Origin of the sequence: Kitasatospora sp. NPDC056731 (assembly GCF_040687675.1) — a bacterium.
Lineage (GTDB): Bacteria > Actinomycetota > Actinomycetes > Streptomycetales > Streptomycetaceae > Kitasatospora.
The window spans coordinates 1-57,671 of sequence record NZ_JBFBNR010000044.1 but is presented as its reverse complement, the minus strand read 5'-3'; the positions used below and the strand labels follow the sequence as shown (position 1 = coordinate 57,671).

Sequence of the window (57,671 nt, the reverse complement as noted above, 5' to 3'; positions counted from 1 at the left end):
GCGGGGGCCGAGCCGGGCCGGGGCCAGCCGTGTGCGGCTCACCGCTGCCCACCCCGATCGGCCGGGGCGGCGCCGGTGCGCAGATCCGCCACGACGCGGCCGTCACGGATGCGGACCTGGCGTGGCAGGCTGTCGGCGATCTCGCCGTCGTGGGTGATCACCGCGATGGTGGCGCCCTGGGCGTTGAGGTCGTACAGCAGCTCCATCACCGCTTCGCTCGACGCGGAGTCCAGTGCGCCGGTCGGCTCGTCGGCCAGCAGCAGGTCCGGTTCGCCGACCACCGCCCGGGCGATGGCCACCCGCTGGCGCTGGCCGCCGGACAGCTCGTGCGGACGGTGGTGCATGCGGTCCGCGAGCCCGACCCGCTCCAGGGCCAGGGCCGCGCGCCTGCGGCGCTGGGCGCGCGGCAGGCCCGAGTAGAGCAGGCCCTCGGCGACGTTGTCGCGGGCGCTGACCCCGGCCACCAGGTGGAAGGACTGGAAGACGAAGCCGATGTGCCGGGCGCGCAGGGCGGAGAGCCGGCGGTCGGAGAGGGCGGCGACGTCGTGGCCCGCCAGGGTGACGGATCCGGCGCTGGGCCGGTCCAGGGTGCCGACGATGTGCAGCAGGGTGGACTTGCCCGACCCCGAGGGGCCGACGATGGCGAGCAGTTCGCCGCGTCCGATGCGCAGGTCCACCCCGTGCAGCGCCGTGACCCCGCCCGGGTACTCCTTGGTGACCTGGTTCAACTCGACCACGGTGCTCATGACTTGGGCACCCCGACCTTCATTCCCTCGGTCAGGTCGGTCCCGCTGACCTCGACCCGGCCCTGTCCGAACATGCCGAGCTCGACCGGGACTTCGCGCACCTTCCCGTTCTCCACGACCTGGATGCCGAAGCCTCCGCCGGACAGCGCGAGCAGTGCGTTGACCGGTACGGTCAGCACGTCCTTGTGGACCTCGCCTTCGAGCTCGACGGTGACGGGCGCCTGGTCGAAGCCCTCCGCCTGCCCCGGGTCGTCGAAGACCACCCGGGCGGTGATCTTGGCGGGCTTGTCCTGGGAGCCCTGCTCCTTGCCGTCCTCACCGATGGTGCGGTCCACGGAGGCGACCTTGCCCTTGGCCTTGCCGCCGCCGGGCAGGCCGACCTCGACCCGGGTGCCGGGTTTGGCGAGGTCGGCCCGGGAGACCTCGATCTTGATCTGCACCTGCCGTTCGGAGCCGGTGGCGGTGAGGACCGGCTTGCCGGGAGCGGCCTGGTCGCCGACGGCCGCGTCGTTCTTCTTGATCCGCACCGCAGCGGGCGAGAAGGCGATCTGCTCGGGGCCGATCTCGCCGCTCTGGGCCAGGCCGTGGGCCTTCTGCCAGCGCTTGACCGCATCCACCGTACCGGCGGTGAACTTCTCGTCCGCGGCCAGCCCCTTACCGTAGCCCAGGTCGCGGAGGTTCTCCTTCAGCTGTCTGACGTCCGGCCCCTCGTCGCCGGCCTTCAGCGTCCGGTACATCGGGCGCTCGCCGTACATGAGCCGGACCTTCCGGCCGTCGACCTCGTAGAGGACCCCGTCGCGTTTCACCACCGCGCCGGCCTCCGGGAGCCAGGTGAGGGTGCCCGGCACACCGGCGTTGATCCGGCGCTCCTCGGCGTAGCCGAGGACCCCGTCCACCCGGGTCCGGCTGCTCAGGTCCTGTCGTTCCACCGAGCCCGTGCTCGGCGGCAGCCCGTCCGTGCGTGCCACGCCGGCGTTGCCACTGCCTCCAGCCTGCGAGAGGGCCGTGACCCCGCCCGCGAGCGTGACCGAGGTGGCCAGCACGGCGATCAGGTACGTTCGGCGGCTGCGCCCGCGCTCACTGCGCATTCTGACCACTGCACGCCTTGTTCGCCTGGTCGAACCTGTCCTTCTCGGCGCCCTCCGGGACCTTCATCGCCGATCCCGACATCGCCGAGTCGCCGTCGAACTTCGGGTCCGGCATGTCCACACCGTTACCGCGCATGCACCGGGCGAAGTCGAGGGCCCTGTCCTTGTCGGCCTGGGACATCTTCGCGCCACCCGAGCCACCGGCTCCCCCGCAGGCCTTGAGGGCTTCCGCCATCTTGTCCTGGCCGCCCTCCAGGACCATGGCCCGCGGGTCCTGGCCCGGCTCGGGCTCCTTCACCTGGGCGCCGTGTTCGCGCAGGCACTTACGGTGCTCGTAGGCCTGGTCCGCCGCCGCGCCCTTGCCCGACGAGTCCGAGCCGCCGCCCCCGCCGGAGCCCGTGCCGCCTCCGCCGCAGGCCGTGGCGAACAGCGCGAGCCCTGCCACCAGCGCGGCCGCCGCGCCGTACCTGTGGTTCCGCATGTGGTTCCGCATGGAATTCCTCCGTGTCCGATGACGAGTGGCCGATGACGAGCGGCCGACCGCTCCGGCCGCTCCGACCACGCAGAGGCTGGCACGCACCCGCATTTCGCCGCTGTCAGCCGAGACCTTTACGGCGACGAAAGGTGGGTTTCAGGTACACCTGGTGTCATGCGTGTACTGATCGTGGAGGACGAGGAATTCCTGGCGGACATGATCGCCGAGGGATTGCGGCGCGACGCCCTGGCCGTCGACGTCGTGTACAACGGCGCCGACGCGCTGGAGCGACTGAGGCTCACCGACTACGCCGTGCTCGTGCTCGACCGCGACCTGCCCGGGGCGCACGGCGACGAGGTGTGCCGGAGCGTCGTCGAGCAGCGGCTGCTCACCCGGGTGCTGATGCTCACCGCCTCCGGTACCGTCCGCGACCGCGTCGACGGCCTGGACCTGGGCGCGGACGACTACCTCACCAAGCCGTTCGCCTACGAGGAACTGCTGGCCCGGGTACTGGCGCTCGGCCGCCGCACCCACCCCGCCCTTCCGCCGGTCATCGAACGTGCGGGCATCACCCTCGACACCGCCCGCCGCCAGGCCTTCCGGGAGGGCCGCTACCTCGCCCTGTCCCGCAAGGAGTTCGGCGTACTGGAGGTGCTGATGCAGGCCGAGGGCGCCGTGGTCTGCGGTGATGACCTGATCGAGCAGGTGTGGGAGCAGAACATGGGATACCGCACCAACGCGGTTCGGGTCGTCCTCAGCAAACTCCGCGCCAAGCTCGGCGAGCCCTCGGTCATCGACACCGTGCCCGGCCACGGCTACCGCATCGGCGTCCCGGCGTGAGGTGCTTCGCCCCGGCCGGCCTGCACCGCCCTCCGCTGCCCGGCAGAGCACGCCCGCGGCTGCCGGGCGGGGAACGGGGCCGGCTGACCATGCTCTACGGCGGGCTGCTCGTCCTCGCCGGGGCCATGCTCATCTTCCTGGTCAACTTCCTGGTCCGGGAAAGTCTGTACACCTCGATCAGCACGGCCGTCGCCGTCGAACCGCGACTGGCCACCCTGGCGACCCCGGGCCCCGACGCGGCGAAGACCCTCACGGTGGGAACCGCCGCACCCGCAAACGCTCCACCCGGAACCGCCCCCGCCGACGCCGGACAGTCCCACTTCCAGGCCGTCAAGGTCGTCACCCAGGCCGCCGAGCAGGCAGCCCAGAACCAGCTGCTGACCGTCTCCCTGATCGCTCTGGCCGCCTTCGCCGTCATCTCGGTGGCGCTGGCCTGGTGGATGTCGGGGCGGGTGCTGCGCCCGGTGGCGGTGATCACCAACACGGCGCGGCGGCTCTCGGGCAAGAACCTGCACGAGCGGATCGCCCTCGACGCACCCCCGGGCGAGCTCAAACAGCTCGCCGACACCTTCGACGCCATGCTCGACCGCATGGAACAACTGGTGGGTGCGCAGCAGCGGTTCGCAGCCAACGCCGCGCACGAACTGCGGACTCCGCTCGCGGTGCAGCGGGCCGCGGCCGAAATCGGGCTGGCCACCGAGGATCCGGCCGCCGTCGCCCGGGTCCGCCGCAAACTGATCGAGGTCTCCGAGAGCAGCGAACGGCTCATCGAGGGCCTGCTGTTGCTGTCCGTCTCCGACCAGAGGCTGGACCGCCGCGAACCGGTCGCACTGGACCAGCTGGCCCGCGCGGTGGCCGCCGAGTGCGCCGCCTCGCAGGAAGACCGGGAGAACCGCGTCACCGTCTCGACCGACACGGCCCCCGTGTCCGTCGAGGGTGATCCGGTGCTGCTGGCACACCTGGTGCGCAACCTGGTCGGCAACGCCCTGCGCTACAACCACGACGGCGGCCGGGTCGAGGTCGGCGTGCACGACGGTGTCCTGGAGGTTGCCAACACCGGCCCCCAGGTGCCGCCGGAGACGGTCCCCTATCTCTTCGAGCCCTTCCGCCGCCTCCGGGAGCGCCGGCACAGCCCGGGTGAGGGCGCGGGCCTGGGCCTGTCCATCGTCGCCTCCATCGCGCGCGCCCACCACGCCGTCGTCACCGCCGTCCCCGCCGGCACGGGCGGACTGCGGGTCCGGGTCGAGTTCCCCACGGCCTGACCCGGCCGTCCGGGGGCCGGGCGCGAGGCCGCCCCGTGCAGTGCCTTCCGTTCGGCGGAGTCGGCCACCGCGACGGGAACCACCGTCCGCCACACGGTTTCCGGGCCGGTGAACTGCGTATGAGCGTTCTGCAACAACCTCGCCGATCCCTGCTCCACGGCCCCTGCGCAGATCGGAGGGCCCGATACTGGTGGATATGTCACGGGTACTGCTGATCGAGGACGACGCGTCGGTGCGCGAGGCGCTGGCCCTGGGCCTGCGCCGCCAGGGCCACGAGATACGGATGGCCGCCACCGGCGAGGACGGCCTGGAACAGGCGTTCCGGGAGCCTCCGGAGATCGTGGTGCTGGATCTGATGCTGCCCGGGATCGACGGCTTCGAGGTGTGCCGGCGGCTGCGCGCACACGGGAGCGTCCCGGTGATCATGCTGACCGCGCGAGGGGACGACATCGACACCGTCCTCGGCCTGGAGTACGGGGCCGACGACTACGTGGTCAAGCCCGCGCAGTCCAGGGTTCTCGACGCCCGGATCAAGGCCGTCCTGCGCCGCACCACCACCGCGCCCCCCGCGCCCGGGGCGGCCGAGCCGGTACGGGAGGTGCACGGCGACCTGGTGCTGGACCGGGCCGCACTGACCGTCGCCAAACGCGGCACCCCGCTGCCCCTGGCACCCGGCGAGCTGCGCCTGCTGCTGGAGCTGTCCGCCGCGCCGGGCCGGGTCTTCAGCCGGGAGCAGCTGCTGGACTCCGTCTGGGGCCTGAGCCGCCAGGAGGACATCCGCCTGGTCGACGCCGGGGTGAACCGGCTGCGCGCAAAGCTGGAGGACAACCCGTCCGCACCCCGCTACCTCCAGACCGTACGCGGTTTCGGCTACCGCTTCGGACCGCTGTGACCACCCCGCCACGCGCACCGAAGCACCCCTCGGCCGAAGCCCGCACGGGCGATGCCGCGAACGGCACCGCCCATGCCGACGACCGGCCGGACCGCGCCGACGCCTCCCGCTTCCTCCGGTGGCGGCGGGCCGTCCTGGGGCTGCGTCCGCGGATGCTCGCCGCGTTCGTCGCCACCGCCGCCGTCAGCGCCCTGGCCACCTCCGCGCTCACCTACCAGGCCGCCACCGGCTCCACCCTCGACCTGACCCAGGACACCGCCCTGGACGAGCTGCGCCGCCGCGTCGACGTCCTGGCCCCTTCCCTGCCCTTCCCCCCGACCCAGGCCGAACTCGATCGCCTGTCCCTCCGGCTCTCGGGCACCGGCGGCTTCCGCGACTGGCACGTCCTGGCCCGCTACGGCGCCGCCCACTCCGCGTGGACCGCCGCCGTCACCGTCCCGGCCGCCCTCCAGGACACCGTCGGCTCGGGCCACGGCGCCTTCCAGCGGTTCACCGCCGACGGGCACTCCTGGCTCGCGGTCGGCGTCCCCGTCACCCGCACCACCGCCGGCCCCGCCGGCCCCGCCTCAGGAGTCGGCGACCTGTCCGGGCTGACCGTCTACGCCCTCCTGCCCCTGGACCGCGAACAGGCGGCCACCAGCGCGCTGCTGGCCGCCGCCACCGGCGCCGGCGCGTTCGCCGCCGTGCTGGCCGCCGGCCTCGCCCTGCTCGCCACCCGCCAGGTCCTGCGCCCCGTCCGCGCCCTGGGCGACGCCGCCCAGGCCCTCGCCCAGGGACGGCTCGACACCCGCCTCGCCGTCTCCGGCCACGACGAACTCGCCCAGCTGTCCAAGACGTTCAACCACACCGCCCGCACCCTCCAGGGCACCATCGAGGAACTGCGGGCGGTCGAGAGCCAGGGCCGGCGGTTCGCCGCCGACGTCTCCCACGAGCTGCGCACCCCGCTGGCCGCCATGGTCGCCGTCACCGACATCCTCGACGAGGACGCCGAGCACCTGCCCGCCGACACCGCGACCGCCCTGCGCATGATCAGCAACGAGACCGGGCGCCTCACCCGCCTGGTCAACGACCTCATCGAGATCTCCCGCATGGACGCCGGCGCCGCCCCGCTGCGCACCGAGGACGTGGACGCCGCGGAAGCCGTACGCGCCACCCTCGACCTGCGTGGCTGGAGCGACCGGGTCGAGCTGGACCTGCCCGCCGCCCTGCCCGTCCGCCTGGACGCGCGCCGCTTCGACGTCATCGTCGCCAACCTGGCCGGCAACGCCCTGCGCCACGGCCGCCCGCCCGTACGCCTCACCCTCACCACCCGTGGCCCGGGGCCCGGATCCGACCTGGTGCTGACCGTCACCGACCGGGGCCCGGGCATCCCGCCCGCCGAACTCCCCCACCTGTTCGACCGCTTCTACAAGGCGGACCGGGCCCGCACCCGCTCCGAGGGCAGCGGGCTCGGCCTGGCCATCGCCCAGGAGAACGCCCGCCTGCACGGCGGCTTCATCGAGGCCGCCAACGCCCCCGGCAGCGGCGCGGTGTTCACCCTCGTCCTGCCCCGCGGACCCCTGACGAAGGACGCCCCATGACCATCCGCCTCCGCGCGATCGCCGCAGCGGCGCTGCTCCTCACGGCCTGCGGCTGCGCGATCCCCGACACGGCGGGCGCGGTGAAGTCGGGCAAGCCCGCCACCGGGATCGAGTCCGGCACCCGGCTGTACTTCCTCAGCCCCCAGGGAATCCGCCTGACGATCAGGCCGGGCACCGAACGCGAAGGCCTCCAGCAGACCCTGGACACCCTCATGGCAGGCCCCACCCGGACGGAGCAGCACACCGGTCTCGGCACCGCCCTGCCCGCCTCCGGCAAGGTCACCGCCGCCACCGAGGACGGCACCGTCACCCTGCGCCTGTCCTGGCCGACCTCCGCGCTGAGCCCCTACGCCATCCAGCAGCTGGTCTGCACCGCCGAGGACGCCCCCGCGACCACCGCGACCGCCCCCCGGATCGCCATGGTCAGCAGCGACGCCCCCGGACCGGTCTTCGTGCAGTGCGACCTCCACCACACCGGCTGAGTCCGACGGAACCCGAGCCGGGCTCGGCGAGCCGGATCACCGGCACCGGATGCCTGCCCGCCCGCCCGCCACGGTCCGGGACAGATCCCGAAGCCCGGCCCGAACACCCGCGGGCACAACGCGGATCCGGCCACCGCGCATCAGGGAAGGGACAGTTGGGTGACGTCCACGACGACACCCGACACCGTCGGCGCGATCAGCGGCAGCACCAGCCACAGTGCGGCGAGCGCGGCCAGCGTGCCCACGGCCGCCAGGACCCCGGGGCGGCCGTGGGCCCAGCGGGCCCGGTAGCGGACAGGGTCCTCCAGCAGCGCCTTCGAGCAGGCCGCGACCGCCACCGCCAGCCCGCCCAGCCACAGGGTCCGAACCCAGCCGTCCAGGCGGGGACCAGCGTGGTCCAGCAGCAGGATCAGCGGCCAGTGCCACAGGTACAGGCCGTACGAGAGCCCGCCCAGTACCGTCAGCGGGCGCCAACTCAGCACCCTGCCCAGCGGGGACGCCGGGGCGTGCGCGAGCAGGGCGATCAGCGCGGCCGCCGCCGCCGAGTGCAGCAGCAACCCGCCGCGGAACAGGACGATCTGCCCCGTCCCCGAGGCCAGCGCCCACCCGGCGGCCAGCAGGCCTGCCGGGATCAGCGCCAGCCGGCCCGCGGCGGGCCCCGGCAACCGCGCCACCCGCAACCGCACCGCCGGAGTCGCCGCGAGCGCGCCGAGCAGCAGGGCGAACACGCGGGTGTCGGTGCCCTCGTAGACACGGGTGGTGTCCATCGGGTCGACGAGCAGCGCCATCAGCGCCGCGGACACCAGCGCACCGACCAGCGCCACGCCGGCCACCACGCCGGCACCCGCGCCGGCACCCGCGGTCCGGCGCAGCCGCAGCAGAAGCAGCACCAGCGGTGGCCACAGCAGGTAGAACTGCTCCTCCACCGCGATGCTCCACAGGTGGGTGAACACCCGGGTCGGGTTCGCCTGGAAGTAACCGACCTGCGCGTCGACGAAATGCCAGTTCGCGAGGTTGGCCACCACCCAGGGCGCGTCCTGGTGCGCGAAGCGGGCCATGGCCGCCGTGCCCAGCACGGAGGCCAGCACCATCGCCGAGCCCAGAGCCAGGGCGAGGGCGGGCATCAGCCGCCTGGCCCGGCGGCCCCAGAAGGCCACCAGGTCGATCCGGCCGCCGTTCTCCCCGGCCTCCCGCAGCAACAGCCCCGTGATGAGGAAGCCGGAGAGCACGAAGAACAGGTCGACCCCCAGGAACCCGCCGGGGAAGTCCCCGAGGTGGAACAGGAGGACCCCGAGGACGGCCAGCCCGCGCAGGCCGTCCAGGGCCGGGACATGGGAGCGGCGGGAGCCGGAGCGCGCGGCAGGCCCCGGGCCCGGCCGGCGGCGGGACGCGCGCGCGTTCCACCGCCGGGCCGCCGGCGAGGCGGTCTTCATCTCGGACACCATCTCTGACACCGGCTCAGGCGCAGTTCAGCTGGGCGAACACATCCGACCTGGTCCAGTCGCCGTTGGCCCAGCTCTTGGGATCGGCGGGCGAGAACCCGGCCAGCTTGCCCACCTCGGTGGTGAACCACTGCGCGAACTTCGCCGTGCCCTGCTGGCAGGAGTGCGTCCTGTCGTTCGAACGCTGCGCCTGCGGGGCCTTGAAGTCGGTGCCCCACAGGGCGGAGGCGTCGAGGAAGAAGGCATCGCCGGGGTGCGCGGCGACGGCCGCCTTCGCCGCCCCCGGAGCGGACTCGATGTCGGCCTTGTGCGGGGCGTAGAAGTCATCGCCCGTGTCGAACGGCGGAGTGGTGACGATCACCAGACGGGCACCCGCGGCCTTGACCGTGCCGATCAGCTTCTCGTACGCCTGCTGCTGCGCCTGCGGGCCACCCCAGTCATAGGTGGTGATCTGGTAGGCCACCAGCTCGGGGCGAACCGACGCGAGCCGGGAGGCGACGTCGCCGCTGGACATCGCCACCGGCCCGACCGCTGCGCCGCCGCCGTCGGCGGCGATGGAGGTGAACTCGATACCCGTGGACTTGAGCGCGGCGGCCAACGGCCGGGCCTGCCCGACGGCGATGGAGTCACCCATCCACAGGATCCTTGAGGGCTTCTTCAACCCTTCCGCGCCGGCCTTCGCCGGCCCCGGGCCGCCCCCGTCCTCGGCCGGGGAACTTCCGCAGGAGGTCAGGGCGAGGACGGCGGCGAGGGCGATGGAGCAGAGGGCGGCACCCCGGCGCAGGCCCCGGCCGACGGAGGCGGTGTCGTGGCGGTCATGGGACGTTCGGCGTTCGTAGGTCATTTCGTAGGTCATGGGGAAGACGCTAGGAGGCCGTTTTTCGCGCCGTTTGACCGTTGTGTCACCGTGGTTCGACGACCTCATGAGCAACACGTAACCGACGTCCCCGAGCTCACAGCCTCACCCTGCTGGAGTTCGGAATCACCCACCCCGAGGTGCGTGTGCCGTCACTCCTGATCGGGGCGGCGAGGCCGGTGCCGGTCGGGAGCGGTGGCTTCCCGGCCGGCACCGGCCTCGTGGGGGGCCAGGAGATCTACCAGCGGCGGCGCGACGGCACCGGGTTGAGCTTGGCGGCGAGTGTCGAGAGGAAGGTCGGGAGCTTGTCGACCATGGCCTTGGGGACCGGGGTGGTCTGGACGCCGCCCCGCCGTACGTCCTCGACGAGGAGCGTGTAGGTGCCGTTCTCCTCGACGAGTTCGGCGGCGTAGAGCAGGGTTTGGGTTGAGGTTTCCATCGGGGTCCTAGGCTTGGGTGTCGTTGAGCCAGGCGGTCCACGCCGCGGTGGCCCGCTGCTCGTCGACGTCCTCGGCGAACAGGTGGTGGCCCAGCCAGATCGGCACGTTCCAGGTGCTTCCGTTGAAGAACCGGTAGAGCGCGTCCGGGCCGCGCAGGCCGACGAAGTCGGTGCTGAGCCAGTCCACGACCACCTCCTCCGAGCCACCGTCCGTACCGGGGACGTGGAGCCGCAGGCGGTCGCCGACGGCCGCGTCGTCGGAAAGGCCCAGGCGTCGGCGCAGGGCGGCGAAGTCGGCCGGGTCGGCGGTGGGTTCGGGGCGCTGAGCCCTGACGTAGACGGCGGGGCGGCCGGCGAAGTGGCGCAGGTACTCGGCGAGGCCGTGCTGGTAGAAGTCGACGTGCTTCTCGGCCACGTCCGACTTGGCGTCCCACCTCCAGGCCTCGTCGACGATGCCCGTGTGCACCCAGTGGATCCCCATCCGCAGGTGGCTCGATCCGCCGTCGGCGGGCTCGATGCGGTAGCTGAGCGTGTTGGAGAAGCCGCCGTCCTGGGTCGCCCGGACGGCGAAGTGCCGCGGCGGCTCCCAGGCCACGACGGTGGAGTCGCCCCGGGTGGCCTTTCCGCCGACGCGCGGCTCGACCTCCATCGGGTACAGCCAGCCCAGGTTGCCGGCGCCGGTGGCGACCGCGGCCCAGACCTGCTCGGGTGTGGCGGGCAGGTCCTGTTCCCGGCGGACCTCGAACTCTCGGGCCATGGTCGGTGCTCCTTCGTCCTCGTTCATGGGTCAGTAGGTGAGCGGGAGGGCGCTCAGGCGCCGTTGCAGCGGGTTGGGCCGCCAATCGAGCACGGCCCCGTCGGCCAGCCGCAGTTCGGGCAGCCGTCGGACCAGCGTGCCGACGGCCACCTCCGCCTGGAGCCTGGCCAGCGGGCCGCCGAGGCAGAAGTGCGGGCCGTGGCCGAAGCTCAGGTGCCGGTTGCCGGGGCGGGTCAGGTCGAGCCGGTCGGGGTCCTCGAAGCGCTCGGGATCGCGGTTGGTCGCGCCGAGGAACAGGTACACCAGCTCGCCCTCGCGCAGTAGTCGCCCGCCGATCTCCAGGTCCTGCGCGACGACCCGGACGATCGCCTGGGTCACCGTGTCGTAGCGGGCCAGTTCCTCGACGGCGCCGCGGACCAGCCCCGGATCCGCGCGCAGCCGGGCCAGCTGGTCGGGGTGGCGCAGCAGGGCGAGCATGCCGTTGCCGACCAGGTGGGTGGTGGTCTCGCCACCGGCGGTGATCAGGACGAAACAGGTGGACAGCAGTTCGGAGTCGGTGAGCCGGTCGTCCTGCGTCTGGGTGACGACCAGGGCGCTGATCAGGTCGTCACCGGGCTCGGACCGGCGCCGGCGGACGAGCCGGGCGAGGTACTCCTCGTACTGCCCGATCGCCTCCTCGGACTTGTCGATGTCCTCGCCCAGCCGGCCGAAGCGGCGGAACCAGGTCTCGACCTGCGGACGGTCCTCGGGCGGGATGCCGAAGAGCTCGCAGACCACGGACATCGGGAACGGGGAGGCGACCGCCTCGATCAGGTCCATGGTGGGCCCGGCCGCGACCGCCTCGTCGATGAGCCGGTCGACGATCCGCTGGACGCCGTCGCGCAGGGCTTCGACGCGCCGGGCGGTGAACGCCCGGTTGGCCAGCCTGCGCAGCCGGGCGTGGTCCGGCGGGTCGGTGTTGGTCATCACCCGGCCGAGCCGGTCGGAGAGCCGGCTCAGGGCCTTCAGGTCGCCGCCCAGGCCGCCGAGGGCCCGGGTCATCCGGTCCCGGTCGCTGGACAGCCGCAGGTCGCTCAGGGCGGCGTCGACGTCGGCGTACCGGGTGAGGTACCAGATGCCCTGGGCGCTGCGGTGCACGGGGCTCTCGCGCCGCATGCGGGCGTAGAACGGGTACGGGTCCTGCCGGGCCTCGGGGGTGAGCAGGTCGGCGGCGAGGTCGCGGGGCGGGGCGAGACCTGCCGTGGGGCGGGCCTCGTCCGTGGTGTCGGTCAGGTTCACTGCGGGCCGCGCTACCGCTGGGCTTCCATGGCGTCGGCGAGGCTCGTGGGCCGCATGTCGGTCCAGGACTTCTCGACGTACTCCAGGCAGGCGGCGTTGGTGTCGGGGCCGTGGACGACGGTCCAGCCCTCGGGGACGTCGGCGAACTGCGGCCACAGCGAGTGCTGGTTCTCGTCGTTGACGAGCACGAGGAAGGTGGCGTCCTGGTCGTCGAACGGGTTGGTCATGGGTCAGTCCTCCTGGTGGGAAAGGGTGGTGGTGCCGTCGGCGCCATCGGTGGCCTCGGCACCATCGGTGTCACTGGTAGCCTCGGTGATCCTGGCGGCCAGGATCGGCCCGATCTGGGCGAGCGAGCCGACTTGGGTCATCCGGTCGTGCCGGGTGGTGATCTCGTGCGATTCGATCCGGCCGGTGACGTAGGGGCGCCAGGTCTCGGGCCCGGCGTTGTCCTCGGCCCGGTCGATCGTGGAGTTGAAGAGCAGCAGGTCTCCGTCGAAGCCGCCGGGGACGAAGTCGACCGCCAGCTTCGCGTTGTTGATCATGATTTCGACGATCACCTCGACCTGCCGCTCGTTCAGGCCGGCCAGCGCACTGCCCCGCCGGTTCAGCACCTCGGCGACCTCGGCGTAGGTGATCTCCCGCTCGCCCAGTTCGTCCGGGTCGACGTCGAGCACACCGACGAGCACGTCCCGCACTGTGGGCACCGGAGCCACCTCGAACCGCACCTCCTTCACCGGGTAGGCGTCGAGGATCGCCAACAGTGCGGTCCGCTCGCCGCGCGACTGCAGCTCGCAGGCCAGCGCGTGGGCGATCAGCCCGCCGGCGGACCAGCCGAGCAGCAGGTACGGGCCCTCCGGCTGGATCTTCTGGATCTGGTCGGCGTAGTCGGCCGCCATCTCCTCGTAGGACGTCGGCAGGGCTTCGGGCCGGCCGAGACCGCGCGCCTGGATGGCGTAGACCGGGTGCTGCGGGCCGAGGTGGTTCAGCAGTCCGCTGTACGACCAGCTGATGCCGCCGCCGGGGTGGATGCAGAACAGCGGTGTCCCGGTCCCGGTCGAACGCAGCGGCAGCACCACGTCCAACGCGTCGTCGGGATCGTCCATGAGCAGACGCTCGGTGAGACCGGCCACGGTCGGCGCCTCGAACAGCATGCGCAGGCCCAACTCCAGACCGAGGGTCTCGCGGACCCGCGAGGCCAGGCGGGCGGCCAGCAGCGAGTGCCCGCCCAGATCGAAGAAGTTGTCGTCGATGCCGACCCGCTCCCGGCCGAGGACCTCGGCGAACAGCCCGCACAACAACTGCTCCTGCGGCGTCCGGGGGCCGCGCCCGACGTCCGAGGCCCCGTACTCGGGGGCCGGCAGCGCGGCCCGGTCGAGCTTGCCGTTAGCGGTCAGCGGCAGCGCGTCCACGGTGACGAACGCCGCCGGCACCATGTAGTCCGGCAGTTCGCGGCGCAGCCGGCCGGACAGCTCCCCAGCCTCGGGCGCGCCCTCGGGGGCGGGCACCAGGTAGGCGACCAGCCGCTTGTCGCCCGGCCGGTCCTCCCGGGCGACCACCGCCGCCTGGGCGATGCCCGGGCAGCCCGCCAGGACCGCCTCGATCTCTCCGGGCTCGATCCGCAGGCCGCGCAGCTTGACCTGGTGGTCGGCGCGTCCGGCGAAGTCCAGCGTGCCGTCGGTCCGCCACGACGCGAGGTCGCCGGTGCGGTACATCCGGCTCCCGTCCGGCCCGTACGGGTCGGCGGTGAAGCGCTCCGCCGTCAGGCCGGTCCGCCCGAGGTAGCCGCGGGCCACGCCCGTCCCCGCGAGGTACAGCTCGCCGACCATGCCAGTCGGCACCGGGCGCAGCCTGTCGTCGAGCACGTAGGCGCGCATGTTCGCCATCGGCCGGCCGATCGGCACGGTCGCGGCGTTTTCGGGAAGGACGCCCACCGGGTGGCAGGTGGCCAGGGTGGTGGCCTCGGTGGGCCCGTAGCCGTTGACCACCTCGATGCCGGGGCAGGCCGCCAGGACCCTGGCGACGGCGGCCGGGGAGACCACGTCGCCGCCGGTCCACACTTCGCGCACCCCGGCGAGCAGGCCCGGGCGCTCCTCGGCGACCAGGCGGAACAGTCCGGCCGTGAGCCACAGTCCGGTCACCCCGTACGAGGTGATCGTGTGTTGCAACAGGTCGAGGTCGAGCTGCTCCGGCGGCGCGACCACGACCCGGCCGCCGTTGAGCAGCGGCACCCACAGCTCGTAGGTGGAGAGGTCGAAGGCCGTCGGGGAGTGCATCAGCACCCGCTCGTGTCCGCCGCCGCGGAACTCGGGCGTCAGCGCGTGACCCACCACGTCATGGTGGGTGACGGCCACGCCCTTCGGCCGGCCGGTCGAGCCGGAGGTGTACATGATGTACGCCAACTGCCCTGATTCACACCGGACTTCGATGCCGGAGGGATCGGCGGCCTCGGACTGCACCAGCGCGGTGATCACCTCCTGGGTGAGCACCAGGGCCGCCCCGCTCTCCCGCAGGATCAGGTCGATCCGGGAGGAGGGGAAGCGCGAGTCCAGCGGCACGTAGGCGCCACCGGCCTTGATGATCGCCAGGATCGCCACGACCAGCTCCGCCGAGCGGTCCAGCATGACCGCGACCGGCGTCTCCGGCCGAACGCCCTGGCGGATCAACGCCCGCGCCAAGCGGTTGGTCCGCAGGTCGAGCTCTGCGTAGGTCAGCTCGGTGCCACCGGCCACGACCGCGACCGCCTCCGGGGTGGCCCGCACCTGGCGGGCGAACAACTCCGGCACCGCGGCCCCGGGCAGCTCGGCCGCGGCACCGTTGGACCCGTCGAGCAGTCGGCGGCGTTCCTCGACGGGCATGATGTCGATCCGGCTGATCGGCCGGTCGGGGTCGGCGACCGCCGCGCGCAGCAGACGGGCCAAGCGCTCGAACAGCAGCTCCACGGTGGGCGCGTCGAACAGGTCGGTGGCGTACTCCACCGCACCGACCAGGCCGCCGGGGCCACCGTCCGGGCGGAACTGCTCGGCCAGGCTGAAGGTCAGGTCGACCCGGGACGTACCGGTCGGCGCCTCCAGGTGGCCGGTCTCCAGCCCCGGCAGCGCGAACTCGCCGACCGGTGCGTTCTGCAGGGCCAGCATGATCTGGAACAGCGGGTGGTGGGCCAGCGACCGCGCGGGGTTGACCACCTCGACCAGGTACTCGAACGGCACGTCCTGGTGGTCGTACGCGGTGAGCGCCCTCTGCCGGACCCGGCCGAGCAGTTCGGCGAATCCGGGGTCCCCGCCGGTGTCGGTGCGCAGCACCAGGGTGTTGACGAAGAAGCCGACGAGCTCGTCCAGCGCCTGGTCGGTACGGCCGGCGATCGGACTGCCGACCGGGATGTCCGTGCCGGCTCCGAGCCGGGTGAGCAGGGCCGCGAGTCCGGCCTGGAGCACCATGAACATGCTGGCGCCGCGCGCGGCGGCCAGGTCCCGCAGCGCCTGGTGCAGTTCGGCGTCCAGTCGGACCACGACCCGGTCGCCCCGCTGGGAGGCCACCGGCGGCCGCGGCCGGTCGGCCGGCAGCTGTAGCTGCTGCGGGACGCCGGACAGCTCCTCCTTCCAGTAGGCCAGTTGCCGGGCGAACAGGCTGTCCGGGTCGGCGGCGTCACCGAGCAGGTCGCGTTGCCAGGCGCTGTAGTCGGCGTACTGCACCGGCAGCGGGGACCACTGCGGGGCCTCGCCCCGGCAGCGGGCCGCGTAGGCCGCGGCGAGGTCACCCGAGAGTGGGCCCATCGACCAGCCGTCGGCGGCGATGTGGTGCACCACGACCAGCAGCACGTGCCGGTCGGGGGCGAGGACGTACAGCTCCGCCCGGACCGGCGGCTCCGCCGCGAGGTCGAAGCCGCACTGCGCCGTCTCCGCCAGGCGCTCCGCCAGCCGGCTCTCGTCGAGCTCGACCACCGGCAGTGCGGGGTGCGCCTGCGCGGCGCTCAGCACGACCTGGTGGGGCACGCCGTCCGTCTCACGGAAGACCGTCCGCAGGCTCTCGTGCCGGGCGACCACGTCCGCGAGCGCGGCGTGCAGGGCCTGGCGGTCCAGTTCGCCGGTCAGGCTGAGCGCGAGCGGCATGTTGTAGGTGGCGCTCGGCCCGTCCATCCGGTGCAGGAACCACAGGCGGCGCTGGGCGAAGGACAGCGGCACCCGCTCGGGCCTCGGCCGGACGATCAGCGCGGGTCGCGCCGCTCCGGAGCCGTCCAGGCGGGCGGCCAGCCCGGCCACGGTCGGGCTCTCGAACAGCGTCCGGACCTCCAGCTCCGCGCCGAGGGTGGCCCGGACCCGGGAGGCCAGCCGGGTCGCCAGCAGCGAGTGGCCGCCGAGGTCGAAGAAGCTGTCGTCGACGCCGACCTGTGCCAGGCCGAGCACCTCGGCGAACAGCTCGGCGAGGAGCTGCTCCTGCGGGGTGCGCGGCGCCCGCCCGACGGCGACGGGGCCGAGGTCGGGGGCCGGCAGCGCACGGCGGTCGAGCTTGCCGTTGGCGGTCAGCGGCAGCGCCTCCAGCGCCACGAACGCCGACGGGACCAGGTAATCGGGCAGCCGGCCCCGCAGCCAGTCACGGAGTTCACCCAGGAGGGCGCCGGTGCCCCGGCTGTCGGTCGGGCGGTTGGCCAGCGAGGACAGCGACGCACCCGTGGCCCGGGCCGGCCGGTAGGCCTCGACCGGGGAGCGGTGGAGCGCCTGTGGGTCGGTGAAGACGACGTCCACGGCGTCCGCCGCGGTGGCCGACCAGGTGACGACCGCCGAGCGGCCGAACTCCGTCCCGAGGGCGTGGAAGTCCTCCGGGTCGGGGACATCGCTGTCCCCCAGGGCATGCAACCGTTCCAGCAACTCGGCGAGCGAGCCGTCCCCGTTCTGCACCGCCCGGGCCAGAGCGGCCTCCCGCGCCACGCGGCGGTTCGGCACCCCGGTGATCCGCAGCACGTCGGCGGGCGGCTGGGCGAGCAGCTCGCGCAGTTCGGCCGGCCCGGCGATCTGCTGTCCCCACGCCAGTTCGACGGACCGGTCCGGGGCCGTCGGGGTGACCGGCGGCTTGTGCAGCGTCACGTCGTAGCGGTAGCGGGTCAGCTCGTTGTGGTGGCGGCCGCGCTTGACCTCGACGGCCATCGCGCCGATGTCCGTGCCGTGCTCCCGAAGGACGGTGAAGAAGTCCGGGTCGACCAGGAGCTCCTTCTCCACCCGGACGGCCTGCTCCACAGCGCGGCGCACCGCGGTGAAGTCGGCGCCTTCGCCGACCCGGTGCAGTTGGACGGCGGTGGCCAGCGGACGCAGCAGCCGCAGGTTGCGGACGTCGCCGACGAAGAGCGCGCCGCCGGGGGTGAGCAGTCCCATCAGCTTTTGGATGACGTCGGCGAGGTAGTCGGCGGACGGGAAGTACTGCACCACCGAGTTGATGACGATGGTGTCGAACTGCCCGACGGGCAGGCCGGCGGTGTCGTGCGCCGGGCGGGTGTGCAGCACGACGCGGCTGGCCAGCTGCTCCTGCCGGGCGACCTGGGTGGCCAGCGCGTCGATCGCGGTGGCGGAGAAGTCGGTCGCCCAGTAGGTCTCGCAGTGCGGTGCGATCTGCGAGAGCAGCAGACCGGTGCCGACGCCGACCTCCAGCACCCTGCGGGGGCGCAGGGCCAGGATGCGGGCCACGGTCGCGTCCCGCCACTCCCGCATCTGCTCGACGGGGATCGGGCTCGCGTCGTAACTGCTGTTCCAGCCGACGAAGTTCTGGCCGAAGCCGGCTTCCTCGGGAGCGATGGGCAGGGCGTCGTAGATGTCCCGCCACTCGCCCACGTGGTCCGCTTCGAGGGCGCTGTCGCGGGCCTCCTCCTGCCGGGGGACGACGTAGCCGATGAGCCGGTCGTCCTGGGCGAGGACGGCGGCCCGGGCGACGGCGGGGTGCTCGGCCAACGCCGACTCGATCTCTCCGGGCTCGACCCGGAAGCCGCGCACCTTCACCTGGTCGTCGGCGCGGCCGACGTACTCCAACTGCCCGTCGCCCAGCCAGCGCACCACGTCTCCGGTGCGGTACATCCGGCTGCCCGCCTCGAACGGGCAGGCGACGAAGCGCCCAGCCGTCAGGGCCGGCCGGTTCAGGTAGCCACGCGCCAGGCCCGCGCCGGCGACGTACAGCTCCCCGGGCACACCGGGCGGCACCGGCCGCAGCCGCTCGTCCAGCACGTACACCCGCGCGTTGGCGATCGGCCGCCCGATCGGCGGCACGCCCGCCCCCGGGGACAGCGGGTCGCTCATCGTCGCGCACACCGTCGTCTCCGTCGGGCCGTACGCGTTGACCATCCGCCGGCCCGGCGCCCACCGCTCCACCAGCTCCGGCGGGCACGCCTCGCCCGCCACCACCAGGGTCGACACCGTCACCGCGCCCTCCGGCAGGGCCGCCAGGACGGACGGCGGCACGGTCACGTGGGTGACCGCGAGCCCCGGATCGGTCAGCGCGGCGACCGGCTCCGCCGCCGGGGGCAGCACCAGGGCCGCGCCGCACAGCAGCGCGGTGAAGATCTCCGACACCGAGGCGTCGAAGCTGGGCGAGGCGAACTGAAGCACCCGGCTGTCGGGTTCGATCGCGAACCGCTCGATCTGGGCGGCGACCAGACTGGCCACACCGCCGTGGGCGACCACAACGCCCTTGGGGCGGCCGGTCGAACCCGAGGTGTAGATCACGTAGGCCGGGTGCCGGACATCGAGAGCGACGTCCGGGTCGGTCTCCGGCCAGTCGCCCTCGACCACCATGGCGGGGTCATCGACCATCAGCGCCGGACGGGCGTCCGCCAGCATGAAGTCGATCCGCGACTGCGGGTACGCCGGATCCACCGGCAGGTACGCCGCCCCGGCCTTCAGGATGCCCAGGATGGCGATCACCGCTTCCACCGAACGCGGCAGGGCCACCGCTACCAGCTGCTCCGGGCCCACGCCCCGGGCGATCAGCGCATGCGCGAACCGGTTCGCCCGAGCGTCCAACTCCCGGTACGTCAACTCCGCATCGCCACAGACCAGCGCGACCGCGTCCGGCGTCGCCGCCACCTGCGCCGCGAAGGCCTGCGGCACCGGCACGGCACCCACCTCGCGGGCGGTCTCGTTGCCCCGCTCCAGCAGCCGGTTCCGCTCGTCGGAGTCGAGGAGGTCGATCCCTCCGAGCGGCCGGTCCGGGTCGGCGGTGACCGCCTCCAGCAGGAGCGTCCAGCGCCGGAGGAGGGCTTCGATCGTCGAGCGGTCGAACAGGTCGGTGGCGTACTCCGCCGCACCGACGATCCCGGCCGGGCTCCCGTCCGGACCGAACCGCTCGACGAGGCTCACCCCGAGGTCGAACTTGGCGGTTCCGGTGGCCACCGCGTAGGTGGCGACCTCCAGGCCCGGCAGCGAGAACCGGCCCATCGGGGCGTTCTGCACGGCCAGGATGGTCTGGAACAGCGGGTGGTGCGACAGCGACCGGGACGGGTTCAGCACCTCCACCAGGTGCTCGAACGGCACGTCCTGGTGCGCGTACGCCGACAGCGAGGCCTCCCGTACCCGCCCGAGCAGTTCGGTGAAGCTCGGATCACCGCTCGTGTCGGTGCGCAGCACCAGCGTGTTCACGAAGAACCCGACCAGGTCGTCCAGCGCCTCGTCCGTGCGCCCCGCGATCGGACTCCCGATCGGGATGTCCGTGCCCGCGCCCAGCCGCGTGTACAACGCCGCCAGCGCCGCCTGCAGCACCATGAACAGGCTGGTGCCGGTGTTCCGCGCCAACTCGGTCAGAGCGGCGTGCAGTTCGGGGCTCAGTTCCAGGCCGACGTGATCGCCGTGCCAGCCGGCGACGGCCGGCCGCGGCCGGTCGGCGGGCAGCTGTAGCAGCTCCGGGAGGTCGGACAGCTGCCGCTTCCAGTGGTCGAGCTGCTCGGCGAAGCGGCTCTGTGGGTCGGCTGCGTCGCCGAGCAGGTCGCGCTGCCAGAGCGTGTAGTCGGCGTACTGCACCGGCAGGTCCGGCCAGCCCGGCGCGCGGCCCTCGCTCCGGGCCGCGTACGCCTCGGCGAGGTCCCGGGCCAGCGGGCCGGTGGACCAGCCGTCACCGGCGATGTGGTGCATCACCAGCAGCAGCACGTGCTCGTCCGGCGCGACCGCGAACAGCTCCGCCCGCAGCGGTGGCTCCGCCGCCAGGTCGAAGGGTCGCCGGGCGAACTCGGCGAGCCGGTCGTGCAGTTCGGCCTGTGAGGCCTCGGTCAGCCCGGCCCGGGGCCGGGCCTCGGCCGGGTCCAGGACCCGCTGGCACGGGACGCCGTCCACCTCCGGGAACACCGTCCGCAGGCTCTCGTGCCGGGCCACCACGTCGGCCAGCGCTTCGTCCAGCGCCGCCCGGTCGAGCGTCCCGGTCAGCTGGAGCGCCAGCGGGATGTGGTAGGTCGCGGTCGCGCCGTCCATGCGGTGCAGGAACCAGAGCCGGCGCTGGGCGAAGGACAGCGGCACCGCCTCCGGCCGCTCCCGTGCGGTCAGCGTCGGGCGGGCACGGCCGGCCTCCGCCAGCGACCCGACCAGACCCGCCACCGTGGGCGCCTGGAACAGCGCGCGCAGTCCAAGCTCCACGCCGAGCACCGAGCGCACCCTGGCGGCCAGCCGAGTGGCGAGCAGGGAGTGCCCGCCGAGGTCGAAGAAGTCGTCATCGACTCCGACCTGCGGCCGGCCCAGCACCTCGGCGAACAGCTCGCACAGGATCTGCTCCTGCGGGGTGCGTGGCGCCCGGCCGACCTCGGCCGAGCCGAGGTCGGGAGTGGGCAGCGCGGCGCGGTCCAGCTTGCCGTTGGGCGTCAGCGGCAGCACGTCCAGCACCGTGAACACGGCCGGCACCAGGTAGTCGGGCAGCCGGTCGCGCAGGTACGCCGCCAGCTCCGCTGGACGGACGGCCACGTCGGGACGGGCCGCCACGTAGCCGAAGAGCCGGTCCTCCCGGGCCACGACGGCGGCCTGGGCGACCCCGGGGTGCTCGGCCAGTGCGGCCTCGACCTCGCCGAGTTCGATCCGGAAGCCGCGCACCTTCACCTGCTGGTCGGCGCGGCCGACGTACTCCAGCTCTCCGTCCGCTCGGCGCCGCACCACGTCACCGGTGCGGTACATCCTCTCGCCCGCCGCGCCGAACGGGCAGGCGAGGAACCGCCCGGCGGTGAGCCCGGGCCGGTTCAGGTACCCGCGCGCCAGACCGGGGCCGGCGACATACAACTCCCCTGCCACGCCCGGCGGTACGAGGCTCAGTCGCTCGTCGAGCACGTACACCCGGAAGCCCGCGACCGGGCGGCCGATCGGCGGCACGCCCGAGCCGGGCGACAGCGGGTCGCTCATCGTCGCGCAGACCGTCGTCTCGGTCGGACCGTAGGCGTTGATCATCCGGCGCTCGCGCGCCCACCGGGCCACCAGCTCCGGTGCACACGCCTCACCCGCGACCACCAGGGTTGCGGCCGTGAGCTCGGCACCGTCCAACGCGGCCAGGGCCGAGGGCGGCAGGGTCACATGGGTGACGCCGAGCCGGCGGTCCGTCAGCGCCTCCAGCGGGGCATCAGCCGGCGCCAGGACGAGGGCGGCACCGGTGAGCAGGGCGCTGCACAGGTCCCAGAACGACGCGTCGAAGCTGGGCGAGGCGAACTGGAGGACCCGGCTGCCGGGCACCAGGCCGAGCCGCTCGACCTGCGCCGCCACCAGGCCCGACACACCGCCGTGGCTCACCACGACGCCCTTGGGGCGGCCGGTCGAGCCCGAGGTGTAGATCACGTAGGCCGGGTGCCGGACGTCGAGCGCGACCACCGGGTCCGCGTCCGGCCAGTCTCCGCCGCCCACCATCGCCGGATCGTCGACCACCACCGAAGGCCGGGCGTCGTCGAGCATGAACGAGATCCGCGCCCGCGGGTACACCGGATCCACCGGCAGGTACGCCGCCCCGGCCTTCAGCACACCGAGGACCGCCACCACCGACTCCACCGAGCGCGGCAACGCCACCGCCACCAACCGCTCCGGACCCACCCCCCGCGCGATCAACGCATGCGCGAACCGGTTCGCCCGAGCGTTCAACTCCCGGTACGTCAACTCCACATCACCGCACACCAGCGCAACCGCGTCCGGCGTCGCCGCCACCTGCGCCGCGAAGAGCTCCGGCAGGTTGGTCGGCGCCGCCCCGCCCTCGACGGCGGGCAGCAGCTCGCGGCGCTCCTCGGCAGAGAGCAGCTCGATCCCGCCGATCGGCTGATCGGGCGCGGCGGCGACCGCGGCCAGCAGCCTGGTCCACCGGGCGACCAGGGCCTCGACCGTCGAACGGTCGAACAGGTCGGTGCTGTACTCGACCGCACCGCTGAGCCCGGCCGGCGCGCCGTCGGACCCGTGTTCCTCCGCGAACCCGAAGGTCAGGTCGAGCCGCGCGGTCCCGGTGAGCACGCTCACCCCGGAGACCTGGAGGCCCGGCAGCTCGAAGTCACCGCCCGGCGCGTTCTGCACGACCAGCCCGGTCTGGTACAGCGGGTGGTGGGACAGCGAGCGGGACGGGTTCAGCGCCTCCACCAGGTGCTCGAACGGCACGTCCTGGTGCGCGTACGCCGACAACGCCGTCTCCCGCACCCGCCCCAGCAGCTCCGTGAAGCTCGGGTCACCGCTGGTGTCCGTCCGCAACACCAGGGTGTTGATGAAGAACCCGACCAGGTCGTCCAGCGCCTCGTCCGTCCGGCCGGCGACCGGGCTCCCGATCGGGATGTCCGTGCCCGCGCCCAGCCGTGTGTACAGCGCCGCCAACGCCGCCTGCAACACCATGAACAGGCTGGCCCCCGACCGCCGGGCCAGCTCCAGCAGGGCGGCGTGCAGTTCGGCGTCGATCCGGAGTTCCAGCAGGTCTCCGCCGTACGACATGGTCGCCGGGCGGGGCCGGTCGACCGGCAGTTGCAGTTGCTCGGGCAGCCCTGCCAGCTCCTCGCTCCAGTACCGGACCTGCCGGGCGAAGAGGCTGTCCCCGTCGTGCTCGTCGCCGAGGATCTCGTGCTGCCACAGGGTGTAGTCGCCGTACGTCACCGGCAGCGGCGGCCAGGCGGGTGACCCGCCACCCCGCCGGGCGGCGTAGGCGGTGGCCAGGTCGGCGGACAACGGGCCCATGGACCAGCCGTCGCCGGCGATGTGGTGCATCACCAGCAGCAGCACGTGCTCGTCCGGCGCGACCGCGAACAGCTCCGCCCGCAGCGGTACTTCCGAGGTCAGGTCGAAGCCCCGCACCGCCGCCTCGCGCAGCAGGGCGGGCACCTCCGCCTCGCCGGCCGCGCGTACGGTCAGCGGCACGGCGGCCTCGGTGCTGTCCAGCACCCGCTGGTACGGGATTCCGGCGGTGTGCGGGAAGACCGTGCGCAGGGTCTCGTGCCGGGCCACCACGTCCGCGAGCGCGGCGCTCAGCGCAGCCCGGTCGAGGTCGCCGGACAGCCGCAGGGCCAGCGGCATGTGGTAGGTGGCGCTCGGTGCCCCGAACTGCTGGAGGAACCAGAGCCGGCGCTGGGCGAACGACAGCGGCATCGGTTCGCGGCGGGACCTGGGCACCAGGGCCTGCCGCGCGGTGCCGGCGTCGTGCAGCCCGGCCGCCAGTCCGGCGGGTGTCGGGGTCCGGAACAGGCTTCGCAGCTCCAGCTCGACCCCGAGGGTCGCCCGGATCCGCGAGACCAGCCGGGTGGCGAGCAGCGAGTGCCCGCCCAGCGCGAAGAAGTCCTCGTCGACACCGACCTGGCCCCGGCCCAGCACCTCCGCGAACAGCTCGCACAGGATCTGCTCCTGCGGGGTGCGCGGCGCCCGGCCGGTCTCCCTGATCGTGGCCTCGGGCGCCGACAGCGCCGCCCGGTCCAGCTTCCCGTTCGGCGTCAGCGGCAGCGCGTCCAGCAGCACCAACGCGGACGGCACCAGGTAGTCCGGCACCCGGTCGCGCAGGTACGCCGTCAGCGCCGTCGCGGTCGCCCCGCTCCCGGCCACGGGGACGACGTACGCGACGATCCGGTCCTCGCGGGCGAGCACCGCGACCTGGGCCACGCCCGGGTGCGCGGTCAGCTCGGCCTCGATCTCGCCGGGCTCGACCCGGAACCCGCGCACCTTCACCTGGTGGTCGACCCGGCCGGCGAACTCCAACTCCCCGTCGGCCCGCCAGCGCACCAGGTCCCCGGTGCGGTACATCCGGCTGCCCACCTCGAACGGGTTGGCGACGAAGCGCCCGGCGGTGAGCCCGGGCCGGTTCAGGTACCCGCGGGCCAGGCCCGCCCCGGCCAGGTACAGCTCCCCCAGCACGCCGGGGGCGACCAGCCGCAGCGCCGCATCCAGCACGTACACCTGGCAGTTGGCGATCGGCCGGCCGATCGGCACCGGCGACGGGCAGTCCGCGGGGGCGGCCGGCAGCGGGTAGGCGGTGATCACATGGGTCTCGGCGGGGCCGTAGTGGTTGTGCAGCACCCGGCCCGGCCCGCGGGCCCGGAAGCGGCGCACCGCACCGCTCAGACGCATCGCCTCGCCGGCCTGCGCGATCAGCCGCAGGCCCGGCAGCTCCAGCCCGGCTTCCTCCGCGGCCTCGGCGAGCGCCTCGATCACCAGGTTGGGTGCGAACAGCTCCTCGACTTCGTGCCGGTCCAGCCAGTGGGCGAACTGCTCGGCGCTGCGGCGCTGTTCCTCCGTCGGCACCACCAGGGTCTTGCCGAACAGCAGCGCGGAGAGCACCTCCTGCACCGAGACGTCGAAGCTGAGCGCGGTGAACTGCGCGGTGCGCGTGCCGGGTTCACCGCCGACGGCGCGGTGGTGCCACTCCAGCAGGTTCAGCAGCCCGGCGGCGGGCATCACCACGGCCTTGGGCCGGCCGGTGGAGCCGGAGGTGTAGATGACGTAGGCCGGGTGCCGGGCGTCCACGGTGACGACGGGGTCGGTCTCCGGGTGGTCCCCGGCGGGTGTGACGTCCGCGAGGTCGTCGAGTACCACGGCCGGCCGGGCGTCCTCCAGCATGTACGCGATGCGGGCCGCCGGGTAGTCCGGGTCGACCGGCAGGTAGGCCGCCCCCGTCTTGAGCACCGCGAGGACGGCCACCACCAGCTCCGCCGAGCGCGGCAGGCGCAGGGCGACGACCTGCTCCGGCCCCACCCCACGCGCGATCAGCGCGTGGGCCAGGCGGTTGGCCCGGCGGTTCAGCTCGCGGTAGGTCAGCGCGGTGTCCTCGAACAGCACCGCCTCAGCCGCCGGGGTCTCCCGGACCTGCGCCTCGAACAGGGCCGCCAGGCCCTCGGGCGGGACCGGACGCGCGGTGTCGTTGCGGGCGATCAGCAGCTCGTGCCGCTCCCCGGCGGTGAGGACGTCGATCCGGCTCAGCGGCCGGTCCGGCGCGGCGACGACCGCCGCCAGCAGGCGTAGCCAGCGGGCGACCAGCACCTCCACCGCGGCCCGGTCGAACAGGTCGGTGCTGTACTCGACCCGCCCGATGATGCCTTCGGCCGGCCCGCCGGTGCCACCGCGCTCCAGCAGGTGGAAGCCGAGGTCGAACATCGCCGTGGGCGTCCGGACCAGGACGATCTCGGCGCTCAGGCCGCTCAGCGTGAACTCGGTGCGGGGCACGTTCTGCAGCGCGAGCAGCACCTGGAACAACGGCTGCCGGGTGAGCGACCGGGACGGGTTGAGGGCCTCGACGACGTGCTCGAACGGCAGGTCCTGGTGCGCGTACGCGCCGAGCGCGCCCTCCCGGACCCGGACCAGCAGCTCGGCGAAGGACGGGTCGCCGCTGGTGTCCGTGCGGAGCACCAGGGTGTTGACGAAGAACCCGACGAGGTCGTCCAGGGCCTCGTCGGTCCGGCCGGCGATCAGACTGCCGACCGGGATGTCCGTGCCCGCGCCGAGCTTGTCCAGCAGCGATGCCAGGGCCGCCTGCAGCACCATGTACACGCTGGCGCCGTGCTCCCGGCCCAACCGGACCAGCCCGGCGTGCAGCTCGGCGTCCAGTTCGATCGCGAGGTGGCCACCGGAGTAGGAGGGCGCCGCGGGACGGTGGCGGTCGGCGGGGAGGGGGATCTGCTCCGGCAGGCCTGCCAGGGTCCGCGTCCAGTAGTCAGCCTGACGGGTGAACAGGCTGTCCTGGTCGGTCGCGTCACCGAGCAGCCGGTCCTGCCACAGGGTGTAGTCGGCGTACTGCACGGGCAGCGGCGCCCACTGCGGCTCCTCGCCCCGGCGGCGCGCCGCGTACGCGGTGGCCAGGTCGGCCGCGAGCGGGCCCAGCGACCAGCCGTCGCCGGCGATGTGGTGCATCACCAGGAGCAGCACGTGCTCGTTCGCCGAGAGTTCGAACAGCTCGGCGCGCAGCGGCGGTTCGGTGGCGAGGTCGAATCCGCGCGCCGCGGCCGCCGTCAGCAGTTCCGGCAGGGCCGGCTCGTCGGTCGGGGTGACCGACAGCCTCGGGCGCGCCTCTCCGGCGGCCAGCACCTGCTGGTGGGGCACACCGTCCACCGACGGGAAGACCGTGCGCAGGGTCTCGTGCCGGGCGCCGAGGTCGCCCAGCGCCGCGTCCATGGCCGCCGGGTCCAGCGGTCCCGAGAGCCGCCACGCGAGCGGCATGTTGTAGACGGGGTCGGCGCCCTCCAACTGGCGCAGGAACCACAGCCTCCGCTGTGCGGACGACAGCGGCACGCGGTCGGGCCGCTCCGCCCGCTCCAGGGCCAGCCGGGCCCGGTCCGCCCCGCCCAGCCCGGCGGCCAGCCCGGCCACGGTCGGGCTGCGGAACAGGGTCTGCAGCGGCAGCTCCACGCCCAGCGTCGCGCGGACCCGGGCCACCAGCCGGGTGGCCAGCAGGGAGTGCCCGCCGAGGTCGAAGAAGTCGTCGTCGACGCCGACCCCGGGCAGGCCCAGCACCTCGGCGAACAGTCCGGCCAGCACCTGTTCCTGAGGAGTGTGCGGTGCCCGGCCGGCCTGCGTCGCAGTGGACTCGGGCTCGGGCAGGGCGCGCCGGTCCACCTTGCCGCTGGCGTTCAACGGCAGGGCGTCGAGGGAGACGAACGCGGCGGGCACCATGTAGTCCGGCAGGCGCTCGCGCAGGTGGGCCCGCAGGTCCTCCGGCCGAGGCTCCGCCCCGGTGGCGGGAACCAGGTAGGCGACCAGGCGGGTGTCCCGCACCCGGTCCTGCCGAACGATCACGGCGGCCCGCGCGACCTTCGGGTGTTCCGCCAGTGCGGTCTCGATCTCGCCGAGTTCGATCCGGAAGCCGCGCACCTTGACCTGGTCGTCGGTACGGCCGAGGAACTCCAGGTTCCCGTCCGTGCCCCAGCGCACCAGGTCGCCGGTGCGGTACATCCGCCCTCCTTGCCCGCCATCGGGCTGGGGGCACCTCCCAGCCGCCAGGCTGGGGGCGAGGGGCCCAGATCCACTCGGACCGAACGGGTCCGCCACGAACCGTCCCGCGGTCAGACCCGGCCGGTTCAGATAGCCGCGCGCGAGGCCCGCACCGGCGAGGTACAGCTCACCCGGCACACCGACGGGCACCGGCTGCAACGCGGCGTCGAGCACATGCAGCCGGACGCCCCCCAGCGGCCGTCCGATCACCGGGCGCGCGCTCGACTCCACCGGCGCGTAGACCGAGTCCACCGTGCACTCGGCCGGCCCGTAATAGTTGAGGGACAACACCCCGTCGGCCGCCCGCAGCCGCTCCCACAGCTGCCCCGGCACGGCCTCGCCGCCCAGTCCGACCATCGACGGACGCCACCTTGGGTGGTCCAACAGGCCGTGATCGACGAGGACTTGCAGGTAGGACGGGGTTCCGCCGACAGTGTCCAGCCCGGCCCGCGCGGCGTACTCGAGGTAGGCGTCCGGGTCGGTCCAGGTCGCCTCGTCCAGGACGTGCAGCTCGTGGCCGGCGAACAGGGCGAACAGTTGGTCGCAGGAGGCGTCGAACGACACGGACGTGGTCAGCCCGATCCGCATGCGCTCCTTGATCCGGAAGACCAGCGGGCGCTGCTCGGCGAACAGGTTGAGCAGGCCGCCGTGCGTCACCACCACGCCCTTGGGCTTGCCGGTCGAACCGGAGGTGTAGATGACGTAGACCGGGTGGCCCGGGTCGACGGCCACCGCGGGGTCCGTCACCGGGCAGCCCGCGACCAGCTCAGCCGTCTCCGGGTCGTCGACCACCAGCCGCCCGGCCGGACCGGCCGGCAGCCGATCCCGGGTACGGGCGCCGGTCACCGCCAGAACCGGCCGGGCATCGTCGAGCATGTGCCCGATCCGCGCGGCCGGGTACTCCGGATCGACCGGGAGGTACGCCGCGCCGGTCTTCAGCACCGCGAGGATCGCCACCACCAGCTCGGCCGAGCGCGGCAGCGCGACCGCCACCAGCCGCTCCGGCCCCGCCCCCCGCGCGATCAGGGCGTGCGCCAACCGGTTCGCCCGCGCGTCCAGCTCCGCATACGTCAGCGACGCTTCCGGCCCGACCACCGCGAGGGCGTCCGGAGTCGCACGCACCTGAGCCCGGAACAACTCCGGCAGACTCTCGGTGAAGGCCTGGGCCGCCGGGCCGGTGCCCAGCGCCGTCAGCTCGGCGCGTTCCTCGGCCGTGAGCAGGCCGATCCGGCTGAGCCGCCGCCGCGGGTCGGCGACCGCGGCGCGGAGCAGCCGCTCCCACCTCCCGATCATCGTCTCGACGGTAGCCGGGTCGTAGAGGTCACTGGTGTACTCGACGAAAACGTCGATCCCCTCCGGGGTGGGGGCACCTCCCGGGCCGCCAGGTCCAGGGGGACCGTCCTGTCCGTGCCGCTCCGACATGGTGAAGATCAGGTCGAGCTTGGCGGTGGTCGACGTCGACGGCACGTCCTCGACGCGCAACCCGGGCGGCGCGAAGTCGGCCCGAGGAGCGTTCTGCAGCACCAGCATGACCTGGAACAACGGGTGGTGCGACAGCGACCGGGACGGGTTCAGGACCTCGACCAGGTACTCGAACGGCAGGTCCTGGTGGGCGTACCCGGCCAGCGCGGTGTCCCGGACCCGGCCCAGCAGCTCGGCGAAGGTCGGATCGCCCGAGGTGTCGGTACGGAACACCAGGGTGTTGACGAAGTAGCCGACCAGCTCGTCCTGCGCCTGGTCGGTCCGGCCCGCGACCGGGCTGCCGACCGGGATGTCGTCGCCCGCGCCGAGCTTGCTCAGCAGCGCCGCCAACCCTGCCTGGAGCACCATGAACAGACTGGTCCCGTGCTCACGGGCGAGCTCGCGCAGACCGCGGTGCAGCACGGCGTCCAGCCCGGCACGCACAGAGCCGCCCCGGTGCGAGGCGACCGCCGGGCGGGGGCGGTCGGTGGGCAGCTGGACCTGCTCCGGCAGCCCGGCCAACTGCCGGGTCCAGTAGGCCGCCTGGCCCGCGAACAGGCTGTCCCGGTCGGTGGCGTCGCCGAGCAGTTCGTGCTGCCACAGGGTGTAGTCGGCGTACTGCGCGGGCAGCGGTGCCCACTGCGGCTCCTCGCCCTGACAGCGCGCCGCGTAGGCGGCGGTCAGGTCCTGCGTGAGCGGGCCCAACGACCAGCCGTCACCCGCGATGTGGTGGAGCACGACCTGGAACACGTGCTCGTCCGGTGCCAGCTCGAACAGCTCGCCCCGAAGCGGCACATCGACCGCGAGGTCGAACCGACGGTCCTTCGCCTCGGCCATCACGGACGACAGCTCGGCCTCGGTGGTCCGGCTCACGTCCAGCCGCGGGCGGCCGGCCACGACGTCCAGCACCTGCTGGTACGGCACGCCGTCCACCGCCGGGAAGACGGTGCGCAGGCTCTCGTGCCGGGCCACCACGTCCGCCACCGCGGCTTCCAGGGCCCGCCGGTCCAGAGCCCCGGACAGCCGCCAGGCCAGGGAGATGTGGTAGTTCGCGCTGGCGCCCTCCAGCTGGTGCAGGAACCACAGCCGCCGTTGCGCGAACGACAGCGGGATCACCTCGGGGCGCTCGCGCCGGGCCAGGGCGGCCTGCGCCGGTCCGGCCGCCACCAGGGCGGCGGCCAGGGCGGCCGGGGTCGGCGCCTCGAACAGGGTGCGCAGGGGCATCTCCACGCCGAGCGTCGCACGGATCCGGGCGGCCAGGCGGGTGGCGAGCAGCGAGTGCCCACCCAGGTCGAAGAAGCCGTCCTCGACGCCGGCCGACGCGACGCCCAGGACCTCGGCGAACAGCTCGCAGAGGACCTGCTCCTGCGGGGTGCGCGGCGCGCGGCCGGCGGCCGCCGGGGCGAGGTCGGGGGCGGGCAGGGCTTGGTGGTCGAGCTTGCCGTTGGCGGTCAGCGGCAGCGCGTCCAGCACGACGAACGCCGAGGGCACCATGTGCTCCGGCAGCCGCTCGCGCAGGTGCCCACGCAGGTCGGCCGGGTGCGGCGCCGCTCCGGCGGCCGGCACCAGGTACGCGACCAGCCGGGTGTCGTCGGCCCGGTCCTGCCGGGCCAGGACGGCGACCTGGGCGACGCCGGGGTGGGCGGCGAGCGCCGCCTCGATCTCGCCGAGCTCGATCCGGAAGCCGCGGACCTTCACCTGCTGGTCGACCCGGCCGACGTAGCGCAAGCCGCCGTCCGCCGCGCGCCGCACCACGTCGCCGCTGCGGTACATCCGCGATCCGGGCGGTCCGAACGGGTCCGCCACGAACCGCCCGGCGGTCAGGCCGGGCCGGTTCAGGTAGCCGCGTGCCACGCCGGGGCCCGCGACGTACAGCTCGCCGGCCACGCCCGGGGCCACCGGCCGCAGGCCGTCGTCGAGCACGTACGTCCGCAGGTCCGGGAGAGCCGCGCCGATCTGTCCGGCGGCGGTGCCGGAGCGGTCGAGCGCGGCGTACGTGACGTGCACCGTGGTCTCGGTGATGCCGTACATGTTGACCAGCCGCGGCGCGTCCTCCGCGTGCCGCTCGTACCAGCTCGCCAGCCGGGCGCGCTCCAGCGCCTCGCCGCCGAACACGACGGTCCTCAGGCCGAGTTCAAGCGGGTGCTCGGTGTCCGCCTGCATCAGCTGGTAGAAGGCGGACGGCGTCTGGTTGAGCACGGTCACGCGCTCGCGGGCGAGGAGTTCCAGGAAGCGGCCGGGCGAGCGGCTGGTCTCGTGGTCCACGACCACGAGGCGGCCGCCGTGCAGCAGCGCGCCCCACAACTCCCACACCGAGAAGTCGAAGGCGTAGGAGTGGAAGAGGGTCCAGACGTCGTCGGCGGTGAAGCCGAACAGCTCCTCCGTCGTCCGGAACAGACGCACCACGTTGCGGTGCGGAACCACGACGCCCTTGGGGTTGCCGGTGGAGCCGGAGGTGTGGATGACGTAGGCGGCGTGGCCGGGATCGACGGTGACCCCCGGGTCCGTGTCCGGCAGCCCGTCCAGGTCGGCGGAGTCCAGCAGCAGCCGGTCCAGGTGGTCCGCCCCCGGCAGCTCGCCGATACCGCTCGTCGTGACGAGCAGCGCGGGCCGGGTGTCCTGGAGCAGGTAGGAGATCCGGGCCGCAGGGTACTTCGGGTCCACCGGCACGTAGGCGCCGCCGGCCTTGACCACCGCGAGCACCGCGACGACCAGGTCCGCCGAGCGCGGCAGGGCCAGGGCCACCAGCCGCTCCGGGCCCACGCCCCGGTCGATCAGCGCGTGCGCGAGCCGGTTGGCGCGGGTGTTCAACTCGCCGTAGGAAAGGGCTACTTCACCGTCCGTGAGGGCGACGGCGGCCGGGTTGGTCCGGACCCGCCGCTCGAAGAGCGCGGTCAGGCTGCTGCCCGGCGCGTCCTCCTCCTCGGTACGGGCCGGGAGCAGCGCGCGGAGCTCGTCGGCGGACAGCACGTCCACCCGGCCGATCCGTCGGCCGGGGTCGGCGACGACGGCGCGCAGCAGCCGCAGCCACCGGTCGACGATCCCCGCCACGGTGGCCTCGTCGAAGAGGTCGGTGCTGTACTCGACCACGCCCGACAGCCCCTCCGTACCCGGCTGTTCGGCCAGGATGAAGGTCAGGTCGCACTTGGCCGTACCGGTGTGCACCAGATCGGCCGTCACCCGCAGCCCCGGCAGGTCGAAGGCGCCGAACGGGGCGTTCTGCAGGGCGAGCATGGTCTGGAAGAGCGGGTGGTGCGCCAGTGTCCGGGTCGGGTTCAGTGCCTCCACGAGGTGCTCGAACGGCACGTCCTGGTGCGCGTACGCGGCCAGCGCGTCGGAGCGGACCCGGCCCAGCAGTTCGGCGAACGACGGGTCGCCGGTCAGGTCGGTGCGCAGCACCAGGGTGTTGACGAAGAAGCCGACCAGGTCGTCCAGGGCCTCGTCGGTGCGTCCCGCGATCGGCGTGCCGATCGGTACGTCGGTGCCGGCGCCGAGTTTGCCGAGCAGGGCGGCCAGACCGGCCTGGAGCACCATGAAGAGGCTGGCGCCACCGTCGCGGGCGAGTTCGCGCAGGCCTTGGTGCAGCTCGGCGTCGACCTGCACCGGCAGGTGGGCGCCATGGTAGGACATCACCGCCGGGCGGGGCCGGTCGAAGGGCAGCTCCACCTGCTCGGGCAGGTGCGCCAACTGCTCCCGCCAGTACGCGAGCTGGCCGCTCAGCAGGCTGTCCGGGTCAGTGCCGTCACCGAGCAGCTCCCGCTGCCAGAGGGCGTAGTCGGCGTACTGGACGGGCAGTTGGGCCCACTCGGGCTTCGCGCCCTCGGCACGGGCCGCGTAGGCGGTCCTCAGGTCCCGCAGGAGCGGGCCCGCCGACCAGCCGTCACCGGCGATGTGGTGCACCACCAGCAGCAGCACGTGCTCCTCGGTGCCGAGCCGGAAGAGCTCGGCACGCAGCGGCGACTCCTCGGCGAGCTCGAAGCCGTGCCGCGCCGCCTCCGCCACAAGGTCCGGCAGGTCGTGCTCGCCTACCTCGGTGACCCGTAGCCGTGGCCGTGCCTCGTCGGGGTCCAGCACCCGCTGGCACGGCACGCCGTCGACGACCGGGAAGACGGTGCGCAGGCTCTCGTGCCGCTCGACGACGTCGGCCAGTGCGGCGTCCAGGGCCCGCTGGTCCAGGTGTCCGGACAGCCGCAGCGTCAGCGGGATGTTGTACGTGGCGCTCGGGCCCTCCATGTGGTGCAGGAACCACAGTCGGCGCTGCGCGAAGGACAGCGGGACGGCCTCGGGCCGCTCGCGCCGCCCCAGCGCCGGGCGCGCCCGGCCCGCGACGTCCACCGCCGCGGCCAGTTCCGCCACCGTCGGCGCGTCGAACAGGTCGCGCAGCCCCAGCTCCACGCCCAGCACCGACCGGGCCCGGGCGACCAGCCGGGTGGCCAGCAGGGAGTGCCCGCCGAGGTCGAAGAAGCTGTCGTCCAGCCCCGGCTCGGACACCCCGAGCACCTCGGCGAACAGGCCTGCGAGCAGGTGCTCGACCGCAGAGCGCGGAGCGCGGCCCGGCACAGCCGACTGCCGCTCGGGGGCCGGCAGGGCCCGCCGGTCGAGCTTGCCGTTCGGGGTCAGCGGCAGGACGTCCAGCGCCACGAACGCCGACGGCACCATGTGCTTGGGCAACCGCTCCCGGAGGTGTTCGCGCAGGGCGGTGTCGGTGACCGTGGCGCCGGGCTCGGCGACGGCGTAGGCGACCAGCCGGGGCTCGTCCTCGGTGCGCACCACGACGGCGGCCCGGGCGACCTGCGGGTGCTCAGCGAGGACGGCCTCCACTTCGCCGAGCTCCACCCGGAAGCCGCGGACCTTGACCTGGTCGTCGGTCCGGCCGAGGAACTCCAGATTCCGGTCTGCACCCCAGCGCACCAGGTCGCCGGTGCGGTACATCCGCGAGCCACTCGGACCGAACGGGTCCGCCACGAACCGCCCGGCCGTCAGGCCCGGCCGGTTGAGGTAGCCGCGGGCCAGGCAGGGCCCGGCGATGTACAGCTCGCCCGGCGTACCGGCCGGCAGCGGCCGCAGGGCGCCGTCGAGCACGTACAGCCGGACGTTGCCGGCGGGCCGACCGATGACCGGGAGCGGACTCGATCCCACGGAGGCGATCACCGGGTTGACGGTGCACTCGGACGGTCCGTAGAGGTTGAGGCAGGAGACCCCGTCCGCCGACCGTAGTTCTCCCCACAGCCGCTCCGGGACGGCCTCGCCACCGGCCGCGACCAGCCCCGGACGCCAGTTCTGGTCGCCCAGGAGCCCGTGGGCGACCAGGACGTGCAGGTAGGACGGGGTGGCTTCGATGTAGTCCAGCCCGTGGCGCGCCGCGTAGCCGACGAAGGCGTCGGGGTCGGTCCAGGTCTCGTGGTCCAGGACGTGCAGCTCGTGGCCCGCGAACAGGGCGAGCAGCTGGTTCCACGAGGCATCGAACGACACCGACGTCGTCAGGGCCACCCGCAGCCGCTGCCGTCCACCCATCGCCGACGGGAAGTGGACCTGCCGGAGGTCGGTGAGCAGGTTGAGCAGACCGCCGTGGGTCGGCGCCACGCCCTTGGGCCGGCCGGTGGAGCCGGAGGTGTAGATGACGTAGGCCGGGTGGCCCGGATCGACGACCACCGTCGGGTCGGTCGCTGACAGGCCGTTCACCAGGTCGGCCGTCGCCGGGTCGTCGACGACCAGCCGGTCGACGGAACCCTCCCCCGGCAGCCGGCCCTCGCTGAGGGTGTCGGTCACCAGCAGGGCCGGGCGTGCGTCATCGAGCAGGAGGGCGATCCGGGCGGCCGGGTATTCGGGATCGAGCGGGACGTAGGCCGCCCCGGTCTTGAGCACCGCGAGGATCGCCACGACCAGTTCGGCCGACCTCGGCAGGGCGACCGCCACCAGCCGCTCCGGCCCCGCGCCCCGGGCGACCAGGGCGTTCGCCAGCCGGTTCGCCCGCTCGTCCAGCTCCGCATAGGTCAGAGAAACGTCCCCGCACACCAGCGCCACCAGGTCCGGCGTCGCCCGCACGTGCTTGCGGAACAGCTCCGGCAGGGTCTCGGCCGGGAGCTCGACCGTCGGCCCGGTGCCGAGGGCCGTCACCTCTCGGTGCTCCGCGGCCGTGAGCAGGTCGATCCGGCCCAGCACCTCGTCCGGGCCCCAGTCCGCGACGGCGTCGAGCAGGGCGATCAGCCGCTGCTGATGGGCGGCGAGGTCGTCCTCGCCGTACGCCTCGGGCGAGCCGTGGAGCCTGAGCAACGGCGGGTTGCCGTCCCGGTAGTCGAACACCCAGACGGCCAGGTCGCTGGTCGACCCCGACACGAAGTGGTGCACGGAGGCGGGGTGACCGGCGAAGGTCGGCCGGGAGTTGAACGCCATGATGTTGACGATCAGCGGGAACGCCGTCCCGATGCTGCCGGGCACCCCGAGGTCCCGCAGCAGGTCCTCGCTCCGGTACCGCTCGTGCGCGACGGCCGCCTCGACCTCCCGCGCCGCCTGGGCGACGAGGTCACGCCACGACATGTCCGGCCGTACCGTCAGCCGCAGGGGCACCACGTTGGACATCGTGCCCGGCACCGACATCAGGTCGCGGTCGGCGGACCGACGGGCCGTGACGGGTAGGGCGAGCACCACGTCCTGCGTTCCGGTCAGCCGGTGCGCGTAGAGCGCCGCCGCCGCGATCACCAGGCGGGACCAGCGGACGCCGGTCTTCGCCGCCGCGGCGCGCAGCGCGTCCGGGCGCCGCAGTTCCCGCTCCTCGGCCAATCGGAGCGCGCGGTCCGGGTCGGTCGGGATCGTGCGGGTGAGCCGCGTCGGTTCCGGCCGGTCGGCGAAGCGTTCCGTCCAGTAGGAGCGGTCGGCGGTGAAGTCCGCCGACGCCCGGTAGGCGGCGTCGCTGTCGACCAGGTCCCGCAGCGAGCCGAACGGCGACGGCGCCACCGGGCCGCCCTCGGCCAGCGCCGAGTACACGTCGGCGACCCGCTGCCTGACCAGGGCACTGCTGATCGCGTCCAGCACCACGTGGTGGTAGTTCAGGTACCAGAGGAATTCGGTCGGCGACAGCTTGACCAGCGCGTGCCCGAACAGCGGGTCGCGCGCGAGATCCAGCGGGCGCATCAGGTCCCGCTCCATCCACTCCATGGCCGCCGCACGGGGTGCGGGCTCCCCGCTCAGGTCCAGGTGTGCCGGTGCCCAGTCCCAGGTCTCGCGGAGGATCTGGCGCGGGCCGTCACCGCCGTCGACGAAGGTCACGTGCAGGGCGTCGACCTCGTCGACGACGCGGCGCAGCGCGGTCGCGAACAGGTCCGGGTCGACCGGCCCGTGGATCTCCAGGCACTCACCGACCCGGTAACCGGGGATCGGTGTCCGGGAGCGCTGCTCGGCGAGCCAGATCTCGCGCTGGGCCGCTGTCAGGGCAAGGACGTCGCCGTCGCGACGGGACATGGGGGTACCTCCAGAAGTGTGGGCGGGCAGGCGCGCAGGACGCGCCGGGCCACGCCGACCGCGGTGACGTCACACGGTCAGCGGGCGGTGCGGCTTTCTGCGGTCAGGCGGCGCGTTCGCCGGCCTGGAGCTGCCAGAGGGATGCGTAGAGTCCGTGCCGGGCGAGGAGTTCGTCGTGGGTGCCCTGCTCGGCCACGACGCCGCCCTTGTCCATGACGTAGATCCGGTCGGCATGGCGGACCGTGGAGAGCCGGTGGGCGATGACGACCATCGTCCGGTCGACCGCGAAGCCGCGCAGCGTGCGCTGGATGGCGGCCTCGGTCTCGTTGTCCACGGCGGAGGTGGCCTCGTCGAGGATCACGACCGGCGCGTCCTTGAGGATCGCGCGGGCCAGGGCGATCCGCTGCCGCCGGCCGCCCGAGAGCGCGGCGCCGCGTTCGCCGATCACCGTGTCGTAGCCGTCCGGCAGCGTCGCGATGAAGGCGTGCGCCTCGGACATCGAGGCGGCCTTGACGACGGCCTCGTCCGAGGCCGCGAAGCTGCCGTAGCGGATGTTGTCGGCGATGCTGCCGTCGAAGAGGAACGGGTCCTGCGCGACGAACCCGATCGCGTCGCGCAGGACCCGGCTCGGCACGTCGGACACGTCCCGCCCGTCGAACAACACGGCGCCGGACGTCCTGTCCTGACCGGCACCGCCGCGACCCGGGCGACCGCCCGGCGCAGGATCCGGCCGACATCCGCGGCAGGCATCTGCGGTTCGTACCGGACGAGGACCCCACCGGTGACCGGGCTCGCCTGCGCCTCGCTGATCCCTGGGACGCGCCGCAGGGCCGCGGCGAGGACTTCGGCCGTCCGGGGCCGTCCGAGAACCAGCCTGACGTCCCAGCGCTGGCGGCCCGGAATGACCGAGCGCGGGCTCGCGTCCAGATCCATGGAGCGGAATCCGGCTGCGGAACCCAGCAGAGATGGCATGTGTACGATCACCTGTTTGCGGAGGTCATGGGCGATCCGGCATCGGGCACGACGGATCAATGTGACGGAGCGGGAATTCTGAAGGGGCGGCCGATGGGGCCGGAAGGCCCGCGGCCGACCACCGCGCGGACACAGCTCGCGAGCTCGGTCACGGCGTGCGTCCAGGCGGCGGGTCAGGTCGCGCCAGTGCGTCAGTGTGCCCTTCCGGCGCCGACGGTCGTACGGATCTTCGAGGCCCTCACCTCGGCTTCGGCCCGGGCGGCGGCCTCGTCCCTCTCGGCGTTCGGGGTCGCGTTCCCAGCCGCACGATGGCCGTCACCGGACGTGACCTGAGCGGCCGACACGTCGGCGGCCACCTCGGCCGCGAGGTCGTGGATGTTCTCCCCGGCCTCGTGGGCCGCCTTCTTCACCTCCATGACGAGCCCGACGGACGTCTTGACGACGCCTCGCACCAGCGGCTTGAGGAGACGCTTGACCAGTGGCGAGACGACGAGACCGATCAGGAACGGCGGAACTACGGGCGGCATGGTGTTCCAACCTCTCTACGTATGACAGGGGACCCCGGGCACGGCGAACTGCCGGAGCACGCACAGCAGGACCGGCGGTAGAACTCCTTTTCGGGATTGTCGGCTCACGTCGCGGATTTCCCGCCGAACCGATTTCCTCGCCGATGAGGCCAACCGCCCGATCCTCCGCCACCGTAGTCGAATCGCTCCCGTCAAAACCAAACATCCTCAACGGGATTCACCCGGCCGAGTGCAATCCGAACTACCAACCGCCACGAATTGACTGAAGGTTCGCCACTCAATTAGACCTATCGTCATATTTCTAGATCAATGGCGATCGCCGAGTTCTCGTGCCACCCTCCCGCGCTCGGCCGGCCCCAGCCCATCGAGTCGGCGCCCCCCGGCACAACGCCGGGCCGGCCCCGGCAATCGTCCGAAGACGCACCGGGCGGTTCCTGTGTCACGCCGCAGCTCCGGCCGATCACGGACGAGTGAACTCCCGGCCGGCGGCTGGCCCGCCGACTGCCGCGAACGCCAGCATGGGCGGCATGACCACCACGCACCCCCCAGCCGAGCGGGCCGCCCAGGCCCGGGAGGCCGAAGCCCAGCTCGCCGCCGCAGGAATCGACGGGGTGGTGTTCGGCTGGGTCGACAACTCCGGACTCACCCGCGTGAAGTCCGTTCCGCTCGCCCAGCTCGAACACGCCGCCGAGTATGGTGTCGGCGCCGTACCCTGCTTCGACGTCTCCCTGGTGGACGACTCCTTCACGACGACGCCTTCGAGCACCGGCCCGGTGGGCGACCTGCGACTCGTCCCCGACCTCGACCGGCTCACCCCGCTCGCCGCCCAGCCCGGCTGGGCCTGGGCCCCGGCCGACCGCTACACCCAGGACGGCGCCCCGCACCCCGGCTGCCAGCGCCACTTCGCCCGCCGGGTCACCGAGGCCGTCGAGCGGCGCGGGCTCTCGGTGCGGGCCGGGATCGAGATCGAGTGGGTGGTGGCCGATGCCGCCGGGGCCCCCGCGACGACCGGGCCCGCGTACGGGATGACCCGCTTCATCGAGCACTCCGACTACCTGCGGGAGGTACTGCGCGCCCTCACCGCCCAGGGACTGGCCGTGCTCCAGGTCCACCCCGAGTACGCCGCCGGGCAGTTCGAGGTCTCGGTCGCCGCCGAGGGGCCGGTCGAGGCGGCCGACACCACGATGCTGGTGCGCCACACCATCCGGGCCGTCTCCGCCCGGCACGGCCTGCGGGTCTCGTTCGCGCCCGTCTTCACCGAGGGCTCGATCGGCAACGGCGGCCACCTGCACCTCAGCCTCTGGCGAGAGGGCCTGAACCTCGCGCACGGCGGTCCCGGCCGGCACGGGCTGCACCCCGAGGCCGAGCAGTTCCTCGCGGGCGTCCTGGCCGAGCTGCCCGCCCTGCTCGCCCTCGGCGCGCCCGGCGTCGCCTCCTACCTGCGGCTGGTCCCCTCCCACTTCGCCGGAGCCTACCGCTGCTGGGGCCTGGAGAACCGTGAGGCGGCACTGCGCCTGATCGCCGGCTCCACGGCCCGGCAGGCCAACGCCGAGCTCAAGTGCTTCGACGCCGCCGCCAATCCGTACCTGGCGATCGGCGGCGTGCTGGCCGCCGGACTCGCCGGCCTGGACGCCGGTCTGCCCCTTCCGCCCGAGACCACGAGCGACCCCGCCGCCCTCGACTCCGCCGAGCGCCTCCCGGCGAGCCTGCCGGAGGCGATCGACGTGTACGAGAAGTCCGACGTGCTGCGGCAGGCGCTCGGCCCCGAGCTGTACGAGACCGTGCTGGCCGTCCGTCGCGCGGAGGCCGAGCTGTTCGCGATGCACACAGACGCGGAGGTCATCGAGGCCGTCCGCTGGCGCTACTGACGAGCACCGGCCCCACTGCGCCGGCTCCCGGGCGATGGCTCGACCGGAGACCGCGCGTCGCCGGGGATCTTCACGGAACCCAGCAGGATGCCGCCCCGGAAGGCGCGGGGCTTCCTCGGACGGCGCCACGCCCGCGACCACTTCGGTCGCGGGCGTGGCGTCGTCCGTCGAGTGGGGCGGAATCGCCGGGCACGGGGGACGTCTACATCAGTCCACTTCGGCGTCCCGGTGAGGACTCGGGAGCCGGATCGGTGACCGCGGGTTCCAGCGGCTTCGCCATGTAGACGGCACCGGCGCCGTAGCTGGCGGGCAGCCCGATCTCGGGCCGAGTGCGGTAGCCCAGGGCTGCCCACACGGCTTGTGCGCCGAGCACGGCGACCAGGGAGAGGGTCCGGTAGCGGGCCGCCCGCCCGGTCTCCTCCAGATGCCACTGCATCCGACGGGCGAGGCCCTGTCCGCGCGCCCACTCGGCGATCACCAGGTCGTGGGTGTGCAAATTGCTCTCCCGGCCGTTCTCCTGTTCCGCGCCCTCCTCGGCCAGGCTCAGGTCCGGGCAACGGGACAGCGGGTACGGCAGGGCGAGCAGGTAGCCGCCGAAGCCGCCCGCGTGCTCCAGCACGAAGCAGGTCGAGGGCGAGGCGCGGTGCCGGGAGCGCAGCGCTTCCCGTCCCTCGGACAGGCCGCTCGCGGCGTAGGCGCGTTCCTCCAGCGCGACCACCTCGTCCCAGTCCTCGTCCCGGAGCAGCCGGATCCGGGTGTCGCTCATGAGTCTTCTCCGTCCGGGTCCGGGCCGCCGACGCAGGTGTACGGAAGCGGCGCGAAGCCGTTGAACCCCTGGGTGGCGTAGGCGGAGGCGTACGCGCCGCAGGAGTGGACCCACACCGGGTCGCCGGAGGCGATCGCGCGCGGGACCCGTACCAGACCGTCCTCCTGGGCGTACGCGTCGTCGCTGTCACAGGTCGGACCGGCGACGACGGCGTCGACGAACTGGCCGCCGGGGTGGGTGGGGAACTCCAGCCGGTACTGCAACTGGTCCATCTCGTACAGGCCGTTGAACTTGCCGCAGCTGAGGTACAGCCAGTCCTCCGGGGTACCGTCGAGGCGGCGGCGGGAGGTGAGCCGGGCGACGTGCGCGCGGATCGCACCGTGGTCGGCGACCAGGTGGCGGCCCGGCTCCAGCAGGAACTCCAGCGGCGCGGCGTTGACCGCGCGCAGCCGGTCCATGCCCTCCCGGATCACCACGAAGATCTTGTCCAGCGGCGGTTCCAGCGGCCGGCCGCGCCGGTCGAGGACGCCGAGGGCGGGCAGTCCGCCACCGAGGTTGATGCGGCTCGGCACGATGCCGCGCCGGCTGAGCGACTCCAGGACGGCGGTCAGCGAGTCGATCGCCGCGAACCAGGCCCCGGCGGTCATCTGCTGGGAGCCGACGTGCACCGACAGGCCGGAAGGCACCAGCCCTGCGGGCCGGGCGGCACCGAGCACCCGCACGGCGTCCTCGGGCGAGCAGCCGAACTTGCGGCTCAGGCCCCACAGCGCGCCCTCACCGGTGGTCGCGATGCGGCAGAACACCCGCGATCCGGGGGCGTGTTCCGCGATCGCGGCGACGTCCTCCAGGCTGTCGGTGGCGAAGTCCCGCACGCCCAGCCGGTACGCCTCGGCGATGTTGCGGTCCGACTTGACGGTGTTCCCGTAGTGGATCAGCTCGGGTGCGACGCCGGTGCGCAGCGCCTGGGCGATCTCCTGCGGGCTGGCCGCGTCGAAGCCGGAGCCGAGCGCGGCGAGATGGTCCAGCACCTCGTCCACCGGGCAGGCCTTCATCGCGAACCGGACGGCCACGCCGGGAAGTTCGGCGCACAGTGCGGCGTACTGACGGCCGATGCCGTCCAGGTCGTAGACGATGGTGTCCTCGGTGGCATCAGCGAGCGCGGCGCGCAGGGCGGTGCGGTCGCGCTGGCCGGGGAGGGACGTGGTGGATGCGTGCACGGTGGCCGACGTGGTCGGGGCGCGGTAGCCGGTTCTGCCATGGTCGGCCATCAGGTGGGGTTCGGCGGTCTGGCGCATATCGATGGTCTGAGGCCTCACGTGTGAACTTCCGGTCCGACTAGACGATTGATGCCAAGGGATTGCTGGCACGCATGAAATGAAGCAAGGGAGTCCGAAGGTCGGCTGTGACGCCTGACCCGGACTCCCTCTCCCCGCCGCACTCTACGTACTTCCAGGGCCTGCCCCACCACCCGTTGCGCATCCCGCACGACCTGACCGGCGCGAAGGCCGGCGAGCGCGAGCCCCTGCTCGGCATCTCCGCGCCGATCCCCATCTCTCCATGCCCCGCCCCGGGCCACCGCTCGACATGCAGAACCACCCGAACGGCGTCAGCGTGTGCCTCCACGGCCTTGACGATCAGGTCCCACCGGACGCTGTCGAGGAACTGGTGAGAGCGTCGCCTCGGTGGATCGGCCCGTCCCGCTGGTCCCGACCCCGTGACCAGCCGAAGATGACGGCATGGGTGTCGACGACTCGGGTGCCGGGCTGCTGGTGACGAACGTGCGCGTCTTCGACGGGATCGGAGCGGAGTCGGTGCCGGGGCACGTCCGGGTCCAACGGGACAGGATCGCAGAGGTGGTACTGGGCCGCCCCCTCCCGCCCGGCCTCCCTGGAGGCACGACGGTGCTCGACGGCGGAGGCCGCACCCTCCTCCCCGGCCTCACCGACGCACACGTCCACCTGTTCGCGATCGGCGGCACCATGGCGGAGCTCCAGCTCGCACCGACCGGCACCCTCCACTACCAGGCCCTGGCCGCGGCCCGCGACATGCTGATGCGCGGCTTCACCACCGTGCGGGACATGGCCGGAGACACCGAGCCGCTCCGGCGGGTGCTGGACCGCGGGCTGTTCCCGGGCCCACGGATCTACCCGAGCCAGGCGGCCATCTCCCAGACCGCCGGCCACGGCGACTTCGGGACGGTCCACGACGCCCCGACCGCCCTGGGCGGGCCACCGGCCCGGACCGAACAGATCGGGTTCACCCGGGTGGCCGACGGGCCGGAACGGGTGCTCGCCGCGGTGCGCGAGCAGCTGAAGAAGGGCGCCACCCAGATCAAGCTGATGGCCGGCGGCGGCGTCATCTCCGAGTTCGACCCGCTGGACGTCCTGCAGTTCACCACCGCCGAGCTGGAGGCCGCCGTCGCCGCGGCCTCCGACTGGGGCACCTACGTGACCGTGCACGTCTACACCTCCGAAGGCGTCCGCCGCGCGGTGCGGGCCGGAGTGCGCTGCATCGAGCACGGGCACCTCGTCGACGAGGGCACCATCCGCTACCTCGCGGAGCAAGGCGTGTGGTTGAGCACCCAACCGTTCGAGGTCGACGACCACCACTACGCCTCTCCGGACAGCGACCGCAAGAATCGCGAGGTCTGTGAAGGCGTCGCCCGCACCATCGCCTGGGCGGTGAAGCACCGCGTTCGGCTGGCCTTCGGCACCGACCTGGTGCTCGACCCCGGTAAGGCCCACCGGCAGAACGAGATGCTCGTCCGGCTCGGCAGCTACCTCAGCCCGGTCGAGGCCCTGCGGACGGCCACCTCCGGCAACGCCGAGCTCTTCCGCCTGTCCGGCCGCCGAGACCCCTATCGCGCCGCGCCGCTCGGCGTCATCGCGCCGGGAGCGTGGGCCGACCTCCTGGTCGTCGACGGCGACCCGACCACCGACCTGTCCGTCCTCGCCGACCCCGAACGCAACCTGCGACTGATCGTCAAGGACGGCGTCGTCCACAAGAACGAGCTCGGCTGACCCGAACCGGTTTCCGCCTGCCTGCGGCTCGGGCGGTCCGTCACAGCCCTGTGGGTCGGTCAGGCGTGCCGGGCACTCGGAGAGCTCCGCTGTCCGCTCCGGGGTGAGCGGCTTGGCACCCGGGCGGCGGGTGCGCCTGACTTCGGTCTCCGACACTGGGGGGCGTGGGCGCCGACACATGCCGGACACGACCAGGACGTCAGGCCACCGACGGACGCGACGCCCGGCGACGCCCGGCGATGCGCTGCCGGGCGTCGGCGCAGGGTGCACTGCTGCCGATCGGGATGTTTCGAACGGCCTGGAGACGACACGAGGGCCTGTGCCCGCGCAGATGCGCTGGCACAGGCCCTTCGTGGGTCACTCCGGTTGCCCCTGTCCGGCCCCCGGGGTGAGGGGAAGCCGAATGGTCGGCTTAGTACCAGTGGTTGGCCTGCCAGAAGTTCCAGGCGGCGTTCGGGCTGCCGTAGCGGGTGTTCATGTAGTCCAGCGACCACTTGATCTGGGTGGACGGGTTGGTCTTCCAGTCCGCACCGGCCGAGGCCATCTTGGAGGCCGGCAGCGCCTGGCCCAGACCGTAGGAGCCCGAGCTCGGGTTGGTCGCCGTGACGTTCCAGCCCGACTCGTGGGAGATGATCTGGCTGAACGAGGCCAGCTGGTCCGCCGGCACGATCTGCGCGGCGAGGGCCTGCGGGGAGGCGTCCGCGGCCGAGGCGACGGCGGGGACCACCGCGGCACCGAGGGCGGTCACACCGGCGGCACCGGCGAGAATCACGGCAGAGGTACGCATACGGAACTTGAAAGCGGGCATATACAGAAGACCTCAATCAATTGGGCCGGTGTCACTCCCCGCCTCGACCGTGGCCGGACAGGGGCCGAACGGTCGCGGGGTGTGACTCGGCGGTAAGCCGTTCACCGGTGGGACAGGAGCCGGTGTGGCTGGCGATGAATGCAAAGTTGCCAGACCGGATCGGCGCTCGCCAAGACCCCCTCGCTACGACCCGCCGTCGTAGCCAAGAGACCGGCACTGATTCGAGAGGCGGGCCGCCCGGAGCGCGCCGAACCCTCCCGGCCTGCGCAAACGCCCCCCAATAACACACCAAATAGTTGCAAAATAGTGCAAAACGGACACCACTATCCGTCGTCGTACACCGCATTCGCATGTGAGCGCACTCACGGCCCCAGCCCCGGCGCCATCACCGACCGACCCGCCGCCACCACGCCGAGTCACCACCGATCCGCCGCCATTGAGACCGCCACCACACCCGGCCGACGCGGGAACGGCACCACGGGGCGTCGCCACAGCTGTCGGGCCCCCTGGTCGGCACGGCGGCAGTCGGACAGGGCGCGAAGCCGTCGCAGGACCCCGGCCGGCCACCACCCAGACGCCCGTCCCGCCGGCATCCCCCGCTCCGAAGACGTCCCGGCGTCGTTCGTGGCCGTGTGCGAGTCGCCGGGCACCTCGATGCGGCCCACGCGGCCCACGCGGCCGGCGAAGCCCCGAGGGTTTCAGGCGTACAGCGCGACCCTGGGCTGGACCGTGCCCGGGCCGGCGTTGACGACGGTGAGCCGGTACCGCTGGGTGAGGGTGTGATGGCTGTGGAGGACCAGCTTCGCCCGGGTGAGGTCGGTGTACAGCGTGCCGGTCTCGCTGGCCAGCCGCACGGTCTTCCAGTGGCCGCCGGTCAGGACCTCGAGCTTGATGTCCCTCGGGGCGAGGAAGGGCCCGTTGTCCGGTGACTCGACGAGGATCTGCGGGGCGACGGTCCGGTCCGCCGACGAGTCGTTGCGGTAGGTGACGGTGATCGGGTGCGCCGCGTGGTCGGTCGGCAGCGGCCGGTCGGGCAGGCCGACGAACGAGACCGGCGCGGCAGCGGCCGCCACCTGCGGGGCGAGAGCCTCCGTGGCGAGCGCCGGCGACGGCAGCGTGAACGCCGCGGCCAGCACGGTGGCGAGGGCGGTCGGGGCCAGAGCCCGGCGGAGGATCTTCCAGGTGGACATGGCGTCTCCTTCGGTCGTCGACGGCGCTCCCGGGAAGTTCACCGGCGGCCGGGCGATCACCCGCCCGCCGAACGCATCCCCGGCTGGACGGACCGCCGCCGCCTAGCAGCCCGGACCGTACTCATCCACCCTGCACACCAATGGCCCAGCGCGCATCCGCACCGGACCGGCGGCCTCGCCCAGGGCCCTCCAGGAGCGAGCACTGCAAGCAGGCCAGGTCACACCTTCGGACCCCTCGCCGGACAGCACGAAGCACCGGCCACCGTGTTGGTGGCCGGTGCTTCGTCCCGTCGGGCCCCGGGCTGGTCTACCAGTGCTCGTGGTGGTCGCAGCGCATGTCGTACTCGTCGTGTTCGTCGTGCTTGTGGTGCTTGATCGTGGTGGGGTCGGTGGCGGTGTGGGTGGTGGTGTCGCCGCCCCCGGTGACGGTCGCGGTGTTCGTGACCTCGTCGTCGGCCCGGCAGGAGACATCGACCTGCAGCGTGATGGGCGGGTAGCTGCTCCCGGCGGGAAGGGCGTCGCTGCGGGTGCAGGTGAGCGTGCCCCGGTCACAGGTCCAGCCCGTGCCGCTGATGCTGTCGGCCTTGAGCCCTGCGGGGAGGGTGTCGTGCACGGTGACCGTGGTGCCGTCGGTCGGAGCGGCCCCGGCGGCGTTGCCGACGGCGATGGTGTAGGTGCCGTCCCGTCCCTGGGTGAAGTGCCTGGTGTGGGTCTTGGTGATGGTCAGGGACGGGACCGTGTAGGAGATGATCACCTGGCCGCTGTGGTTCGCCGTCCCGATCGTCGAGAGCGCGTAGCTCGTGCCGCTACCCGTGGGGGCGGCGAAGCTGCTGCCCCCACCACCCCCTCCCCCACCTGCTGAGGTGCCCCTGTTGTTGACGGCGCCGCTGCCGCCGCCCCCGCCGGCGAAGTACCCGCCCCCACCGCCGCCACCAGTAGCGATCTCAGAAGCGGCGCAGCCGCCGTCGAAGCTGCCCCCGGTGCCACCGGTACCGACCGTGGCACCCGAGAACCCGCTCCCCGGCCCGCCGTTCATGACCGCACAGAGCGGAACGGTGCCGGCAGCCCCGCCGGCACCCCCGGTGCTCGTGCTGGTGCTGCCACCGCCCCCGCCCTGCCCCGGCGAAGCCCCGGGGCCGGTGGCACTTCCCGAGGTGCCGCCGGTGGCGTCCGGCGTTGTCCCGCCGTTGCCCCCGTTCCCTCCCCTGGAGCCTGCTCCGGTGCCGCCGGCGGCACCGCCGCCCCCGGCGACCACCAGCAGGGAGCCGCCCGTACTGACGCTGGAGGCCCCGCCCCCACCCGGGCCTTCGAAACGAAAACCGGTGAGCGGAAAACCTCCCCCTGGGGCGCCGCCGTTGAACCCGCCGGCACCCGGCGTCCCGGTGCCGTTGCAGCCTTTGCCCCCGGTGCCGCCGACGTTGATGGTGAAGGTCGTCGACACGGTGGTCTGCGGCAGGGTGGTCACCACCCGCGCCCCCGCCCCGCCGGCCCCCGTCACGGAACAGGCGGTACCGGTGTTGTCGGCGCCGCCGGCGCCGTCCGCGGTGATCGTCACCACCGCCGCCGCCGGAACCGTCAGGGTCTGCGAAGCGCCGGTGAAGGTGAAGGTCTGCGACGGATCAGTCCGCTGCGTCCGCACCGGCACGGCCCCCACCGGCGCGGCGGTCGCCTGTGGAGCCGTGGCCGCCAGCAGTGCCATACCGGACAGCAGCGCGCTCCCCACCGACACCACCCCCGCACCGCGCTCCCCACGCCGTCCACCCGAGCCGACCGGATCGGATGCGACGACGGCACCGCCCGGGGTCGCCTCACCGGCCAGGGCCCTGTTGAACACGGCCACGGGCCACTGACGGCTGACCCGGTACCACGGCGGATCGCCCTGTCCACGAGTACGAGCGCTCATCCGCAGGTTCACCTCTCCTCACAACAAAGCGCCCCGCACCCCCGCGCGACAAGGCGCAAGCGACACAGGACACCTGACGAAAAATCATGACAAACCACAATTAGACGCCCATACCCGATCACTTCGAGGTAGCGGGACAATGAGAAACCCCGCGTGTCGCAACGCCCCGCGCGAACCGACGAGGGACCGGCATCCGAGCAGGTCACCGTCTGGTCCTGACGCACTCGGGATGATCCGGTCGCCGGTCCCCGAGGCCCCGCTTCGAGGCCCGCTTCGAGGCCGGCCTCGACTGAGCGCGGGCCTGGGCGAAGGGCCACGCGGGGCCAGCCGCGGCCACCGGGGCGGCGGATCCACCTGCGACCGCCGCACACCCAGCTGCAGCTGCTCCCCCAGCTCCCGCCGAGCGCCCATCGGCGCCGTGCGTAGGTGCTTCCTGCGCGCCATCCTGGGAGGGGCGGCACCGTCCGGCACCCCACCCCGCTACAACTCCGAGGGGGCCCGCAAGAACCAACAGGTCTTGCGTCAAGTCCTGGAGGATCCCATGACCAATCTGGTCGACTGGCGCTCCTGCTACAAATGCCAGACCCTGTTCTTCGACATTCTTCCGGAGAAAGGCGCATGCCCTGCCGGCCAAGGACACAAAGCCTTCGGCTTCGCATACAGCTTCCCCTCCGACGCGACGGAGACCCCCACCCAGCAGACGAACTGGCGCCGGTGCGGCAACTGCTGCGCCTTATTCTTCGACGGTTTTCCAGAAAAGGGCACATGCGCTGCGGGTGGCGGACACCAGGCGAGCGGCTACATGTGCACCGTCCGGCATGACGGTTCAGGAGACGCCCCGACCCAGCAAACGAACTGGCGGTACTGCGGCAATTGCTACGCCATGTTCTTCGACGGTTTTCCAGAAAAGGGCACATGCGCTGCGGGTGGTGGACACCAGGCGAGCGGCTTGACATTCGTCATCGACCATTGGCCAGATGAACCCCAGGTCTACATGGATTGGCAGGAGTTGGTCACCTTCGACCTCGTCAACAGCGCCCGCCAGCAGAACGGGTCCCCGGACGTATCGATAGACGCGGCGCTCGTCGGCGCAACACGCGCCCACAGTCAGGACCTCGCCGACCACCCCGGCCTGAAGGACCAGCTATGGAACGGATGGCCCGGCCACATGGGATCGGACGGCAGTACACCACCAGACCGGATCATGAGAGCCGTCGGAATTTCCGGCAGCGAGAACGTCTACTTCGGATGGTCCTCAGGAAACGCTCCTCCGCCCACACCCCAGGATGCGTTCAACTGGTGGATGAATGAACCAGCACACAGAGCCAACCTCCTCGACCGAAATCACACACGGGCCGGCCTGGGAACGTCCTATGGTCCCGGCACATCTCCCGACGGGAGCCCAGCCACTTACTTCTATTTCACACAAGACTTCATCGACTAAGGACAGCTCCTTGGCGAATTGAGGCACAAGGCGGAACCGGGCGACGCGGCACTGAATAACCACCCTGCCCTTGCCGGTGCGGGTCGCCATGCGCGGCAACGGGACCATGCGCGGGCTTCTCCGCGCCGTGGCGGCGCTGGACGTTCGAGGGTGAGGGTCGTCCCGGCCGTCTCCGGAGCGGTGCCGGCGGACCAGGGTGCTTGTCTGTTGGCCGGAATGCAGGCGAGTCCGGGCTGAGGCCGGCTGGTGCCGCTGCAGCCCTCGGTGTCCCGCCAGCGGTTCGGAGAGCGTCGCGGCTCCGAGCAGCCCTCGGCCGTCAGATCAGTTGGCGGAGCACGTCGCAAGTGGTCGAGGACTGGAGGTCCGGGCATGGGCAGTTGAGTGCTTGGCGGCCGACGAGGGCGGTACGGGTTCCGGCTCGCTGACCGGCGGCGACGTCGCTTGGTGAGTCTCCGACCATCCAGGATCGGGTGAGATCGAGTCCGAGGTCGTGGGCGGCTTGGTGGAGCATTCCCGGAGCCGGTTTCCGGCACTGACAGGCGCTTCGGTACGCGGGAAGGGTGCCTTCCGGGTGGTGAGGGCAGGCGTAGATGGCATCGAGATGAACGCCGTGGTGGGCGAGGAGCAGGGTCAACCGGTCGTGCATGGCGCTCATGGTCTCCGCAGTGAAGAACCCGCGGGCCACACCGCTCTGGTTGGTGACGACGACGAGGGCGTAGCCCGCTTGTTGGAGGGCCAGCAGTGGTGCCTCGATGCCTGGTTGGAGGACCAGATCGGCGGGGTGGGAGGGGTAGTGGCGGGGTTCGGTCAGGGTGCCGTCGCGGTCGAGGAACACGGCCTTCCGGCGCCGTTCCGGATGCGGCCTGTGCCTCGGGTCATCCTGTCGCACGGCCGTCACTGTGTGCTGGCCGACGAATACGGCCGTGCCGGTGACCGGGATGCTGCCGCCGAGGATCATCTGACGCCCGCCCGCTGGGCGACGTGGTGAATCCGGCCGGTGGTGGAGTGGCCGTCGAGGAACGGCACGGTGACGACTTCTCCTCCCCAGCTTTCGACGAGGTCGGCTTCGGCGAGCCGTTGGCCTGCGTAGTCGCCGCCTTTGACCCAGATGTCCGGGCGGAGCTCGGCCAGCACCCTTGCGGGGGTGTCCTCGTCGAAGACGATCACGCCGTCCACACAGTTCAGGGCTGTCAGCAGCATGGCGCGTTCGCGTTCGCCCACGACCGGCCGGCTCTCGCCTTTGAGGCGGCGAACGGAGGCGTCGCTGTTGATGCACACGACCAGAACGTCGCCCAGGCGCCGGGCCTGGTCGAGCAGGGAGAGGTGGCCGGCGTGCAGCAGGTCGAAACAGCCGCCCGCCCCGACGACCTTGCCGCCCTGCGCGCGTACCCGGGCGGCGCGCTCCAGCGGGCCCGTGCACCAGGGGGCGGGCACGACGGCCAGGGAGGCAGGGCCGCCTGCTTCGATGTAGCTGGTGGCAGCTTCGACAGCTGCGGCCACGGCGTGGGAGGGCAGCCGTTCGGCGGCGAGCGTCATAGCTGCGGTGACCGCCAGTTGGTCGCCGGCTCCGCAGGTGTCGCCGGCTGCGTATCTGGCCGGGACTGCCAGGGGGTGGCCGTCGGGATTCGTGACCAGGACCGCGCCGTTGCGGCCGCGTGTGATCGCCAGCTGCTTCACGGGCCAGATGGCCAGCAGTCGGACGGCGCGGGCCGTGTCGCCCGCCAGGTCGCGAGGTCCGGTGTGTCCGCTGAAGGCGAATGCCTCCTCGGCGTTCGGGACGGCCAGGGCGGTGCCGGGAACCGGCGCTGTGCCTCTGGGGTGCGGGTCCCACACCAGTGAACGGCCGGCTGCGGCAGAGGTGAGGGCTTGGCGGAGTTCCGGGTGGGAGGTGATGCCGCGCCCGTAGTCGCACACCAGGACTGCCTCGGCGGTGGCCAGCCGGGCATGCGCCAGTTCTGGCAACGGTCCGAGTGGAAGTGGGCAGGTGTCCGTGTCGAGCCGGAGCACAGTGCGGTCGGCGGTGCGGATGCGGGTCTTGATCGGGGTGGTCCCGCCGGTTGCCAGATCAATGACCTCGATCCCGGCTTCGCCCAGCAGGGCGCGTACCTGCGCCCCGGATTCGTCGTGCCCGGTACCGCAGACGAGGGTGACGCGCCAGCCGGGGGTCCGGGCGGCGAGGACGGCTGCCAGCCCGGCGCCGCCCGGCCGGTTGACGGTCTGGGTGCCGGAGACGACGGGGACGGGGGCTTCCGGGGAGAGGCGGTCTGCGGTCCCGGTGATGTCGCGGTCCAGCAAGACGTCGCCGACCACCACCAGTCGACGCGGGCCGTCCGGTTGTGTGTCGGCGGAGGGAGCGGGTCCGGTGAGGTGGGTGTCGATGCCGGCACACAGCAGGTGTACGGCGACCAGGTGGCATTCCTGGACGGTGGCGGCTTGGGCGGCGTCCACGGACACCGCCTCGTCGCTCACGTCGGAGAGGGGGTTCGGGCCGGGGCCGGTCAAGGCCCATACGGTGAGGCCTGCTTCCCGGCCGGCGCGGGCGGCGGCGAGCACGTTGGGACTGGTACCGGAGGTGGAGAGGAGGAGCAGGACGTCGCCAGGGCGCCCGTGTGCACGGACCTGCCGGGCGAAGACCTCCTCGGGCCCGTAGTCGTTGGCTATGGCGGTGACCGATGAGGAGTCGGCGTGCAGCGCAATCGCGGAGAGCGGGGCGCGCTCGGCGCGGAACCGGCCGACCAGTTCGGCCGTCAGGTGCTGGGCCTCGGCTGCTGACCCGCCGTTGCCCGCGACCAGCAGTCGCCTCCCGGCGGCCAGGGCGGGGGCGAGGATCCGACCCCAGCGGTCCAGGACATCGGTGTCGAGGTGGTGCAGCGCCTGGACGAGGGCGCGGATGTGTTCTTGGCCCGATGGAGCCATGAAGTGCCTCCGGAAGGGGAGTTGAGGGGGAGGACGCAGCCGGTGGGTGCGCGGTCACACCGACTCGGGTGCGGAGCCATGACGAACACGTTGGGCCTGATACTGGAGGAGGACGCCGGTCAGGAGAAGCCACGACGCTGCTACGGCCACCTCGTGTGCCACCGCCCCCCATACCTGACCCGTCGTACCGATCCGCACCGCGTTCAGGCCGGCGCCCAGGGGTAGCGCCTGGCCGATCAGGTGAAGGATTCCGTCCGGATCAACAGGAACGACCACGCCGCCGCAGAGCAGTATGAGGTAGCCGACGAAATTGACGGCCATTCCCTCGTCCAGGCCGAGGAGAACGAGCGCGCAGCAGAGCATTCCTGTGCAGAGACAGCCCATCGTGGTGAGGAGAACGAGGGGATACGCAGCCGCGACGTCGGCCGTCGCGCGCCAGCCGAGCATGGTGGGCCCAAGGACAACCAGGGCCACGAGTGACATGGCGAGCCCTTCGGCGACGTACACCCACGACCGCAGGAGCATGACGGCGAGCAGGGGGACGTTCCCGAGGCGCAGCCGGTACATGGTCCCTTGGGGGACTTCGGCGGTCGCCACAGTGGACACGTGGCTGGTGACCGCTGCGACCGGAGCGAAGACGACGGCTCCGACGAACGCGTACGCACGTCCGGTGGCTCCGCCAGCGAGTTGCCCGAGGAGGGTGAAGAAGGCGACCTGGAAGACCGTCCGAATCGCCACGCTGGACGACGCCGCCAAGCCGGCTGAGGCGACCCGGTAGTCCTTCCCCGAGAGACGGCAGATCCGCAGGCCGACGGTGAGCGCACTTCGGACGGATTCAGGCAAGCTCAAGGGTCCCCTTGACTCGGCCGCGCCGCAGCACAGCATTGAATGCGTACACCCCACAGGCGAGGTAGAGCACGGTCAGGATCAGCACGCCCGCCAGGTGAACGGAGGCAGGCGCCCGGCCGTGGGCGGCATCGTGCACCAGCTCGGCCAGATGGTGCAGGCTGACGGCCTGGGCCGGCCAGCGCAGCACCGGAGCGAGGAGATCCGGCGGGATGACGATGCCGCCGAGAACGAAGACCGGGTAGCCGAGGGCCTCGATGATGCGCAGCCCCGCTCGGGACAGAAGGACGACGCAGCTCAGGAGGAGCCCCATGGCTGCTGCGGAGGCGACGGCCGCGACAGTGACGAGTACGGCCGCCGACGGCCGGGGAAGCTGTGGGTGCAGCCCGAGGACGGGCACGGCGACAACCACCGCGGCCAGCGTGCGCACCAGTCCCGCCGCAGCAACCCCGAGCGTCTTGCCGAGAAGGACGGACAGCAGGGAAACAGGGCGAACCAGCAGTGCCGCGAGGGTTCCCTGGGCCGCCTCACGGCGCAGTAGCGTTCCCGCGCCCCACAGGGTGGACGACCACAGTCCGATCATCACGCAACCGAACACGACCTCGGTCGCCTGTCCGGGGTCGGTACTCGCGGTTCCCCGGGAGACTACGGCCAGGAGGACCACCGGCTGGATCACCGAGACGACCATCGCCGTTCTGACCCGGCCGGTCTCCCTGATCTGAAGCACGGCCGCGCGCCACACCGCCCACGCTTCCGTCCGCGCGGCACGCAGGGCGTCACCCACGATTCACGGCCAGTCGTCGTATCACGGCCTCGACGCCGGGCGAGGCGACATCGATGTCCGTCACCGGATGCCGTCGTACGACCTCGGCCAGTCGGGCGAGCACGTCCGCGTCCCAGGCTCCGACCTGGAAGGCAAGTCTCCAGCCGTCCTTGTCCTGCTGGATCCGCACGGACGCGTTGGCCAGGAGTTCGGCAGCGTCACGCGGCGCGACGCCTGGGCCGGACAAGCTCACCTCCGCAGTGAAACCCGCCTGCCGCCGGAACTCGTTGACGGGCAGGTCGTGGGAGACCGAGCCGGATTCGAGCAGCACGACTCGGCCCGCCAGGCGGTCGATGTCGGTCGGGTAGTGACTGGTGAGGAGCACCGCCGTGCCCGTGCCGGCGAGCCGCGCGACGGCCTCGCGGACTCGCTCCCCCTCCAGGAGGTCCAGGCCGATCGTCGGCTCGTCCAGCATGAGCAGGCACGGCTGGTTCAGCATTCCCACAGCCAGGTGGAGGCGTTGCCGCATGCCTTTGGAGAACGTCTCGACCCGGCTCTCGGCCCGCTCGGCGAGCCCGACCTCCTCCAGGGCCGCCAGCGAGCGGTCGCGCAGGTGGCGGTGCGGGCCGGACAGGCCGCCGAAGAACATGATGTTGTCCAAGGCCGAGAGCCGGGGGTACAACCCCCGGTCTCCGCCGAAGACGACACCGATGTGACGGCGTGCCCGGCGTGCCTGCCCGGCCAGGTCGGCACCGCAGACCGCAGCCCCTCCCGCTGACGGGAGGAGCAGCGTCGAGAGGATCTTCAAGAGCGTGGTCTTGCCCGCACCGTTGTCTCCGAGCAGTCCGACGATCTCCCCGGCACGCACCGTGAAACTGACGCCACGCAGCGCCTCGACAGGCGGGGTTCCGGGAAATGCCCTGCACAGGTTCTCCACTCGCAGGACTTCCCCGTCCGGCTGACACGGCCTCACGACAACCCCATTACACGTCACCTCGCGGTATCTCGGATTCATCACATGCGCCCGTCCACGATCCCCGGGCCGGCGTGGTACCGGCCCGGGGGTGGAATCCGGCTTCCGCGTACGGGTCGCCGGGCGACCGGCTAGATCACGCCGTCGGCACGAAAGAACTGCTGGATCTGCGCGATGCGCTCCTCCTTGGTCATGTTGGTCACCTCCTCTCGGAATCGGACAACGGGCCTCCCCTGTCACTGCTGTCGCCTTCGTTGCCCAGGCTCAGAGCCTGCCCGGGCTGTCGGCGACGTCGGGGAGGAAGCTCACGAAGTCGACGTCCTTGCGCCGGCCGGTGCTGTGGAAGTCGCCGTCGTCGACTTCCCGCACCCGGCACCGGACGTCCGTGCCGAGGACGTCCGCGAGACTGCGGGTCAGCTCCGTCGCGTCCGCAGCGGTGAACGCAGGAGCGGGCGAGACCAGCACGGACACGGAGAAGTCGGCCTCCTGCACGACTTGGTAGCGGCGGACCGGGTGGCGGCGGACAGCCCGGACGGCCCAGAGCACGGGGACCGCCGTCCCGTCCGGCCGGCGAAGCTCCCCCGGGTTCCGCCCCTCCACCAAGTCCATCACCTTGTGCGGGAGGCCACACGCGCACGGCGCCCCTGCCAGCGAGCCGAAGTCCCCCGTCCGGTAGCGGATGAGGGGCATCGCCAGATTGGTCAGATCGGTGATCACGACCTCCCCGACGCTGCCCTCCGGCACCGGCACACCATCGTCGTCGACGACTTCCAGCCACAGCCGCTCCGACTCGATGTGGTAGGAGCCCAGCGCACACTGCACCGCGATGGTGCCGACTTCCTTCATCGCGTACATGTCGGTCACCGTCAGCCCGAAGAAGTCCGCGAGTGCCTCCCGAGCGGCGGGGACGAGAAGCTCCCCGCACGACACGACGGACCGCACCGACGGCAGGCGGCCGCCGTGCTGCCCCAGCAGCCCCATGAAGTCCATGAGGTTACGCGGAGACCCCGTCAGCACGTCGGGGCGGAAGCCCCTCGCCCGGTCGGCGAACCCGGCACGGTCGGGTGCCGTGCGTCCGGCCGTGCCGAACTGCGCAACGCGCGAGAACCCCATCCCGGGAGAGGTGTACTCGAACCAGTGGTCGAGTCGCGCGAGACACGGCATCAGCACCTTTCGGTCGAACGCCAACCCCGCTCGCTCGTTCCGGACGAGCGCGGTGGCCCACTCGTGGACGAACGCGTCGTCATGGCGGATCATCCGCAACGGCACACCACTGGTCCCCGACGTTTCCAGGACCCTGCACACCGCCGGGTCGATGTCGTCGTCGCAGTGGTCGATCATGCCCTCGGCAAGCTGACGCTTGCCCACCAACGGGAAGGCGGACAGTACCCGCCACGGATCCGCCCCGCCGTCGACCGTGATCCCGGTCCACCGGTACGCCGGGACCGCATCGACGGCGTGCCGGAGCACCGCTGTCAGCCGCTCGCGCTGCATCTCCCTGATCCGTCCGGGCCGCTGCGCGAGTTCGGAGTACAGCGTGCGCTCCCCGTAGATCTGCGGAAAGAGCAGTCCCTCATGAACCATCTGCGAGTGCCAGTGCCGCTCGTTCTCTGTTCCCACCAACGGATCGAATTGCCGCCGCACAGTCCCACTCCACCATTTCATGTCAATCGGAAGAGTCCGAAGAGTCGTCTCCCGCTACTCCTCAGAGACATTCAGCGAATCGCTGCCAGGAACCCCCTGCGCCCGACCAGAGTGGCGTCACTCCATGCCTCGGCTGCCCCACCGGTCTCACCGCCTCCGGGCGCTTTCCGGCCGGGCGTCGCCAGAGGCCGGCACGCAGCGTCATGTCGAGTCATCTCATTCGGGCTTCCAGGCTGATCGCACAAGGTTCTTCGAGCGGCTTGTGCCGCCACCCTGGACTACGGCCGAAGGGCCGGTTCCGGCTCACCCGAACCGCTCCTGGCGGGACGGACCCGGTTCAACGGGTGGCACCAGCGACACAGAGCGGCCGGCTCCGCAGTGTGGCGGAGTGCGCCAGCACCAGCCGGATCGCGAACTACAGCCGTCGCGAGAACACGGGAACCCTGCTCAGCAGCCAGAAAGCGCTGCTCGTACCGAGGCCGTAGGCGAGGTGGGCGGTCAGATCATCACCCAGCGTCTTGGCGTCGTACCTCCAGATGGGTTTGTAGAGTCCCGCGATCGGAAGCACCACGTATCCGCTGAGCCACACGAGCGCACCGTACGGGAGCCCGTAGAGGACGCGGGGTTTGCGCAGCGAGGCGCTGGCGACGCCGTAGAAGGCCGCGTTGCCCACCCCGTAAGACCAATGCATGAACGTGCTGACGGGGAACGCCGCGCTGTCCGGCAGCTCGCGCCGGGTGAAGGCCTCGACCAGGCGCTTCCCGACCTGCCCGGGGTCCGGCGCCTCCTGCCAGGTGCGGACCGGGGCGAACTCCCAGTGCAGGGCGTCGCGTTCGCCGCCGGCCCGGCGCTGACGCAGGAACCGCACGGTGTCCATGCAGACGGTGCCGACCACTCCCGCCGCCAGGCCCGCACCGACAGCGCCGAGCGGAGTCAGCTGCTTGCGAGTGCGCATAGGTCGATCGCTCCCGATCCCAGTTCTTTCAGAAGCCCGCGCCCTGGCCGCCGTCGACACGCAGGATCTCGCCAGTGACGAACGAGGCCTGTTCGAGATGCATGATCATCGAGGTTCATGATCGCCTCGCTGACGGCGGCGGCAAACCCGCGCCAGCGGTACACGCGCGGCGACGGCGCCCACCGGTTTTCACCTGATTTCTCCTAGGAGGCTCGCTCCGGCCTTCAGGCCGGGGAGGAATGGGTCCTCGGCCCGGAGCCGTGAAGCGGCGGAGTTCTCTGCACATCTGTTCTGACCTGTGCTTTCTTCTGTTGTCGGTGGGGGCTGTTAGGTTGCGGTTCATGACGACGACGACGACGGCGACGGTCGGTGAGGCCGGGTACGCCCGGTACACCTACCGGCTCCGCGTGTCGGCCACCGCCCTCGCACTGTTCGAAGCGGAGTGGGGGAAGTGCCGCTGGGTGTGGAACGAATCCGTGGCGATGTCCCGCAAGGTCCACAAGCACAACAAGGCGACCGCCGCGGAGAAGACGCACGTGCGGCCCCGCACAGCTCGACAGGATGCTGACCGGGGCCCGGCAGTCGATGAGCTGGCTGCGCGAGGGCGCGTCCGTTCCGCAGCAGCAGACCATCCGCGACTTCGCCAGGTCCCGCG

The 57,671-nt window shown here is 72.4% G+C and carries 33 protein-coding genes and 3 pseudogenes (1 of these 36 running past the window's edge); 9 read left to right on the top strand and 27 right to left on the bottom strand.

Annotated features, from left to right (window positions below; all coding sequences use genetic code 11):
- The 4 genes in view from AB0R04_RS31800 to AB0R04_RS31785 are tightly spaced (each overlapping or abutting the next) and all read right to left on the bottom strand, a layout consistent with a single transcriptional unit that may run on beyond the window.
- Positions 1-42 carry the 5' portion of an ABC transporter permease gene (locus AB0R04_RS31800; RefSeq protein ID WP_363377104.1) on the bottom strand. 1,155 nt of this gene lie to the left of the window's left edge, so only the first 42 of its 1,197 coding nucleotides appear in the window; the start codon lies at positions 40-42; its stop codon lies beyond the left edge, outside the window.
- Positions 39-746 carry an ABC transporter ATP-binding protein gene (locus tag AB0R04_RS31795; protein ID WP_363377103.1) on the bottom strand — a complete coding sequence of 236 codons (708 nt, stop codon included), beginning with the start codon at positions 744-746 and terminating at the stop codon, positions 39-41. The genes AB0R04_RS31800 and AB0R04_RS31795 overlap by 4 nt, the downstream gene beginning before the upstream one ends.
- Complete coding sequence (locus AB0R04_RS31790) at positions 743-1,834, bottom strand: peptidoglycan-binding protein (protein WP_363377102.1); 1,092 nt, start codon at positions 1,832-1,834, stop codon at positions 743-745. The genes AB0R04_RS31795 and AB0R04_RS31790 overlap by 4 nt, the downstream gene beginning before the upstream one ends.
- Positions 1,824-2,315: a hypothetical protein gene (locus AB0R04_RS31785; protein ID WP_363377101.1), complete on the bottom strand. Its 492-nt coding sequence runs from the start codon at positions 2,313-2,315 to the stop codon at positions 1,824-1,826. Before AB0R04_RS31785 ends, AB0R04_RS31790 begins: the two co-directional genes overlap by 11 nt.
- A 168-nt stretch (positions 2,316-2,483) precedes the next feature.
- On the opposite strand from AB0R04_RS31785, the gene AB0R04_RS31780 reads away from it, so the two are divergent.
- From AB0R04_RS31780 to AB0R04_RS31760, 5 genes are all read left to right on the top strand, one after another.
- Entirely contained in the window at positions 2,484-3,149 is a 666-nt protein-coding gene (locus AB0R04_RS31780) for a response regulator transcription factor (RefSeq protein ID WP_063351822.1), read from the top strand.
- A gap of 89 nt (positions 3,150-3,238) precedes the next feature.
- Entirely contained in the window at positions 3,239-4,411 is a 1,173-nt protein-coding gene (locus AB0R04_RS31775) for an ATP-binding protein (RefSeq protein ID WP_363377109.1), read from the top strand.
- A 196-nt stretch (positions 4,412-4,607) separates the two neighbouring features.
- Entirely contained in the window at positions 4,608-5,303 is a 696-nt protein-coding gene (locus AB0R04_RS31770) for a response regulator transcription factor (RefSeq protein WP_363377100.1), read from the top strand.
- Positions 5,300-6,883 (top strand): HAMP domain-containing sensor histidine kinase, encoded by a 1,584-nt coding sequence (locus tag AB0R04_RS31765; RefSeq protein WP_363377099.1) that lies wholly within the window; start codon positions 5,300-5,302, stop codon positions 6,881-6,883. Before AB0R04_RS31770 ends, AB0R04_RS31765 begins: the two co-directional genes overlap by 4 nt.
- A complete protein-coding gene (locus AB0R04_RS31760; protein WP_363377098.1) occupies positions 6,880-7,365 on the top strand; it encodes a GerMN domain-containing protein in 486 nt (161 codons plus the stop codon). Before AB0R04_RS31765 ends, AB0R04_RS31760 begins: the two co-directional genes overlap by 4 nt.
- Positions 7,366-7,505: 140 nt before the next feature.
- Here the strand turns inward: AB0R04_RS31760 and AB0R04_RS31755 are convergent, their stop codons facing one another.
- The 9 genes from AB0R04_RS31755 to AB0R04_RS31715 form a co-directional block, all read right to left on the bottom strand.
- Complete coding sequence (locus AB0R04_RS31755; protein WP_363377097.1) at positions 7,506-8,798, bottom strand: acyltransferase; 1,293 nt, start codon at positions 8,796-8,798, stop codon at positions 7,506-7,508.
- A 25-nt stretch (positions 8,799-8,823) separates the two neighbouring features.
- A complete protein-coding gene (locus AB0R04_RS31750) occupies positions 8,824-9,663 on the bottom strand; it encodes an SGNH/GDSL hydrolase family protein (RefSeq protein ID WP_363377096.1) in 840 nt (279 codons plus the stop codon).
- 238 nt (positions 9,664-9,901) lie between these two features.
- Positions 9,902-10,102, bottom strand: a complete 201-nt coding sequence (locus tag AB0R04_RS31745; protein ID WP_363377095.1) for a hypothetical protein — start codon at positions 10,100-10,102, stop codon at positions 9,902-9,904.
- Positions 10,103-10,109: 7 nt separating this feature from the next.
- On the bottom strand, positions 10,110-10,859 hold the full coding sequence (locus tag AB0R04_RS31740) for an SRPBCC family protein (RefSeq protein ID WP_363377094.1): 750 nt from the start codon (positions 10,857-10,859) through the stop codon (positions 10,110-10,112).
- Between the two features lie 30 nt (positions 10,860-10,889).
- Positions 10,890-12,137 (bottom strand): cytochrome P450, encoded by a 1,248-nt coding sequence (locus tag AB0R04_RS31735; protein ID WP_363377093.1) that lies wholly within the window; start codon positions 12,135-12,137, stop codon positions 10,890-10,892.
- An 11-nt stretch (positions 12,138-12,148) separates the two neighbouring features.
- On the bottom strand, positions 12,149-12,364 hold the full coding sequence (locus tag AB0R04_RS31730; RefSeq protein ID WP_363377092.1) for an MbtH family protein: 216 nt from the start codon (positions 12,362-12,364) through the stop codon (positions 12,149-12,151).
- Positions 12,365-12,367: 3 nt separating this feature from the next.
- Positions 12,368-36,421 (bottom strand): non-ribosomal peptide synthase/polyketide synthase, encoded by a 24,054-nt coding sequence (locus AB0R04_RS31725; protein ID WP_363377091.1) that lies wholly within the window; start codon positions 36,419-36,421, stop codon positions 12,368-12,370.
- Between the two features lie 103 nt (positions 36,422-36,524).
- Positions 36,525-37,085 (bottom strand): ATP-binding cassette domain-containing protein, encoded by a 561-nt coding sequence (locus AB0R04_RS31720; RefSeq protein WP_363377090.1) that lies wholly within the window; start codon positions 37,083-37,085, stop codon positions 36,525-36,527.
- Between the two features lie 499 nt (positions 37,086-37,584).
- Entirely contained in the window at positions 37,585-37,920 is a 336-nt protein-coding gene (locus AB0R04_RS31715) for a DUF5132 domain-containing protein (protein ID WP_363377089.1), read from the bottom strand.
- A gap of 527 nt (positions 37,921-38,447) precedes the next feature.
- Between AB0R04_RS31715 and AB0R04_RS31710 the strand changes: the two genes are divergently transcribed.
- Entirely contained in the window at positions 38,448-39,788 is a 1,341-nt protein-coding gene (locus AB0R04_RS31710; RefSeq protein WP_363377088.1) for a glutamine synthetase family protein, read from the top strand.
- Between the two features lie 202 nt (positions 39,789-39,990).
- Here AB0R04_RS31710 and AB0R04_RS31705 read toward each other — a convergent pair whose 3' ends face one another.
- On the bottom strand, positions 39,991-40,554 hold the full coding sequence (locus tag AB0R04_RS31705) for a GNAT family N-acetyltransferase (RefSeq protein ID WP_363377087.1): 564 nt from the start codon (positions 40,552-40,554) through the stop codon (positions 39,991-39,993).
- Positions 40,551-41,849 (bottom strand): type III PLP-dependent enzyme, encoded by a 1,299-nt coding sequence (locus AB0R04_RS31700; RefSeq protein ID WP_363377086.1) that lies wholly within the window; start codon positions 41,847-41,849, stop codon positions 40,551-40,553. The genes AB0R04_RS31705 and AB0R04_RS31700 overlap by 4 nt, the downstream gene beginning before the upstream one ends.
- Positions 41,850-42,290: 441 nt before the next feature.
- Between AB0R04_RS31700 and AB0R04_RS31695 the strand changes: the two genes are divergently transcribed.
- Positions 42,291-43,574 (top strand): amidohydrolase family protein, encoded by a 1,284-nt coding sequence (locus tag AB0R04_RS31695; protein ID WP_363377085.1) that lies wholly within the window; start codon positions 42,291-42,293, stop codon positions 43,572-43,574.
- A gap of 412 nt (positions 43,575-43,986) precedes the next feature.
- Here AB0R04_RS31695 and AB0R04_RS31690 read toward each other — a convergent pair whose 3' ends face one another.
- The 3 genes from AB0R04_RS31690 to AB0R04_RS31680 all read right to left on the bottom strand — a co-directional run bounded on the left by AB0R04_RS31690 (position 43,987) and on the right by AB0R04_RS31680 (position 47,475).
- Positions 43,987-44,361, bottom strand: coding sequence for a transglycosylase SLT domain-containing protein (locus tag AB0R04_RS31690; RefSeq protein WP_244293774.1), 375 nt, complete (start codon positions 44,359-44,361; stop codon positions 43,987-43,989).
- A gap of 719 nt (positions 44,362-45,080) precedes the next feature.
- On the bottom strand, positions 45,081-45,572 hold the full coding sequence (locus AB0R04_RS31685) for a signal peptide protein (RefSeq protein ID WP_363377084.1): 492 nt from the start codon (positions 45,570-45,572) through the stop codon (positions 45,081-45,083).
- A 307-nt stretch (positions 45,573-45,879) separates the two neighbouring features.
- The gene (locus AB0R04_RS31680; RefSeq protein ID WP_363377083.1) at positions 45,880-47,475 is read right to left on the bottom strand and encodes a hypothetical protein; all 1,596 of its coding nucleotides are present in this window, start codon (positions 47,473-47,475) and stop codon (positions 45,880-45,882) included.
- A gap of 541 nt (positions 47,476-48,016) precedes the next feature.
- On the opposite strand from AB0R04_RS31680, the gene AB0R04_RS31675 reads away from it, so the two are divergent.
- Positions 48,017-48,919, top strand: a complete 903-nt coding sequence (locus AB0R04_RS31675; protein ID WP_363377082.1) for a CAP domain-containing protein — start codon at positions 48,017-48,019, stop codon at positions 48,917-48,919.
- A 316-nt stretch (positions 48,920-49,235) separates the two neighbouring features.
- Here the strand turns inward: AB0R04_RS31675 and AB0R04_RS31670 are convergent, their stop codons facing one another.
- The 9 genes and pseudogenes from AB0R04_RS31670 to AB0R04_RS31630 form a co-directional block, all read right to left on the bottom strand.
- A complete protein-coding gene (locus AB0R04_RS31670) occupies positions 49,236-49,877 on the bottom strand; it encodes an HAD family hydrolase (RefSeq protein WP_363377081.1) in 642 nt (213 codons plus the stop codon).
- Entirely contained in the window at positions 49,874-50,353 is a 480-nt protein-coding gene (rfaE2, locus tag AB0R04_RS31665) for a D-glycero-beta-D-manno-heptose 1-phosphate adenylyltransferase (RefSeq protein WP_363377108.1), read from the bottom strand. Before rfaE2 ends, AB0R04_RS31670 begins: the two co-directional genes overlap by 4 nt.
- 72 nt (positions 50,354-50,425) lie before the next feature.
- Positions 50,426-51,178, bottom strand: a pseudogene (locus tag AB0R04_RS31660) (PfkB family carbohydrate kinase); the annotation flags it as partial.
- A 126-nt stretch (positions 51,179-51,304) separates the two neighbouring features.
- Positions 51,305-51,835 (bottom strand): annotated as a pseudogene (locus tag AB0R04_RS31655) (SIS domain-containing protein); the annotation flags it as partial.
- A gap of 54 nt (positions 51,836-51,889) precedes the next feature.
- The gene (locus AB0R04_RS31650) at positions 51,890-52,678 is read right to left on the bottom strand and encodes an ABC transporter permease (RefSeq protein WP_363377080.1); all 789 of its coding nucleotides are present in this window, start codon (positions 52,676-52,678) and stop codon (positions 51,890-51,892) included.
- On the bottom strand, positions 52,671-53,465 hold the full coding sequence (locus tag AB0R04_RS31645) for an ABC transporter permease (RefSeq protein ID WP_363377079.1): 795 nt from the start codon (positions 53,463-53,465) through the stop codon (positions 52,671-52,673). Before AB0R04_RS31645 ends, AB0R04_RS31650 begins: the two co-directional genes overlap by 8 nt.
- Positions 53,458-54,381, bottom strand: a complete 924-nt coding sequence (locus tag AB0R04_RS31640; protein ID WP_363377078.1) for an ABC transporter ATP-binding protein — start codon at positions 54,379-54,381, stop codon at positions 53,458-53,460. The genes AB0R04_RS31645 and AB0R04_RS31640 overlap by 8 nt, the downstream gene beginning before the upstream one ends.
- 300 nt (positions 54,382-54,681) lie before the next feature.
- A complete protein-coding gene (locus tag AB0R04_RS31635; RefSeq protein WP_363377077.1) occupies positions 54,682-56,037 on the bottom strand; it encodes an AMP-binding protein in 1,356 nt (451 codons plus the stop codon).
- 439 nt (positions 56,038-56,476) lie between these two features.
- Entirely contained in the window at positions 56,477-57,016 is a 540-nt protein-coding gene (locus AB0R04_RS31630) for a hypothetical protein (protein WP_363377076.1), read from the bottom strand.
- Between the two features lie 341 nt (positions 57,017-57,357).
- Between AB0R04_RS31630 and AB0R04_RS31625 the strand changes: the two are divergent.
- Positions 57,358-57,671, top strand: a pseudogene (locus tag AB0R04_RS31625) (RNA-guided endonuclease TnpB family protein); the annotation flags it as partial.

What these genes read in the sequence shown, in the direction of transcription:
- AB0R04_RS31760 (WP_363377098.1), top strand. Translation starts at nt 6,880, where the DNA reads ATGACCATCCGCCTCCGCGCGATCGCCGCAGCGGCGCTGCTCCTCACG.
- AB0R04_RS31680 (WP_363377083.1), bottom strand. Translation starts at nt 47,475, where the DNA reads ATGAGCGCTCGTACTCGTGGACAGGGCGATCCGCCGTGGTACCGGGTC.
- AB0R04_RS31705 (WP_363377087.1), bottom strand. Translation starts at nt 40,554, where the DNA reads ATGAGCGACACCCGGATCCGGCTGCTCCGGGACGAGGACTGGGACGAG.
- AB0R04_RS31795 (WP_363377103.1), bottom strand. Translation starts at nt 746, where the DNA reads ATGAGCACCGTGGTCGAGTTGAACCAGGTCACCAAGGAGTACCCGGGC.
- AB0R04_RS31750 (WP_363377096.1), bottom strand. Translation starts at nt 9,663, where the DNA reads ATGACCTACGAAATGACCTACGAACGCCGAACGTCCCATGACCGCCAC.
- AB0R04_RS31785 (WP_363377101.1), bottom strand. Translation starts at nt 2,315, where the DNA reads ATGCGGAACCACAGGTACGGCGCGGCGGCCGCGCTGGTGGCAGGGCTC.
- AB0R04_RS31670 (WP_363377081.1), bottom strand. Translation starts at nt 49,877, where the DNA reads ATGATCCTCGGCGGCAGCATCCCGGTCACCGGCACGGCCGTATTCGTC.
- AB0R04_RS31710 (WP_363377088.1), top strand. Translation starts at nt 38,448, where the DNA reads ATGACCACCACGCACCCCCCAGCCGAGCGGGCCGCCCAGGCCCGGGAG.
- AB0R04_RS31775 (WP_363377109.1), top strand. Translation starts at nt 3,239, where the DNA reads ATGCTCTACGGCGGGCTGCTCGTCCTCGCCGGGGCCATGCTCATCTTC.
- AB0R04_RS31695 (WP_363377085.1), top strand. Translation starts at nt 42,291, where the DNA reads ATGGGTGTCGACGACTCGGGTGCCGGGCTGCTGGTGACGAACGTGCGC.
- AB0R04_RS31745 (WP_363377095.1), bottom strand. Translation starts at nt 10,102, where the DNA reads ATGGAAACCTCAACCCAAACCCTGCTCTACGCCGCCGAACTCGTCGAG.
- AB0R04_RS31685 (WP_363377084.1), bottom strand. Translation starts at nt 45,572, where the DNA reads ATGTCCACCTGGAAGATCCTCCGCCGGGCTCTGGCCCCGACCGCCCTC.
- AB0R04_RS31730 (WP_363377092.1), bottom strand. Translation starts at nt 12,364, where the DNA reads ATGACCAACCCGTTCGACGACCAGGACGCCACCTTCCTCGTGCTCGTC.
- AB0R04_RS31700 (WP_363377086.1), bottom strand. Translation starts at nt 41,849, where the DNA reads ATGCGCCAGACCGCCGAACCCCACCTGATGGCCGACCATGGCAGAACC.
- AB0R04_RS31725 (WP_363377091.1), bottom strand. Translation starts at nt 36,421, where the DNA reads ATGTCCCGTCGCGACGGCGACGTCCTTGCCCTGACAGCGGCCCAGCGC.
- AB0R04_RS31675 (WP_363377082.1), top strand. Translation starts at nt 48,017, where the DNA reads ATGACCAATCTGGTCGACTGGCGCTCCTGCTACAAATGCCAGACCCTG.
- AB0R04_RS31630 (WP_363377076.1), bottom strand. Translation starts at nt 57,016, where the DNA reads ATGCGCACTCGCAAGCAGCTGACTCCGCTCGGCGCTGTCGGTGCGGGC.
- AB0R04_RS31780 (WP_063351822.1), top strand. Translation starts at nt 2,484, where the DNA reads ATGCGTGTACTGATCGTGGAGGACGAGGAATTCCTGGCGGACATGATC.
- AB0R04_RS31790 (WP_363377102.1), bottom strand. Translation starts at nt 1,834, where the DNA reads ATGCGCAGTGAGCGCGGGCGCAGCCGCCGAACGTACCTGATCGCCGTG.
- AB0R04_RS31715 (WP_363377089.1), bottom strand. Translation starts at nt 37,920, where the DNA reads ATGCCGCCCGTAGTTCCGCCGTTCCTGATCGGTCTCGTCGTCTCGCCA.
- AB0R04_RS31690 (WP_244293774.1), bottom strand. Translation starts at nt 44,361, where the DNA reads ATGCGTACCTCTGCCGTGATTCTCGCCGGTGCCGCCGGTGTGACCGCC.
- AB0R04_RS31740 (WP_363377094.1), bottom strand. Translation starts at nt 10,859, where the DNA reads ATGGCCCGAGAGTTCGAGGTCCGCCGGGAACAGGACCTGCCCGCCACA.
- AB0R04_RS31770 (WP_363377100.1), top strand. Translation starts at nt 4,608, where the DNA reads ATGTCACGGGTACTGCTGATCGAGGACGACGCGTCGGTGCGCGAGGCG.
- AB0R04_RS31755 (WP_363377097.1), bottom strand. Translation starts at nt 8,798, where the DNA reads ATGAAGACCGCCTCGCCGGCGGCCCGGCGGTGGAACGCGCGCGCGTCC.